The sequence below is a fragment of the Streptomyces sp. T028 genome, from assembly GCF_048159505.1.
GTDB lineage: Bacteria > Actinomycetota > Actinomycetes > Streptomycetales > Streptomycetaceae > Streptomyces.
In genome coordinates, this window is the sequence record NZ_JBLRVZ010000057.1 from 56,967 (window position 1) to 104,533 (window position 47,567).

The 47,567-nt window shown below is 73.2% G+C and carries 32 protein-coding genes and 1 pseudogene (1 of these 33 only partly in view); 11 read left to right on the forward strand and 22 right to left on the reverse strand.

The genetic code is table 11. The features are described 5' to 3' along the window. Positions 1-668, forward strand: partial view of a substrate-binding domain-containing protein gene (locus tag ACLZN2_RS42830; RefSeq protein ID WP_416985193.1) — the 3' portion only. Its footprint begins 499 nt before the window's first position; only the last 668 of its 1,167 coding nucleotides appear in the window; its start codon lies beyond the left edge, outside the window; the stop codon is at positions 666-668. A 12-nt stretch (positions 669-680) separates the two neighbouring features. On the opposite strand, the gene ACLZN2_RS42835 is transcribed toward ACLZN2_RS42830, so the two are convergent. The 14 genes and pseudogenes from ACLZN2_RS42835 to ACLZN2_RS42900 form a co-directional block, all read right to left on the reverse strand. Further along, a complete protein-coding gene (locus tag ACLZN2_RS42835; RefSeq protein WP_416985194.1) occupies positions 681-2,489 on the reverse strand; it encodes a glycoside hydrolase family 15 protein in 1,809 nt (602 codons plus the stop codon). Between the two features lie 50 nt (positions 2,490-2,539). Further along, complete coding sequence (locus ACLZN2_RS42840) at positions 2,540-3,139, reverse strand: hypothetical protein (RefSeq protein WP_416985195.1); 600 nt, start codon at positions 3,137-3,139, stop codon at positions 2,540-2,542. A 125-nt stretch (positions 3,140-3,264) separates the two neighbouring features. Further along, positions 3,265-3,486, reverse strand: a complete 222-nt coding sequence (locus ACLZN2_RS42845) for a hypothetical protein (protein WP_416985196.1) — start codon at positions 3,484-3,486, stop codon at positions 3,265-3,267. A gap of 63 nt (positions 3,487-3,549) precedes the next feature. After that, on the reverse strand, positions 3,550-4,809 hold the full coding sequence (locus tag ACLZN2_RS42850; protein ID WP_416985197.1) for a DUF2201 family putative metallopeptidase: 1,260 nt from the start codon (positions 4,807-4,809) through the stop codon (positions 3,550-3,552). Continuing rightward, positions 4,806-6,044 (reverse strand): annotated as a pseudogene (locus tag ACLZN2_RS42855) (AAA family ATPase). Before ACLZN2_RS42855 ends, ACLZN2_RS42850 begins: the two are co-directional and overlap by 4 nt. Before the next feature lie 60 nt (positions 6,045-6,104). After that, entirely contained in the window at positions 6,105-7,493 is a 1,389-nt protein-coding gene (locus ACLZN2_RS42860; RefSeq protein ID WP_416985198.1) for a hypothetical protein, read from the reverse strand. Positions 7,494-7,682: 189 nt separating this feature from the next. After that, positions 7,683-8,225: a DinB family protein gene (locus ACLZN2_RS42865; protein WP_416985199.1), complete on the reverse strand. Its 543-nt coding sequence runs from the start codon at positions 8,223-8,225 to the stop codon at positions 7,683-7,685. Positions 8,226-8,315: 90 nt separating this feature from the next. After that, entirely contained in the window at positions 8,316-10,085 is a 1,770-nt protein-coding gene (locus ACLZN2_RS42870) for a hypothetical protein (protein ID WP_416985200.1), read from the reverse strand. Continuing rightward, positions 10,082-13,654: a vWA domain-containing protein gene (locus ACLZN2_RS42875; protein WP_416985370.1), complete on the reverse strand. Its 3,573-nt coding sequence runs from the start codon at positions 13,652-13,654 to the stop codon at positions 10,082-10,084. Before ACLZN2_RS42875 ends, ACLZN2_RS42870 begins: the two co-directional genes overlap by 4 nt. Before the next feature lie 362 nt (positions 13,655-14,016). After that, the gene (locus ACLZN2_RS42880; protein ID WP_416985371.1) at positions 14,017-15,186 is read right to left on the reverse strand and encodes an AAA family ATPase; all 1,170 of its coding nucleotides are present in this window, start codon (positions 15,184-15,186) and stop codon (positions 14,017-14,019) included. Positions 15,187-15,260: 74 nt separating this feature from the next. After that, a complete protein-coding gene (locus ACLZN2_RS42885; RefSeq protein ID WP_416985201.1) occupies positions 15,261-20,294 on the reverse strand; it encodes a hypothetical protein in 5,034 nt (1,677 codons plus the stop codon). Next, on the reverse strand, positions 20,291-21,145 hold the full coding sequence (locus tag ACLZN2_RS42890; protein ID WP_416985202.1) for a DUF4132 domain-containing protein: 855 nt from the start codon (positions 21,143-21,145) through the stop codon (positions 20,291-20,293). Before ACLZN2_RS42890 ends, ACLZN2_RS42885 begins: the two co-directional genes overlap by 4 nt. A gap of 380 nt (positions 21,146-21,525) precedes the next feature. Next, on the reverse strand, positions 21,526-21,915 hold the full coding sequence (locus tag ACLZN2_RS42895; protein WP_416985203.1) for a cold-shock protein: 390 nt from the start codon (positions 21,913-21,915) through the stop codon (positions 21,526-21,528). Between the two features lie 132 nt (positions 21,916-22,047). Next, positions 22,048-22,440: a DUF5997 family protein gene (locus ACLZN2_RS42900; RefSeq protein ID WP_416985204.1), complete on the reverse strand. Its 393-nt coding sequence runs from the start codon at positions 22,438-22,440 to the stop codon at positions 22,048-22,050. 58 nt (positions 22,441-22,498) lie between these two features. Between ACLZN2_RS42900 and ACLZN2_RS42905 the strand changes: the two genes are divergently transcribed. Next, on the forward strand, positions 22,499-23,251 hold the full coding sequence (locus tag ACLZN2_RS42905; protein WP_416985205.1) for a LysR family substrate-binding domain-containing protein: 753 nt from the start codon (positions 22,499-22,501) through the stop codon (positions 23,249-23,251). Between the two features lie 38 nt (positions 23,252-23,289). On the opposite strand, the gene ACLZN2_RS42910 is transcribed toward ACLZN2_RS42905, so the two are convergent. From ACLZN2_RS42910 to ACLZN2_RS42920, 3 genes are all read right to left on the reverse strand, one after another. Next, the gene (locus ACLZN2_RS42910; RefSeq protein WP_416985206.1) at positions 23,290-26,094 is read right to left on the reverse strand and encodes a beta-L-arabinofuranosidase domain-containing protein; all 2,805 of its coding nucleotides are present in this window, start codon (positions 26,092-26,094) and stop codon (positions 23,290-23,292) included. A gap of 151 nt (positions 26,095-26,245) precedes the next feature. Beyond that, complete coding sequence (locus ACLZN2_RS42915) at positions 26,246-26,722, reverse strand: Lrp/AsnC family transcriptional regulator (RefSeq protein WP_416985207.1); 477 nt, start codon at positions 26,720-26,722, stop codon at positions 26,246-26,248. Between the two features lie 74 nt (positions 26,723-26,796). Next, positions 26,797-27,942, reverse strand: a complete 1,146-nt coding sequence (locus tag ACLZN2_RS42920; protein WP_416985208.1) for a CapA family protein — start codon at positions 27,940-27,942, stop codon at positions 26,797-26,799. A gap of 81 nt (positions 27,943-28,023) precedes the next feature. Here ACLZN2_RS42920 and ACLZN2_RS42925 point away from each other — a divergent pair, with 81 nt between their 5' ends. From ACLZN2_RS42925 to ACLZN2_RS42940, 4 genes are all read left to right on the forward strand, one after another. Then, positions 28,024-28,695 carry a dienelactone hydrolase family protein gene (locus ACLZN2_RS42925; protein WP_416985372.1) on the forward strand — a complete coding sequence of 224 codons (672 nt, stop codon included), beginning with the start codon at positions 28,024-28,026 and terminating at the stop codon, positions 28,693-28,695. A gap of 27 nt (positions 28,696-28,722) precedes the next feature. Further along, complete coding sequence (locus tag ACLZN2_RS42930; RefSeq protein ID WP_416985209.1) at positions 28,723-29,373, forward strand: phosphoribosyltransferase; 651 nt, start codon at positions 28,723-28,725, stop codon at positions 29,371-29,373. A gap of 187 nt (positions 29,374-29,560) precedes the next feature. Continuing rightward, positions 29,561-31,054, forward strand: a complete 1,494-nt coding sequence (locus ACLZN2_RS42935) for an FUSC family protein (protein WP_416985210.1) — start codon at positions 29,561-29,563, stop codon at positions 31,052-31,054. A gap of 145 nt (positions 31,055-31,199) precedes the next feature. Further along, on the forward strand, positions 31,200-32,243 hold the full coding sequence (locus ACLZN2_RS42940) for a lactonase family protein (RefSeq protein ID WP_416985211.1): 1,044 nt from the start codon (positions 31,200-31,202) through the stop codon (positions 32,241-32,243). Positions 32,244-32,513: 270 nt separating this feature from the next. Here ACLZN2_RS42940 and ACLZN2_RS42945 read toward each other — a convergent pair whose 3' ends face one another. Further along, on the reverse strand, positions 32,514-33,437 hold the full coding sequence (locus tag ACLZN2_RS42945) for a sirohydrochlorin chelatase (protein ID WP_416985212.1): 924 nt from the start codon (positions 33,435-33,437) through the stop codon (positions 32,514-32,516). Between the two features lie 225 nt (positions 33,438-33,662). After that, entirely contained in the window at positions 33,663-34,661 is a 999-nt protein-coding gene (locus tag ACLZN2_RS42950) for an N-acetylglucosamine kinase (RefSeq protein WP_416985213.1), read from the reverse strand. Positions 34,662-34,753: 92 nt separating this feature from the next. On the opposite strand from ACLZN2_RS42950, the gene ACLZN2_RS42955 reads away from it, so the two are divergent. After that, a complete protein-coding gene (locus tag ACLZN2_RS42955) occupies positions 34,754-35,431 on the forward strand; it encodes a uracil-DNA glycosylase (RefSeq protein WP_416985215.1) in 678 nt (225 codons plus the stop codon). 173 nt (positions 35,432-35,604) lie between these two features. Here the strand turns inward: ACLZN2_RS42955 and ACLZN2_RS42960 are convergent, their stop codons facing one another. From ACLZN2_RS42960 to ACLZN2_RS42970, 3 genes are all read right to left on the reverse strand, one after another. Then, positions 35,605-36,786, reverse strand: coding sequence for a thiolase domain-containing protein (locus ACLZN2_RS42960; protein ID WP_416985216.1), 1,182 nt, complete (start codon positions 36,784-36,786; stop codon positions 35,605-35,607). Then, positions 36,783-38,372, reverse strand: a complete 1,590-nt coding sequence (locus tag ACLZN2_RS42965) for a class I adenylate-forming enzyme family protein (RefSeq protein WP_416985217.1) — start codon at positions 38,370-38,372, stop codon at positions 36,783-36,785. The genes ACLZN2_RS42960 and ACLZN2_RS42965 overlap by 4 nt, the downstream gene beginning before the upstream one ends. Before the next feature lie 65 nt (positions 38,373-38,437). Then, positions 38,438-40,297 (reverse strand): sigma-54-dependent Fis family transcriptional regulator, encoded by a 1,860-nt coding sequence (locus ACLZN2_RS42970; RefSeq protein ID WP_416985218.1) that lies wholly within the window; start codon positions 40,295-40,297, stop codon positions 38,438-38,440. Between the two features lie 251 nt (positions 40,298-40,548). Here ACLZN2_RS42970 and ACLZN2_RS42975 point away from each other — a divergent pair, with 251 nt between their 5' ends. The 4 genes from ACLZN2_RS42975 to ACLZN2_RS42990 all read left to right on the forward strand — a co-directional run bounded on the left by ACLZN2_RS42975 (position 40,549) and on the right by ACLZN2_RS42990 (position 47,518). After that, on the forward strand, positions 40,549-42,462 hold the full coding sequence (locus tag ACLZN2_RS42975) for a hydantoinase/oxoprolinase family protein (protein ID WP_416985219.1): 1,914 nt from the start codon (positions 40,549-40,551) through the stop codon (positions 42,460-42,462). 73 nt (positions 42,463-42,535) lie between these two features. Next, on the forward strand, positions 42,536-42,964 hold the full coding sequence (locus ACLZN2_RS42980; RefSeq protein WP_416985220.1) for an acetone carboxylase subunit gamma: 429 nt from the start codon (positions 42,536-42,538) through the stop codon (positions 42,962-42,964). Positions 42,965-43,022: 58 nt separating this feature from the next. Continuing rightward, positions 43,023-45,152 carry a hydantoinase/oxoprolinase family protein gene (locus ACLZN2_RS42985; RefSeq protein WP_416985221.1) on the forward strand — a complete coding sequence of 710 codons (2,130 nt, stop codon included), beginning with the start codon at positions 43,023-43,025 and terminating at the stop codon, positions 45,150-45,152. A 38-nt stretch (positions 45,153-45,190) separates the two neighbouring features. Continuing rightward, complete coding sequence (locus ACLZN2_RS42990; RefSeq protein ID WP_416985222.1) at positions 45,191-47,518, forward strand: hydantoinase B/oxoprolinase family protein; 2,328 nt, start codon at positions 45,191-45,193, stop codon at positions 47,516-47,518. The last annotated feature ends 49 nt before the right edge of the window (positions 47,519-47,567 follow it).

Sequence of the window (47,567 nt, forward strand, 5' to 3'; positions counted from 1 at the left end):
TCGTCGGCTGGCACGCCCTCGCCGCCCCCGGCCCCAGCAAACGGCCCCGGCTCTTCACCAACGTCACCACCCGTGTCGAGGAGGTCGCCGGGATCAGCGCCCGCTGGGTCATCGCCCACTCCCAGGGCCGCGCCGGCGTCGTCCTGATCACCGACGCCTCGATCCCGTTCGCCAGGAACAAGTCCGAGCTGATCAAGAAGGAGCTCGCGACCTGCCCGGGCGTGAAGCTCCTCGCGTACGAGAACATCCCGATCCCGGACGCCGGCACCCGCACCCCCCGCGAGATCTCCTCCCTGCTCGCCCGCTTCGGCGCCAGGTGGACGCACTCCGTCGCCATCAACGACCTGTACTTCGCCGACGCGGCCCCCGCCTTCCGCGCGGCCGGCCAGAAAGGATCCGGGCCGCCGTACAACATCGGCGCGGGCGACGGCGACCCCTCCGCCTTCCAGCGCATCAACAGCCGGCAGTACCAGGCCGCCACCGTGCCCGAACCGCTGTCCCTGCAGGGCTGGCAGATCGTCGACGAGTTCAACCGCGCCTTCTCCGGGACACCCGCCAGCGGCTACACGGCCCCCGTCCACATCTCCACGGCCGACAACAGCGCCGGTACGACGTCCTGGGACCCGACGGGCTACCAGCAGGCGTACCGGCAGATCTGGGGCAAGTGAGAGTCCGGTCCCTCAGCCGAGCGCCCGGTCCAGGTTGAAGGCCGCGCTGATCAGCGCCAGGTGCGTGAACGCCTGCGGGAAGTTCCCCTGCTGCTCACCGGTCTGGCTGATCTCCTCGGCGAACAGGCCCAGATGGTTGGCGTACGTCAGCATCTTCTCGAACGCGAGCCGCGCCTCGTCCAGCCGCCCGGCGTGCACCAGGGCCTCGACGTACCAGAAGGAGCAGATGGAGAACGTTCCCTCGTCGCCGCGCAGCCCGTCGGGGCTGGCCAGCGGGTCGTAGCGGTAGACCAGGGAGTCGGAGACCAGGTCCTCCGTGAGCGCGTCCAGCGTGGACAGCCACTTGGGGTCGGTCGGGGCGATGAACTTGGTCAGCGGCATCATCAGGACCGCCGCGTCCAGTACGTCCCCGTCCTCGTGCTGCACGAACGCCTGCCGCGCGGGCGACCAGCCGCGGGTGTGGACGCGCCGGTAGATCGTGTCGCGGGACTCCTGCCAGCGGGCCAGGTCGGCGGGCAGCCCGCGCCGGTTCGCCATGCGGATGGCCCGCTCGATCGCCACCCAGCACATCAGCCGCGAGTACAGGAAGTTCTTGCGACCGCCCCGCGTCTCCCAGACGCCCTCGTCCGGCTGGTCCCAGTGCTCGCACACCCAGTCCACCAGGGCGCACACGTCGTCCCACTGGTCACTGGAGACGGGCCGCGCCCACTTGTCGTAGAGGTAGACGGAGTCGATCAGCGCCCCGTAGATGTCGAGCTGGAGCTGGTCCGCGGCGGCGTTGCCGACCCGCACCGGCGCCGAGCCGTGATGACCCTCCAGATGCGTCAGCTCGCTCTCCGACAGATCCGTGCGCCCGTCGATGCCGTACATGATCTGCAGCGGCCCGGAGCGCTTCCCGTCGCCCGGGGTGATGTGCCGGGTCACGAACTCCATGAACGCCTCGGCCTCTTCGATGAAGCCGAGCCGCAGCAGCGCGTACACGCAGAACGCGGCGTCGCGCACCCAGACGTAGCGGTAGTCCCAGTTGCGCTCGCCGCCCAGCTGCTCGGGCAGGCTCGTGGTCGGCGCGGCGACGATCGCCCCGGTGGGCGCGTAGGTGAGCAGCTTCAGGGTGAGGGCGGAGCGGTGCACCATCTCCCGCCAGCGGCCCCGGTACCGGGAGGCGGCCAGCCAGCGCCGCCAGTACTTCACCGTCGCCGCGAACTGCTCCTCCGCCTCGGTGCGCGCGCACCCGCGCGGGGCCACATCGTCGCCGACCTGGTCGAGCGCGAACACCGCCGACTCGCCCTCGGACAGCTTGAAGTCCGCCCGCACGTCCGGGCCGTCGCCCTCCAGCGGCACCGTCGAGGTGAGGGAGAGCGACAGCTTCTCGGACTCGAAGACCGCCAGGCCCTCGACCATGCGCACGGTGTGCGGACTGGCGCCGTAGTCGAACCGGGGAGCCACCCGGGTACGGAACGGCAGCGCGCCGCGCACGCACAGCACCCGCCGGATCAGCCGGTGCCGCTCGGCCTCGCCGGCCCCGCCGGTCACCGGCATGAAGTCCTGCACCTCGCCCACCCCGTCCCCGGTGAAGAAGCGGGTGATCAGGACGTTGGTGTCGGGGAAGTAGAACTGCTTGGTGCGGGCGGGGACCGCCGCCGCCAGTTCGAAGCAGCCACCCCGCGCGGCGTCGAGGATCGAGCCGAACACGCTCGGTGAGTCGAACGCGGGACAGCAGTACCAGTCGATCGTGCCGTCCGTGCCCACCAGCGCCACGCTGGTCAGATCGCCGATGAGCCCGTGCTCGGCGATCGGCAGATAGCGGCCGGCATCGGTCATGACAGCCTCCCTGGCCCGACCCGCAGCTCCAGCCTAGGCGGGATCGGCCGTCACGTCCTCGGCAACCAGTCGTCCAGGGCGTCGATGAGCGGGTCGAGCGCGGGCTCCTCGCCGGAGAGGTCCGTCATGACCGTACGGCCGCGGAATCGCAGCGTGTACTGGAACATGTCGACCGCCCCCATGTTCATCGTGAACGAGGGGACGTCGTCCAGCGCCGGATTCCCGAGGAGCAGGCGCAGCTTCCGGAACTGTGCCGCGGTCGTCCGCCGGACCCGGGACTCGCCCTTGTCCGTGACACGGACCGTGCCGTCGCCGCGCAGGACCACCTCCTGGTTCACGCCGGCGAAACCGCCGGTGATCGTCATGGTCACCAGTTTCTGGTCGGGGCCGCTGACGGGCAGGAGCGTGGGGCTCGCGGACGGCGATGCCGACGCCGACGCTGATGCCGACGTGGACGGAGACACGGGAGGAGACGACGAGGGTGAAGGGGGAGGCGGCGCGGAGGACGCGGTCGCCGTGGCCGTCGGCGTACCCCCGGCGGTGCCGCCGGTCCCCCCGTCCCCGCCGTCCTCGAAGGTGCAGCCGGACAGGGTCAGTACACCCACCGCGCACACCGCCGCCGCGCCGGCGGCCGTCCCCCTGGCGAACATGGCGTCTCCTCCCGCGTGTCATGCGCTGAATGAGCGTCACATCAGGGTGTCATGCGGTGAGTTGAGCCGCGAGTGCCGCGGAGCCTTCCGGCGGAGCGGGTGATCGGCCGTGGCCTCCTCGTGTTTCACACCTCGTGCGGAGCGAACAACTCCAGATGGCCGCAGGCGCGGCAGCGGTGGGCGTCTATCTGGAAGCGGGGCCGGCCGAAGCGCTTGGCCCCGCCCAGGATGCCGCGCTGCAGGGGTCCCGGAATCCACCGCGCGTACCCCCGGGAGTGGTCGCCGGAGTCCTCGACGAACCCCGGATCCAGGTCGAACCCCTGGCACTGCGAGCATTTGATCTCCATGCCCGCACTGTAGAAGCAGCCGGAGCGAGCCGGTGAGCCCCTGAGCCGACGGACCGGCGCCGTTCAGCCGATGTCCACCACCCGTGCCCAGGCGGGCGGTGCGTCCGGTACGTACTCGGGGTCGCTCTCCCGCCAGGAACCGGACCCGGGCCGGGAGAAGAGGCCCACGACCGTACGGCACGCCGGGCGCGCCTCGGGCCAGGGCGTCTGACCGTCCGTCAGCACCACGACGACATCGGGCCGCGGCGGCGTCCGCAGCGCCCTGGCGAAGCCCGCGCGCAGATCCGTACCGCCACCGCCCATCAGCGGAATCCCCTCACCCCGGCACAGCGAGTGCACGAACCGGGAGTCCGCGTCGCACGGCAGTACGGTGACCAGGTCCCGTCGGCCGCCCGCGGCACGGCAGATCGCGGCGACCTCCAGGAGAGCGCTGCCCAGTTCGGCGTCGCTGACCGACCCGGAGGTGTCGATGATCACGGACACCTGGGGCGGTCGGCGCCGCAGGCTCGGCAGGACGACACCGGGCACCCCGGCCGAGCGCCGCGACGGCCGCCCGTACGAGTAGTCCTCGCCCCCGCCCGCGCCCGAGGCGGCCGAGCGGACCGCCGCACCCAGCAACTCCCGCCAGGGCTGCGGCGGATGGAACGCCTCCTCGGCCCACCGCCGCCACTGCTCGGGCGCGTTCCCCGGACGGCCCTTGATGCCCTGCGCCACCCGGAAGCGGACGGCGTCCCGTTCCTGCTCGCTCAGTCCGTGCGCGCCGTCGGGTCCGAGGTCCCACTCCCTCTCCAGCCCGTCGGCGCCGCTGCCGCAGTCCAGCCAGGCCAGGTCCTGGGTACGCGCCCCCAGGCTGAAGCGGCGCAGATAGTCCTCCATCAACTCGCCCTCGGGCAGCCCCAGGAACTCCGGGTCGACCGCGCCCGCGGGCCGCACCAGTCCGTCGCCGTACGCGTCGTCGTTGATCTCGCAGTCCGCCGCGATGTTCATCCGCAGCCGCTCCCCGGGGCCGGTCAGACCGCGTTCGCGGGCCACCCGGTCGCTGCGCCCGTGATGGTCGCGCAGCAGATGCGACACCTCGTGCACCCAGACCGCCGCCAGCTCCTCCACCGGCATCCGCTCCACGAACGCGGGCGAGACATAGCACCGCCAGTGCTTGTCGACGCCCATCGTCGGCACCCGCCGGGACTCGACGACGTGCAGGGCGAAGAGCGCCGTCGCCAGGTAGGGGCGGGCCCGTGCGGCGTACAGCCGGGCGGTGAAGAGCTTGTCGCGGTCGAGGGGCGCCGGTGTGCCCACGTCCTGCGTCGGCGGTGCCCCCGTCATGCCTTCACCGCGGCCGCCGCCCGGTCCGCCCGCCGGGACAGCGACACGACCCCGGCGAGCTTCTCGATCGACGCCGGCACCTGCCACTCCTGGCAGCGCAGCGCGGCCAGTGTCGTCGCCGGGACCACCACCAGATCCGGCGCCCCGGTCTCCACCGCCCGCACGAGCAGGGCCCAGGCAGCGTCCCAGCGGGACTTGTTCGGGCGTTCACGGACCGCGGCCACCACCCCGTCGAGGACGGCCTGCCGCAGATCCCCGCGTTCGGGCAGCTCGGCGCCCGCCGGGTCGGCGAGCAGCACCTCGGGGTCCGGGAGGTCCAGCCGGTCCAGGCTCGCCAGCAGCTCCAGCCCCGGACCGTCCCCCACGGTGCCCCTGACCAGCAGCGCGAGCACGTCCCGCGAGGAACCGGCCGCCGTCGCGAACGCGATCAGGTGCAGGGTCATCTCCCAGCTCCGGGGCGATGGCCAGGGGCCGCCCCGGCGGGTCTCCCCGCTGGGCAGCCGGTGCACGAGCGGCGGGCGCGCGGTGAGGAACGCGCACACCGCCCGGCGCGCGTACGCCACGGCCTGCGGCAGCTTCTCCGGGGCGAGCCGGGGCAGTGTCGCCCGTGGCTAGGTCCCGCCGAGACCCCGTACGACGACCTCGTGGTCGTGGTGCCACTGGAGGTGGACGAACCGGTTGGCCAGCGGAGGGCTCAGTTCCCAGCCGTCGGCCGCGGAGGACCGGGGGTTGGCGGCGGCCACGATCCGCACGCCGGGCGGCAGCCGCAGGGCGCCGATGCGCCGCTCCAGCACGAGTCGGAGCAGCGCGGCCTGGACGGCCGGCGGCGCGGTGGACAGCTCGTCGAGGAACAGCAGTCCCCGGCCGGCCCGCACCAGCCGCACCGCCCAGTCCGGCGGGGCCAGCGGAACGCCCTGCTCGGCGGGGTCGTCCCCGACGACGGGCAGCCCGGAGAAGTCGGACGGCTCGTGCACGCTCGCGATGACCGTGGTCAGCGGCAGGTCGAGGGACTCGGCGAGCTGGGTCAGGGCCGCGGTCTTGCCGATCCCCGGCTCGCCCCACAGCAGCACGGGCAGATCGGCCGCCACGGCGAGCGTCAGGGCCTCCAGCTGGACGTCGGGGCGCGGTTCGGTGCCGGCGTCGCGCAGCAGGGTCAAGAGGTCTCCGGCCACGGCGAGTTGGGGCTCAAGGGCCGGGTGGGCGGAGGGCACGGCGAACGGGGTGCTGATGGGCATGTGTGTGATCACCTTTTGGTCGGGGTGAGCCGAGTGAGGGAAGGACAGGGTTCGGGGCGCTCAGCGGGGCGAGCCGTGGCGCGGATGCGAGCGGAGAAGAGGGGGACGCCGGTTTCGCGGGGGGACACGGGTGGGCCCGGGTCCCGTGAGACCCGCCCGGAACAGCCCGTAGGTGATGCGGCGGAGCGCGGCCTCCTCCAGGGCGTCCCGCAGTGCGCCGTCGCGCAGCAGCGCCTCGGGGCCCAGCAGGCCCTCGACCACCGCCAGCGCACCGGCGAGGTCACCGTGGTTCAGGCGTTCGCGGACGCCGTCGAGACAGTCGGGGCGGCGGTGCGCCCGGTCGATGGCCTGCAGACAGGGCAGGGGGGTGCCGGACAGCGCGGCCAGCAGCTCCTCCCGCCGGATCTCGTCCGGGTCGTGGTCCAGCGGGGCCAGCACACCGTCGACGAGGCCGATCCGGTGCCGGGCGCCACGGCACTCCACGAGCCGTGCCCGCCCCGCCGGGTCGTCGCTCCTCGGCGGACGCGTCGGTGAACGGCCCGGTACGAGCGCCGCGGCCACCAGGGGGTGCAGCAGCTCGGCGTCGATCGCACCGGTGCGCAGCAGCTCCAGGTCGGGGAGGGTCCAGGTGGCAGCGTCGGGCAGGACCGGCAGCGCGGAGCAACCGCCGCCGGTGGGCGCCCCGGTGATCCGCAGTGCGGGCGACCCGCCGCCGTCCGCGTGGGCGGCCAGTTCCAGGGCCAGCCGACGCCGCCCTCCGAGGCGTACGAGAACAGTCCCGGTACCGCCCGGCCACCCCTCGGCGGCGAGCAGGATTCCCGCCTCGTCCGCCCAGCGTCCCACGGCACAGCCGAGCTCGGGCGGCACCAGTCCGTGGTCCACGCCGGGATCCGGTCCCGCACCCCGAAGGCGGGCCCCCAGCTCACCGGCCCTGTCCGCATCCCACAGATGCCGGTGCAGGTCGAGGCGGAAGCGCCGGTTGGGACAGGGATGCGGGTGGTGCCGGGCGCGGTCCTCCGGGCGGGAACCGCCCCACAGTGCGAGGCTCATCCGCTGCCCGGCGTCCGCCCAGGACGGCGCGGTCCGCACCACGAGATGCACCGGCCGCCCACCGCCCGGCCCCTCGGTGCCGTACCGGGCCAGGGACAGGGTCAGCCCGGGCCGGAGCAGCCCGTCGGGAGCGATCCTCGGCATGTGCCAGCGCAGCAGGTCGGGTGCCAGCCGACGCAGGTCGGCCCGGACCCGCGCGGCCAGTTCCCGGCCGTGGGCCCGCGCCAGGGATCGCGCGGTGAAGTCGACGTCGATGCCTGCGGCGGCACACGCCCCCGCCCAGTCACCGGTCAGCCGGCGGGCGGTCGCAGTCTCGATCATGGAGGGCGGGACGGCGAACTCGCGCACGCGCCGCCAGAAGGAAAGCCGGGAGTCCCCGTTCGCGATCCGGGTGAGCATCAGCACTCACCTTGCGCGGACGGGTCCCCCAATCTGCGAGCAGAAGAAGTAGTCATCGCGGTGATCGTACGGATCACTTCGAGGTCCGTCACGCGATTTTCCGCGACAACCAACGGCGAGAGACGGGGGACGGTCCGCGAGGACTACGGCACGGACGGCGACGGCCGCGGACCTGAACCTCCTTCGAGGTCAGCCCATGCTCTTCGCCCCGTCCAGGGACTCCCGGATGATGTCGGCGTGACCTGCGTGCTGGGCGGTCTCACCGACGATGTGGATCAGAACCCGGCGCGCCGACCAGCGCACTCCCGGCTCGAACCACGGAGCCTTCGGCAGCGGGTGGTCCGCGTCCAGGCTGGGCAGGGAGACGACCAGTTCGTCCGTACGGTGGGCCACCTCCTCGTACTCCTTGAGCACGCCCGCCAGCGTCTCGCCCGGCAGCATCCGGAACTCGTCGGCCCGCCGGGCGAAGTCGGCCTCGGTCATGGAGTCGAAGTCGCCCAGGGCCGACGGGCCCTCGACGATGAAGTCCGCCCAGCCGCGCTCGGTCGAGGTCACGTGCTTGATCAGGCCGCCCAGGCACAGCTCGCTGGCCGTGGGCCGCTGCCCGGCCTGCTCGTCCGTGAGGTCGCGGGTGGTGAACCGCAGGAAGTGCCGGGCGTTGGCCAGCTCGTGCAGCAGGTCGGCGCGCTCGCCGGTGACGGCCTGGGCGGGGGTGGTGGTGGAGCCGTTCATGGTTCTGTTCTCCCGTGTGGTGTTCCGCGGTCGAGACCCACGTTAGGAGGTATCGAGGTCAGATCCTGTCCTAAAGAGCCGCGTGTCAGCTCAAGCCTGCGACCCCGTCCGTGTACCCCACGCCGTCGCGCACAGCCCCCGCTCCACCGCGCCCGTGTAGCAGGCGGCCGCCAGCCAGGCCCGGGCGAAGCGGGGGGTGTCGGTCGGGAGGAGCCGGCCGAACGCGTCACGGGTGCGGTCCGCCGCCGTGGCGTGCAGTTCGTCGAGCACGGCCGCTCCGGTGGCGAAGCCGGTACGGCGCAGCCGGGCCGGGTCGCCCGCCGCGCCGCCCGGGAAGGCCAGCACCCGGCGGCCCCCGGACACGGCCTGGTGCACCCGGCGGCGCAGCAGGTGGAGCGGGGCCTCGTCCGGCACGGGAGCGGCGCCGGGCGGCGCGGCCGACGCGGGCAGATCGGCACGCTGGAGGCGGTCCAGACCGAGGTCGACCCGGACGCCCGGCTGGGACGGATGCTCGGCGGCCAGCAGCAGGGCGCGGGGGAGCGGTCCTGGGGCCAGCCGGGCGACGATCCGGAGCCGGCTGCCGCGCGCCGCCGCCAGCAGACGGAGGTTCTCCCGGTGGGGGAGCGCCGGATCGTCGTGCGCCGCGGCCAGCCTGAGCGCGAGCCCGTCGCAGTCGGCCAGCAGACAGTCACCCGCCGCCTCCCGGACCGTGCCGACGAGCGTGACGTCGAGGAAGAGCAGGTCGTGGGGGCCATCTCCGAGGGCACGGGCCACCTGTTCGGCGACGGGCACCGCCCACAGCCGCTCCAGTGGCTCCCCGCGCCAGTCCGCGCCGGACGCGCGGACCGCCCGCACCCCCGCTCCGGCGCCCAGCCGTCCCGTCGGCGACACGGTCGCGCCGGACACGGCGAGCCCCGCGCGCGACAGCTCGCGATGCGTCAGGGCCGTGTCGCCGATCCGTACGGTCCGGTCGGCGGCGCCGGTGGCCCGGCCGGCACCGCCCGGGGCCACGTCGGAGACGGTGTACAGACGGCCCTCCGCGTCCGCCGTCCAGGTGACCGCCCCCGCGTACCCGGTCGCCGTCAGCACGGGCTCGGAGAACAGCCCGTACAGCCGCAGCGAACCGTCCGGGGTGTACGGCTGCCGTACCGTGCCGCGCAGCTCCACCAGCTCGGCACCCGCCGCGTGCGGCAGCCGGTGTGCCACGCCCAGCACCGTACGCAGCGCCTCCACGAGGTCGGGCAGCCGGTAGGCCGGGTCCGCGGAGCGGGCCGCGCGCACCCCGGTCACCACCGTGACCGCCGCGGCGGCGGCCCGGGGGAGCCCGGCGAGCCGCGCGGTGTGCGCGGCCCGCAGCAACTCGGCCTGGAGCGCGGCACCGGCTCCGTCCGTACCGGCCTCAAGGACAGCGGCTGCCGCCGCGAAGACAGCGTGGGCGGCGGTGAGTTGGCCGGGCGAGGGGGTTTCGTCCTCCGGCTGTGTCCGTGGTTCCGGGCTCGCTGCCGGGGTCTGCGGCGTCTGCGCCTGGCTGTCCTCGGCCACCCCTGTCGGAGTCGCCTGAATGTCCTGCGCCACCGGCGCCGCCGATACCGCCGCCGCCCGGTGCAGACAGTCCGGGGCGAGCAGACAACCGCAGCGGACCGCGTCCGCGCTGGTCACCGCACCGCCGGGGGCGTGCAGTTCGAGGTCGGTGTCGTCGTCGATCGCGATGCGTACGGTGTCGCCGTCGCGGACGACGGGACGTGCCGCCAGCTTGGCCACGCCCGCGTCCAGCCGCTTGCGCAGCCGGGGCGACAGCGCCTCGACGAGTTCGGCGGTCACGGACGGGGCGACCGGAGGCAGCTCCGGACTCGTGCTCATGCGATCTTCTCCCCTACCCAGCGGGCGAGTTCGAGCGGACTGAGGGCGGCCACGGGCATACCCGCCGAGACGAGCTGACCCGCGACACCCGTGGAGTAGCGCGGCCGGCCGGTGTCGTCGAGGCTCGCGCACCCCAGTACCTGACAGCCGGCCCCGACCAGGGCCCGGACCTCGGCGAGCAGCCCGCCGAGCGGATAGCCCTCCTCGAAGTCGCTGATCACCACGACGAGCGTGCGCGAGGGCACGGTCACCAGCTCGCGCGCGTGCCGCAGCCCCGCCGCGATGTGCGTGCCACCGCCGACGCTCACCTCCAGGAGCAGCGACAGCGGGTCCTCGACATGCCCGGTGAGATCCATGACCTCCGTGGAGAAGGCCAGGAAGTGCGTGGACAGGGTCGGCACCCCGGCCAGCACCGAGGCCGTCAGCGCGGCCCACACCGTGGAGGCCTCCATGGACCCCGACACGTCCGTGACCAGGATCAGCCGCCAGTCGGCGGCCCGGCGCGCCCGCGTACGGAACACCGGGTGCTCGGGGATGACCTGAACCGTGCCGTCCGGGCCGCGCCGGGCCGTCGCCAGGTTGGCCCGCAGCGTGCGGGGCAGGTCCAGTCCACCGCCCGGCCGCCGGCTGGGCCGGGGCAGGACCGTACCGTGCAGGGCGGGCCGCAGCCGGGTGGCCAGCTCCCGGGTGAGCGCGTCGACCAGCCGCCTGACGAGCGGACGCAGCGCGGCCAGCCGGGCCTCGGGCAGCCCGCCCGCATGGCTCAGCACGGTGCGCAGCAGGTCGACCGAGGGCCGCACGCTGTCCGCGTCCAGCTCTGTCATCACGTCCTTGCGGCCCTCCGCCGCGGCCGCCGCCAGCACCTCCTCCCGGATGCCCGGACCGAACAGCGCCGCCAGCTCCTCGGACCACTCCCGCACCCCGGGATACGGCACCTCCCGGCCGCCCCCGGCCCCCGCACCCGTGAGATCACCCCGGCTGCCCTCGCCGCGCCCGCTGCCGTACAGCTCGTCGAGCGCGGTCGCGAGCGGCGCGGCGGACGCGGACAGCCGCTCCTTGCGCCGGCCCAGCACGAGCCGCCAGCGGTCGGCGGGGGCCAGCTGCCGCTCCTCGGCCTCGGCTTCCACCTGGGGAACCAGGGCCTCCCCGGTGACCTCCTCCGCCGTGCCGGCCCCCGGCGAGGGCAGCAGTCCGAGGGAGCGCAGGGCGGCGTGCGCCGCGAGGTCGGCCTGGGTCCAGGCGGCCAGCGCGGCCGGGTCCACCCCGCCCGTGTCGGCCACCCGATCGATGCCGAGGCGCTCCTCCACGGCCGACAGGAGCCGGTCCCGGGCCGCCGGGCTCAGCGTGTCGAAGCCGCCCCGCAGCGCCGGAAGCCGGTCCAGGAACGCACGGTCGGACAGCTCCGACACCCGGTCGAGCAGCGGCTCCAGGGTGTCGGCCGCCGCCTCCAGCAACGGTCCCGCCGCCGTCAGCAGCCCGGTCAGCCGGGCGGCCAGCGCGGAGCGCGCGTCGGGGTCCACGGCACCGTCGACCCACGAGGCCACCCGGTCCCCGAACGCCCGCGCGGCCTCCTGCCCGAGCAGTACCCGTACGGCTCCGGCGGCGCCGCGCATCAGCGGCGAACCGTCGGCGGCCAGGCGGGCGAGGGCGTCGGTGAGCCGGATCCCGCCCAGCAGGTCCGCGCGATGGGCGAGTTCGAGCAGGGCGTGCGCGTCGGCCGGATCCTCGGAACCGGTCAGCCCGTCCACCTGCCGCACCGCCGCCGACGTCAGCAGCTCCGCGACGGCGGCCGCCCGCGCCGTACGGTCGTCGTCGGCGCCCAGTCCGGCGACATGCCCGGAGCGGACCCTGTCCAACAGGGCCAGACCGGCGAGGAGTTCGGGCAGTGTGCCGGACTGCGGCAGGGTCTCGGCGAGGTCGTCGAGCCGTTCGTCCGCCAGCGCGGGCAGACCGCACTCCGCCGCCCGCGCCAGCCCCTCCAGCACCTGCGCGCCCGTCGACCCGCCCTCGTCCCGCTCCGCGCGCCGCCGCTCCCGCAGCACCCCCTCGGCGGCCTGGGCGGCGGTCACCCCGCGCACCCCGGCAGCGGTCAGCATGGCCGCGGTCGCCGGTGTCCAGCGCACCTCCCAGCGCGAGGTCAGCGCCTCGGCACCGCCCGCCCCGGCGACGTCCTTCGCCTCCCCGTACGGGACCCCGCACACCGTCAGCCGGCGCAGCAGCAGCTCACGGCGGCGGTCCAGGTCGGACCGCAGCGGGTCGAGGCGCAGATCCCTGGCGGCCGTGCCCGCACCGCTCTCCGGCCCGGGCAGGCCCAGCTCCGCAACCTCGGCCTCCACCGCCGGGGCGAGACCGCTGCGCGGCGCCCCCGGTGCCGGACGCCCGGTGCGGGTGCCGACCAGCACCCGCTCCATCGCCCGCGCCACGGCCCGGCCCCGCCCGTACGGCTCGCCCTGCGCGAGCACCGTCTGCACCGCCTCGACCAGCTCACCCCGGCCCGCCGCCGGAAGCCCGCGCAACCGGGCCAGATCCGAGGCGAGCCGGGTGATCTCCCGGGCGTCGGCGGGCCCGGACGGATGCCCGAGCTCCCGCAGCTCCGCGCACACCCGCACGGCCGCCCGCGTCAACGCCTCCTCCAGCGCGGCGGGCTCCCCGGCCGACCGCAGCACCATGTCCTGCCACTCCGGGTCCCGGATCCCGGCCGGATACCCGGAGCGCTCGTCCAGGAGGGCGTAGGTGTACGGGATCAGCGAGGTGGTCCAGGAGTTGCTGTCGGCGTCGGAGACCTCGGCCTCCTCCGCGTCGTGCGACCGCGTCAGCGCGGGCGCGTGGAAGGCGCCGACGACCACGGCGGCCCGCTGCCCGCCCGCGGTGGCCTCGGCGATCCGGGCCCGCATCCACCGCTCCCGCCGCAGGTCCAGCTCCGGCACCCCGCCCGCGGCGGCCGCGTCCTCGCGCAGCGCCCACCCCGTCAGCAGCGCCGCCCGGCGCAGCGCCTCCGGCGGGGAGCCCGGCGCGGTGGCCTCGACGAGCCGGTCCCACAGATCGTCCCCGGGACGACCCGTCAGCCGCAACCGCAGCGCGGAGGTGAGCCCGAGGGACTCCCCGGACGCCGTGTCCGCGCGCCCCTCGCCCCACGCCCGGTGCGCGAGCGGCAGATCGCAGGCGACCACCGGTATGCCGTGCCGGGCCGCCCACCGCACGGCCGCCAGTTCGGGCGAGAAGTCCGCGAACGGATAGAAGGCCGGCCCGGACAGACCCCGTCCGCCCGACGGCGCGGCGGCGAGCGCGACCGGGGCCCGCGTCTCCTCGTGCCCGAGCCACGGCAGCCACTCCTGCATCTCGGCCGGCAGCTCGACGAGCACCACGTCCGGCTTCGCCGCGTCGAGCAGCGCGGGCACGGCCGCCGCGAGGGACGGCGCGTGGTGCCGCACGCCGATGAGACAGGGCGCGGCCGGATCGGTGAGCGCGGCGAGAGCTTGGCCGGGCACGGCGTGGGCCCCCAGGGACGCGCCGGGCCCGCCCGCCTCGGTTGCGGCGACAGGGCTCTTGGGTGAGCTGGGCGTGCGCATCTTGGCTGTGGTGATCGACCCCTGTGGTGAGTTGGGCTCGCTGGCCTTGGCTTGGGCGATAGGGCTCTTGGGTGAGCTGGGGCCGCTTTCCTTGGCTGTGGTGATCGACCCCTGTGGTGAGTTGGGCTCGTCGGCCTTGGCTTGGGCGATAGGGCTCTTGGGTGAGCTGGGGCCGCCTTTCTCGGCTGTGGTGATCGACCCCTGTGGTGAGTTGGGCTCGTCGGCCTTGGCTTGGTCGACAGGGCCCTCGGGTGAGCCGGGCCCGCCGGCGTCGGCTGCGGCGGTCGCGCCCTGTGGTGAGCCGGGAACGCCCGGCTCGGCCGTGGTGTCGGGGGCGACCCCGTGGGAGAGCGACACGGCCGTCAGCCCTCCAGGACCGTGCGCAGGTCCCACAGCGTCCGCCAGGTGGCGGAGCCCTGTTCGGCGCGGCGCCGCACGGGACCGTCCCAGTAGCCGCGCAGCCGGGCCGCGTCGGCCGGGTCGTCCTTGCGGACCACGCCGAGCAGATGCCCCGGCAGCAGGCCGAGCACGTCACGGTCCCCCGGGAAGTAGGCCGCGGCGAGCCCCAGCGCGCCCGCGACGGACACGGCCTCCGCCGTGCTCATCACCGTGGACGGCCGCTCCACCTCCCAGCCCTCCGCCGACCGGCCCTCCCGCAGGTCGCGGAAGGCGGTGACGAGGGCCTCCAGCACCGCGTCGTCGACCTGGAAGGGTGCCCCGGCCCGCTCCACGGAGGCCCGCGCCTGGCTGCGCACCAGCGCGGTCTCCGCGTCGAGGTCCGGGATCGGGCCGACCGTCTCGAAGTTGAAGCGGCGCTTGAGGGCCGCGGACATCTCGGAGACGCCCTTGTCCCGCAGGTTGGCGGTGGCGATCAGGTTGAAGCCGGGTGCCGAGTGCGCCAACGCGTCCTCGGTGCCCGCCAGTTCGGGCACCGCGATCCGCCGCTCCGACAGCAGCGACACCAGCGAGTCCTGGACCTCCGGCAGACAGCGGGTGACCTCCTCGACCCGGGCGATGCCGCCCCGGCGCATGGCGGTCAGCACCGGCGAGGGCATTAGCGCCTGTCGGCTGGGTCCCTGCGCCAGCAACAGGGCGTAGTTCCAGCCGTACTTGAGCTGGTCCTCGGTGGTGCCCGCGGTGCCCTGCACGACCAGGCCGCTGGTTCCGCACACGGCGGCCGACAGCAGCTCGGACAGCATGGACTTGGCGGTGCCGGGCTCGCCGACGAGCAGCAGACCGCGCTCCCCGGCGAGGGTGACGACACACCGCTCGACCAGGGCCCGGTCGCCGACGAACTTGCCCTCGACGACCAGCCGGCGCGGCACCCCCTCGGGCGCCTCGGCGCCGTCGGGCAGCTTCAGGGCCCGGCCGTCGCTGCCCATGACGAAGGTGACGACCGCGCGGGGCGTGAGCCGCCAGGCGGGCGGACGCGGACCGTCGTCGTACGCGGCGAGGAAGGCCAGTTCGCCGGCGTACCGCTCCTCGGGCGGGACGATCTGGCGGGCGGTCTCGGGGGACAGGGTGGTGGTCATCGCGGTGCGTTCTTCCAGGTGGGACGGGACGGTGGCCGGGGGCGGCGGCCCTTGCGGGCGACGCGGGACGGTGGTCATCGGCGGCGGCCCCTGCGGGTGGCGCGGGTGGTGAGCTCCTCGTACGCCGGGGCGTCGCCCGTGCGCACACGGTCCCAGGCACGCTCGTACAGCTCGGGAACCGGCAGCAGCGGGACGGCACGCCCGTAGCCGCCGAGCGGGTAGAGGCCCCGCTTCCAGATCTCCACCGGCAGCGCACCCCTCGACTTCAGCTCAAGCCAGCCGCACGGCAGGAACAGGGTGCGTCCGGCGCGCGACCGCTTGGCCTCCACGACCAGGTCGGTCGCCGCGAGTTCCGCGCGCGCCTTCTTCGTCCGGGCAGGCTTCCAGCCGGTCCAGCGGGCGCAGTTGCGGTCCGTCGGGTCGGGCAGGGTGAGCAGCATCAGATACAGCGCCGCGGCGTCCGTACCGAGGCCGTGCCGCTCGGCGACCTCGGCCACCAGGCCGGGCACGCTGAGGGCCGGGTCCTGCGCGTGGCCCACGGGCCCCTCGGGACCGGTGCCGGCCGCTAGGGCACGGGTGAGGTCGTCGTCGAGGAGCGTGCGCAGGGCCCACATGCCGTGGCCGCGCCCCGGTCCGACGATCCCTTCGAGGAGTCCGAACACCGGGTCGTCGGAGCGGGTGAGCGCACCGGTTCGCACCAGCACGGTCTCCTGCTCCCCGTACCAGGGGCGCAGCACGAGTGCCTCGCCCGCGCGCGTCAGCCCGTCCTTGCCTGCGCCGCCGGTGGCGGGCATCCCGTACGCCTTGCGCAGTTCGACGGCGGTCGGCTCGGCGTTGGATGTCCACGCCAGTTCCAGGTCGAGCAGCAGCCCAGGGTCGGCGATCCGGCGGCGCAGCGCCGCGAGGCTCTCCGGCAGCGCGGCCCGCAGCGGGTGCCCGTACGGCAGCGTGTAGGCGAGGCCGGCGAGGGAGTGCACGGCCTGCGTGAGGTGGTAACGGCCGGGCAGCGCCTGCGGGTCCTCCGCGACCAGGTTGCCGTCCTTGTCGGGCCGCTGCACGGTGGTGCGGCTGATCCAGGGGGTGCGCTCCGGGTTGAGGATCGCGTGGACCGAGTCGAGGGGCAGGAACGCGGCGGAGAGCTCGGCGGCGAGATCCTCGGGCAGCCGGACGACATCGCCCAGGAACCGCTTCCAGATCCGGCCCACCGCCTCCGTGTCCGGTCCGGTGGTCCACAGGTCGGCGGGTTTCTCGGGCAGCAGGGCGCCGACCATCGGCTTCCAGTCGCCCGGCTCCAGCGAGTTCAGCAGGGTGTCGCCGAGCTCCTTCTGACGGGGCTTCAGCCCGGTCGTCGCGACCGCCTCGTCGGTGAGCTGCGAGGGCCGGCCCGCGAGCAGCAGGGCCGCCTGCACGGGCCCCAGCCCGCCCCCGGTGGCGGTGATGAGCGCGGTCTGCGCCTCCGGCTGCCAGGGGGCGGGGCCCTTGTCCCTGACGAGCCGGGTGACGGCGGCGAGCGCCTCGGCGGGGTACACCGCCGGATGCGCGTGCTCCCGCTCCAGGGTGAAGTGGGCGATCGCACCGCGGTCGTCGGCCGGGCCGTGGTCCAGGGCCAGCCAGTGCATCCGGCCGCGCTCGTCGACGTTGCGGGAGGTGAGGACGACGACCGTACGGTCCCCCCGGCGCAGCACCTGGCCGGCGCGCTGCTGCTTGTCGTGGGGCTCGCTCAGCACGACCTGGCGCAGCGACATGCCCGGGGTGGCCAGCGGTCCCTCCACGATCGCCTCGAACAGCAGGAGCAGCGCCGCACGGTGCGTCTCGGTCGTCGCCGGGGACGTCGCCCGGTAGGCGAGCGGACGCAGGGTGTCCAGGACGGACTGCCACTGCGCGCCGTCGCCGGGGACGGTGAACTCGTCACTGCTCCATCCGTCGCCGGCACCGGTGTCCCGCAGGGCCTTGGGCAGCGGCCTGCCGTCGGCGGGCTTCCCGGACAGCACGTGGTTCACGGCGCGGATCTGCCGCAGCGTGGTCCACCGCGGGGCGCCGCCCCACCAGCCGTGCAGCCCCTCCAGGCCGCTCATCGCCTCGCGCAGCATGGTGTCGTCGCCGTATTCGGGGCTGTAGTCGGCGAACATGCCCTCGGTGCGGCGGGGATCCTGCTTCGGCCGCTCGGCCGGAGGCGCCACGTACGCCGCCGTCGACTCGTCGAACTGCAGCGCCGCCCGCACCAGCGCCGTCACACCGGTGACGAGCCGCTCGTCGCCCAGCCCGGGCAGGGCGGCGGAGACGACCTCCCGCAGCACCTCGGTGGCTGTCGGGACGACGGCCTTGACGTCGGACGTGCCGTCGACCGCCCCGGCCGCCGCGATCCTCGCCAGCCGCTCCGCCAGTGCCTCGGCGCCGGCCCGCATCACCTCGGCCACCCGCTCGTCGGTCAGCGTGCGCAGCACGGCCGACGCCCGCTCGTCGCGCGGACGCAGCGCGTGCCAGAACTCGACCGGCGGGACGAACCGGGTACCGGCGGCGAACTCGCTGCCGCGTGCCATCGGCGTCACCCGCCCCAGCTCACCGGCGGCGGACGTGTCGTCGCCCGCGAACACCGCGACCTGCCGGTGCTGCTGCACGACGACGGGCTCGGCGCCTCCCGGCAGCCGCAGCGCGCCGAGCGGAACGCCCGAAGCCCCGCCGTCGTGCGGCACGGCGACGGTCCGGCCGTCCGGCGTGCCGACGACCGTACGGGCCTCGGCGCCCTCGCCCTCGGTGCGCACCCAGCGGCCGAGGACCGTGCCGTCGGTGCCGAACGGGCTGTGCTCCAGTCCGGGCTGCAGCGGCAGCACCTCGCAGTGCTGCTGCATCAGCGAGGCGTCCTCCCGGACACCGCTGTGCAGGAACGAGGGCAGCGAGGCACGCCCGTGCGCGCCGGTGGCCGGGTCGTACTCCAGCCATACCTGCTGCCGGCCCTGCCGCCCCTGACGCCAGTACGAGGTGCCGTCGCCCAGGATCCGGCGGCGCGGCGGCAGCACGGTGTCGCCGGCGTGCAGGGTGCGCCCACCGGTGGCCCGGCCCCCGCCGGGCAGCGGGACCGAGGCCTCGCCCGCGTCGCCGCCGCCGTACCAGTAGTGCGGGATCTGCTCGCCGCCGAGCGGGAACACATCGGCCGCTCGGGCGGACCAGTAGCCGACCTGCTTGCCGTCCTGCCGCCACATCACCAGCAGCTCGCCGTCCGTGTAGCGGAACGACGGACGGTTCCACTGGCCCAGGTCCACGGGCAGCCGCAGGTCGTGCTCCAGCAGGATCTCCTCGGGGCCGACGACGAACACCTTGTGGCCCCGGGAGACGATCAGCGCGGGCCAGGCCTCCTGGACGGTCACCGCGTCGTCCTGGTCGCGCCGGGGCTTGGTCTCGGCGTCGATCCGGCGCAGCGCCTCCTCGAACGCGGGCCAGCCCAGCTCGTCCAGGAGACCGGCGCGCAGGGTGTGCCCGAGCAGCGGCGCGGCCTCGTGAGCGGCGACCCGCGCCACGGCGTCCGGGGCCACCTCGGCGGCCACGCCCCGGAAGGGCCGCATCCGCTCCAGCGCGGTGCGCGCGGCGGGCAGGCCGACGGCGGCCGTCAGTTCCCCGGCCGCGTCCCGCAGCCACTCGCGCAGGACGTCGCTGAGCACGGGGTGGGTGGCTATGCCCTTGAGCAGCGCGGCCTCCGGGCGGTTGCCGCTCTGGGTGCCGATCTCGGTGTACAGCAGACGCCGGAAGCGGCTGTCCGCCGCCGTCGCCGTCAGATCGCGCCGGCCTGGCCGGGTCTGGCTCAGCCAGCGCTGCAGACCGAGGTACACGACCTCGCCCCCGGGGGGCGGCGTCAGCGGAACGCCCTCGGCCAGGCACAGGTCGAGCAGGTCGAGGTCGGCACCGGCGTGCCAGCGCCCCGTGACGACGTCGACGGACCGGCCCTGGGCGCGCAGCCGGGGGGCCATCCTCGCCACGAGCGCGAGGGTGGCCGGGGAACGGTCGCAGATGTTGCCGCCGTGCTTGCGGTGCAGGGCCCAGCGGGTCAGCCAGTCCGCCGCGTCGACCTCGCCCGTCCCGCCCGCCTCGCCGGCCTCGGCACCGGACTCACCGGTGAGCAGCAGATCCGCCCCGCACTCCGTGAGCAGCGCCAGCCAGAACTCGTCGTCCTCGACGGACCGGCCGAGGCCCGCCGGCATGATCTCCAGCAGCCTGCGGCGTACCTCCGGCTGCCGCTCGGCGAGCACGACGAGTGTCGCCCGGTAGGAGTTCCAGAAGGACGCCGGGGCCCGCACGGCCGCGGGCGAGGCGAGCAGGTCGCCGACCAGCGCGCACTCCTCGGCGACCCGGTCGAGCCCCGCCGCCCTGATCAGCCCGCGCGCGTCCTGCGGCAGCGACGCGTACGGCGGCATGCCGGCCGCGCAGCGCTCCACCGTCAGCTGCCGGAACTGCGCCCACGCGTCGGCCGGGCTGAGCCGCGCGGCCAGCGCCTTGACATGCTCCTTGAGCGCCTTCACCGTCAGCGCGCCCGCGAAGGCGAACTCCAGGAACACGGCACGCTGCCGCTCCTCGTCCACGGTCAGCGCGTGCACCCGCTCGGCGTCACGGGCCTTGCCGAAGAACGCGGCGGCGTACGTCGTGTTCTCGTGCTGCAGGAAGACCCGCGCGGCCTGCTCGTAGAACGTCGGCAGGAAGTGCGGCACGGCCCGGCCGAGCCGGGTGCCCAGCTCCTCGAAGCCCTCCTTGGCGGTGCCGGGCCGGGACTTGGCCTGCCGCGCGAGCCGCTCGATGTCCCTGACCAGCGCGAGTGCGTGGTGACCGTTCGCCGGGTCGTTGACCAGCGCCCAGGCCGGGAAGCCGAGGGTCTCCCGGCGTACCTGCCCCACCTCGGGGACCTCCGCGTCCCGCACCAGACCGAGGAAGTCCAGGGCGAGGTCCTCCGCCTCGCCGAGGGTGCCCGGCACCAGCCGTACGATCCGCCTCTCGTCCAGCACGGGATGGCCGTACGTGCGCACGGTGAGCGTGTCGGCGTCCTCGCGGGCCGTGCTGCCCCGGGGCAGGACCGCCCCCGCGTCGAGCAGCGTGCCCGCGGTGTTCTCGTCGTAGGTCGTCATGCCGCCCGCTCCTCGTCCTCGATGTCGCGTCCCGCGTACAGCGCGGCCGCCATCCGCATCCCCTCCGACCAGGCCACCGGCCCCACCTGACCGAGCTTCAGCACCCGGCCCGCGGGATCGGTGAACGTCAGGGGGCCGGTCTCGGACTCCTCGTAGCTCTCGTAGTCGCCCACCCACACCCGCGCCTCGACCGTGCGCCCGTCCTCCAGGACGGAGTGGACGGCGTTGCCGCCGCGCACGCGGTAGCCGAGCTGGGTCACCCGGCCGTGCAGGAACCGCTGCTCCTTGAACGACCCGCCCGCGTACTCCTCGACCGAGGTGCCCTCGGCGTCGAGCGTCGCGGGCCGATCCCACACCTCGCGGAAGAGCTGCTGGGCGCGCTGCTCCACACCGAGTTCGACGGCGAACTCCCGCAGTTCCTCCAGGTCGTCGAGGAGGACCGGGTGCGGCAGACGGACCAGGTCGGGGGTGATGCGCACGGTGTCGCCGTCGAGGTCGACCAGGCCGAGGCCGCGCTCGGGGTCGGCGTCCCGCAGGAAACCGGCCACCTCTCCGCCGGGACCGGTGACCACCAGGTCACGCAGCGCGGCCTGCCAGGCGGGGTCGGGCCACACACGGGCGACGACCTCGAACGGCACCGGCAGCGAGCGCACCATCCACCGCTCCACATCGGTCAGACACTGCCGCTCGTGCCGCTCCAGCCACTCGACGAGCTGGCGCAGCCCCACCACCGCCGGATCGTCGGAGATCTTCGGCGGCACCGACTTCAGCAACCGCCCCGCCGCATTGCGGCACACCACCTTGCCGTCGTCGAGGGCGACCTCGTAGTCGCCGGCCGACACCCACCCCATACGTGCCTCCCGCACCCGCGTTGATCAAGTGACGGGAACTGTAGAACAAGCCACTGACAACGGGGCCCGACAGAAGCCGATCTGACGGCGGAGCAGATGCTGACCTGGTATTTTGCGTCCGGTCTCCCGCCAGGCCGGGGTCTGAGGGGGCCGCGCGAACGAACTCCCGTGGCCGGGAACGATCAGTGCGGGGAAAAAGAGGCGACAACTGCAGTCGCGGCGGTGCGCAGGGAGACGCCGAGGTCTCCGCGCGCACCGCCGCGACCGGTGGATCAGCCCTTGCGGGCGGTGGATCAGCCCTCGACCCAGCCGTGGTTCTTCGCGAACNGCCCCCCCCCCCCCCCCCCGCGACCGGTGGATCAGCCCTTGCGGGCGGTGGATCAGCCCTCGACCCAGCCGTGGTTCTTCGCGAACTGCGCCAGTCCGGCCCTCACCTGGAGGATCTGCTCCCCGGTGAGCGAGGGCGCCGAGCTCAGCAGGGCCTCGGTGACGTCCCGGACGAACTCCTCGGTGCTGAGCACATCGCACAGCACGTCGTCGTCGGCAGCGAGCGGCTTGCCGTCCGCGCCCCGCGCGAGCCGCACCCCGGATGCCTTGGGGCCGCGCTCACCGTCCTCGATCTCGAACTCCACGACGATGCCCCGCCGCACCTGCGACTCCGGCATCAGCATGTCGTTGACGTGCAGGAAGACATCCTCCCCACCGTCGTCGGGCGCGATGAACCCGTAGCCCCGCTGACTGTCGAAGCGCACCACACGACCAGCAACCATCCCAACCCCCAGCAACCTCGAAACACCCACTTCGGTGAACCTGCCCAGATGGTAGTCAAACCGACCGCCCCAGGCGACTCCCGGGGCTCATCGCGCGCGGCGCACCTCGCTGAGCAGCGGAAACCTCGCCGGTCAGTCCTCGGTGGCGGCGCGCTCAGCGTCGCGCTTCCTGAGGCGGGCCGCCTCCTTGCGGACCTCGGCCTGGGTGGCGCGCTCCTTCTCCAGCCACTCCGGCCCCGCGTCCTTGAGCGCGTCGATCTGCTCGGTGGTGAGCGCCTCCGACACGCCGCCCCGGGCCAGCCCCGCGATGGACACGCCCAGCTTCGCCGCGACCACCGGACGGGGATGCGGGCCGTTCTCGCGCAGCGTCCGCAGCCATTCCGGCGGGTTCGCCTGGAGCTCGTTCAGCTCGGTGCGCGAGACGACGCCCTCCTGGAACTCGGCGGGCGTGGCGGGGAGGTACACACCCAGCTTCTTCGCCGCGGTGGCGGGCTTCATCGTCTGGGCGGTCTGCTGCGACTTCATACGGTCCAGGGTATCGGCCGCCGGGGAGACCTCCGACCACAGCCGGTAACCTGGCGGAATGACCGACCAGGCGGATTCCCCTTCGTTCCGGCTCGCGTACGTCCCCGGAGTGACGCCCGCCAAGTGGGTGCGGATCTGGGAGGAGCGCCTGCCCGACACCCCCCTCACCCTCCTCCAGGTGTCCCCGGCCGAGGCCTTTGACGTCTTGCGTGACGGCACCGCCGACGCGGCCTTCGTCCGCCTGCCCGTCGACCGTACGGTGTTCAGCGCGATCCCCCTCTACACCGAGACGACGGTCGTCGTGGTCCCCAAGGACCATGTGATCACCGCCGCCGAGGAGATCACCCTGGACGATCTGGCCGACGAGGTGGTCATCCACCCGCTCGACGACGTTCTCGGCTGGGAGGAGCTGCCCGGCGAGCCGGCCTTCGAGCGCCCCGCGACCACGGCGGACGCGATCGAGCTGGTCGCGGCGGGCATCGGCGTCCTGGTCGTGCCCCAGTCCCTGGCCCGCCTCCACCACCGCCGCGACCTCACCTACCGCACGGTCCTGGACGCCCCGCAGTCCGGGGTGGCGCTGTCCTGGCCCGAGGAGGCGACCACCGACCTGGTCGAGGACTTCATCGGCATCGTGCGGGGCCGCACGGTCAACAGCACCCGGGGGCGGGCCCAGCAGGCCCCGGCGAAGCAGCGGGAGCCCCGGAAGGCGCAGTCGGGTGACGCGTCCCGCAAGAGCGCCGGACGCACCGGGCAGAAGGGCGGCGGCGCCCGGCGCGGAACCGGCGGCGGGAAGCCCCGCCGCCGGTCGTAGGGGTCGTCGGGTCGCAGCGGGCGTAGCGGCCCGCCCGCTCAGGCCTCGTAACTCGCCGCGTTCGCGGTGCTCACCACCTGCTCCCCGTCCGTCGACGCGAGCAGCCCGGCGGTCACCCACGCGTCCACGACCGTCCGCACCCGGGCGACCAGCGCCGTCTTGGAGGCGAACGGCGCCGCCGCCCACACCTCGTCGAGCAGGGTGGTGCCGTCGGACTTCGCGGGGTTGGCGACCCCGGAGTCGACGGTGCCGAAGACCACCTTCGGCTCCGAGCGCCGGAAGTAGGCGTGCGTCGGATCCCCGGTCCCCTCGTGGAAGGGGGCCAACTCGGTGCCGTTCAGCGTGTAATGGAGGGACGTGCCGCTCACGGGGGTCAGCGTGGGCAGCAGGTCGCCGGAGAGGGCCGCGTTCGCGTACAACCCGAACTGCAGGTAGCTGGTCGAGGAGTTGCGGGCGACCAGGTTGACCGGGCCGTAGAAGAGCGTCTGCAACGAGGCGTCGTCCAGGGCCTTCTCGACGCGCAGCCGGAACGGGACGGTGACACGGACGACGTCACCGGAGGTCCATGTGCGGGAGACGGTGAAGTAGCTGCCGGCGACCGGAGTGCCGCTCACCGCGCTGCCGTTGACCGTCACCTGGAAGCCGGCGGTCGCCCAGGACGGCACCCGCAGTTTGAGCCCGAAGGCGGCGCTGCTCCCGCCGAAGGTGAGCGTCGTGCCCTGCTCCGCCGGGTAGTCGGTGGTCTGGGTGACCGTGACACCCTTCTCCGCCCAGGCCAGCGTGGACGGGCTGTAGAGGTTGACGTACAGCGCGCTGCCGTCGGCGGCCTTGAAGTACACCGAGTCCTGGTACTTGGTGGCGCTCTCCATGCCGGTGCCCTCGCAGCAGGTCGTGCCCTGCTTGGGGGTGTAGTCGCGGACATGGCCGGGGGTGAGCCCGATGAAGTACGTGACGAGCGGCTTCTCCGCGTCGGCGGTGTCCTGCTTGGAGCCGAGGACCTGGTTGTACAGCGCCCGCTCGTAGTAGTCCATGTAGGCCGGGGTCTGCTCGTGGAAGAACAGGGTCCGGCTCAGTTTCAGCAGGTTGTACGCGCAGCACGTCTCCGCGTTCGTGGCGCTGATCGTGCCCGCGACGCTGTCCCGAGCCTTCCAGAACTCGCCGGTGCTGGTGCCGCCGATGCCGTACATGCGGTGCGGTACGACCATGCCCCAGAAGTTCTTCGCGGCGGTCAGGTAGCGAGCCTCGCCCGTCGCGTCGTACAGCCTGAGCAGTCCGGTGAAGATCGGGATGTGCTGGTTGGCGTGCAGTCCGTCGAGCGTGTCGGTGTTCGCGGCGCACGCGTCGATCAGCGAGTCGAGGTCGAACAGCTTGGCCAGCGCGAGGTGTTCGGCCTTCCCGGTGAACGCGTACAGATCGACGATCGCCTCGACGATGCCCCCGAATTCTCCACTGGAGAACAGCCCCCACATCCGCTGCAGCGTCGCCTCCGTCAGCACCGACAGCCGGGAGTGCATCCAGTCGCCCATGCCGGACGCGAGATCGAGGGCACGGGCGTCGTCGGTGGCGATGTAGGCGTCCAGCAGACCGCGAAGGATCTTGTGCGCGGTGTAGTACGGCGCCCAGACCTTGGTGTAGTCGCTGCTGGTCATCGACTCCAGCAGGATGAACTGGGTCTCCGGGTACGCCGCGAGGAAGCCCTGGTGGCTGGGCCCGCCCCAGGTGCGCTTCAGGGTGGCGGTCAGGCCCCGCCCGGAGGAGTCGGCGAAGGTGCCGCCGCCGGTGGCGAAGAAGTAGTAGGACGCGAGGTTGCCGAGTCCGGGCGAGGAGAGCTTGGCCTCGTTGGTCTGCAGCGAGGTGATCTCGGCCTGGGTGAGCGCCCGCGACCACACGTTGAACTCGTCGTAGCAGCCGGCGTAGAGGGGGTCGCCGGAGTAGTTCGAGCGGCCCAGCCAGTTGTTGGTGAGTGTGCCCAGGGTCGCCGGGGTGACGGTCATCGCGGTGTTCGTGGCGACGGCCGTGCCGTTGACGTACAGGGTGCCGGTGGTGCCCGTGAGGGTCACCGCCAGATGGCTCCACTGGTTCAGCGGCAGCGCGGCCGTGCCGTTGAGGCCCTGCTCGCCGCCGGCGCCGCTCGTGGTGAGGGCGAACCGGGGCACGCCGCTCGCGTTGCGGGTGGCCAGGTACATGTACCGGGTGGTGTTGTTGCCGAAGTCGAAGACCCGCTGCCAGTTGGCGTCGTGGGTGGGCTTGACCCACACCGACAGCGTGATCGCGGAGGCGCCGTTCAGCACTGTGGCGGGCAGGTCGACGTACTGGCTGGAGCCGCGTACGAGTTCGACGGCGCCGCCCCATCTGCCGGTGACGGCGAGCATCTTCGGGTCCGTGCGCAGGGCGGCGCGGACGTCGGTCAGCGCACCGACCATGGTCGCGATCCGGTCCGCGAACACCTGCTCGCCGGTGCTCGCGTACGCCTGCGACAGCATGGTCAGGAAGTGCCCGGTGTAGTGCCCGCGCAGATTGCCGTTGGCCTCGCCGTCGAGCCCCTCCCAGCCGCCCGGCGCGACCGCGCCCAGCGTGGAGAGCCCGGCGTTGGCCCGGAAGACCTGGAGCAGGCGGTTGACGTCGTAGCCGCGGGCGTGATCGAGCATCAGCTTCCGCTTGGTGGCGAAGATCCCGGTGCCGAGGGCCACGTCCTTGAGCGCGAAGGGCTGCAGCGCCCAGGAGGCCGGCGGCGGCAGCGTGGCCGCCGAGGCCGCGGGGGCCACCGCCGCACCGACGCCCGGGACGGCGGCGGCGAGGACCGCGCTCTGGAGGAGGGTCCTTCTGCTGAGGGGAGGTGCCATGTACTGCTCCTCTGATCCACAGGGGATGTGTTCCCAGGGGTGTTGTTCCCCGGGTGTTCGATATTGCGAACGGTGTGCGGATGATCGACCAGACGTTAGAAGGGGGACGGGAGAGCGTCAACGGGTTGGACGGGACGGAAAGTTGCGGGCGTCAGTTCCGGGCCGCGCGGCCGACCGACTCCACCAGCGGCAGCAGTCGGTGCGGCACACGTTCGCGCAGGGCGACCTCGGTACGGGTGCGGACCACCCCGGGGAGGCTGATCAGCTTCTGGATCACGTCCTCGAGATGCGCGTTGTCCCGTGCCACGACCCGGGTGAGCAGGTCGCCGCCGCCGGTGATCGAGAAGGCCTCGACGATCTCCGGTACGGCGGCCAGCGCATCGCCCACGTCGTCGAGATGGCCCTGGGTGACCTCGATGTGCACGAACGCGAGCACCGGATGCCCGAGCGCGGCGGGGGAGAGCGACGGCCCGGTACCGGTGATCACACCGTCCCGCTCCAGCCGGTCCAGACGCGCCTGGAGGGTGCCGCGTGCGACGCCGAGGATCCGGGCGTACTCCCGCACGCTGGTGCGCGGCTGTTCGAGGAGCAGCCGCAGGATGCGGGTGTCGAGCTCGTCGACGGCCATGGTGCCCGGCCTCCTCGTGCCTCCGCGCGCGGGACTGATCGTCGCCGACAGTACCAATGGCCCGGCCGAACGGCTCACGAGCCCGCCGTCGGCCGATGCGCGAAGGCCGGGCGCGCCACCGTGAGCGTGCCGTCGGGGGCCTCGGTGACCCGGACGCCGGGGCTGATCCGGTCCAGCGTCGTGCGCAGCCAGGCGCGGTCCGCGTCGGACGCGGGCTCCAGGCGCATACGGCGGGCCCACAGGGGCACCATGCTCAGCCCCACCAGCCTGCCCGTGTCCGCCGCGAGCCGTACGAGCCAGGCGATCCGAAGGTCGTCGCGGTACTCCGCGTACCCGGAGATGCCCTCGTAGTCGTCGATGAAGTCGCCGCAGCCGTGCAGGACCAGGTGATCGCGGTAGACCTCGACGGGGCGCGGATGGTGGGAGGAGTGCCCGTGGACGAGGTCGACACCGCCGTCGACCAGGGCACGTGCGAACCGGATCTGGTCGCGGGGCGCGCGGTACCCCCAGTTGGAGCCCCAGTGCACCGACACCACCGCGAGATCGCCCGCACGCTTGGCCCGGCGCACATGCCGGACCACCGCGGCGGCCGTCGCCGCCGACAGTTCGGGCAGGTAGGCGACCCCGGCGACCCCGCCCGCGGTCGCGCTCGCCGCCCAGTCGGGCGGGATCCCGCTGGACCGCGCCCCCAGCGCGAACACGAGCACCCGGCCACCGCCCGGGACCGCCACCGCGGCGGGCGCGTAGGCCTCGTCGGGACCGCGTCCCGCCCCCGCCGTCCGAAGACCCGCACCGGCCAGGGAGTCGAGCGTCTCCAGCAGACCCGGGCGGCCGAAGTCCAGCACATGATTGTTGGCCAGCACACAGACGTCGGGCCGGGCCACCGTCAGAGCGGGCAGGTTGGCCGGATGCATCCGGTAGTGGATCGCCTTGCCGGGCGCGAACGCGTCACAGCGCGTGACGGACGTCTCCAGGTTCACCACCCGCACGTCCGGGCCGGTCTCCTCCAGCACCCGCAGCGCCTCACCCCACGGCCAGGAAGCGGCCACGGGCGCCGGCACCGGCCCGTTCACCGACTCCGCCAGCCGGACGTACTCGCGGGCGTCCGTGACCCAGTCCTCCCGCAGCCGGGGACTGCCCGGACGCGCCAGGATCTGGTCGACGCCGCGCCCGAGCATCACATCGCCACACAGGAACAGCGTCACCGTGCCGCCGCCCACGCCCCCACCGTAACCCCGGTTGGCCGGCGCCATTCTGGATACACGGAACCCGAGAACAACCCGAAGAAGAAGATGACGGTGATGATCTCCCAGCTGGTCCGCGTCCCCGTCGACGGCGCGGCGCTCACCGGTGACCTCCTCGTACCGACCCATGCCCGGGCCGTCGTGCTGTTCGCCCACGGCAGCGGCAGTTCCCGCCACAGCCCGCGCAACCGCATGGTCGCCGCCGAACTGCGCACCGCAGGCCTCGGCACCCTGCTGATGGACCTGCTCACCGAGGACGAGGACCGCGAGGACGCGTGGACCGGCGTGCACCGTTTCGACATCCCGCTGCTGGGGCGGCGTGTGGTCGCCGTCGTCGACTGGCTGGCCGCACAGCACGACACCGAGGCGCTCCCCGTCATCCTGTTCGGCGCCAGCACCGGCGCCGCGGCGGCTCTGGTGGCCGCCGCCGAGCGGCCCGACCGGGTGCTGACCGTGATCTCCCGCGGCGGGCGGCCCGACCTGGCCGAGGCCGCCCTGGACGGCGTACGCGCGTCGGTCCTGCTCGTCGTGGGCGGCCGGGACCCGGAGGTCCTGCGGCTGAACCAGGAGGCGGCCCGGCTGCTGCGGGGGCCGTGCGCCCTCCACGTCGTACCGGGCGCCACTCATCTCTTCGAGGAGCCCGGCACGCTGGAGCAGGTCGCCGGGACGGCGAAGCAGTGGTGCGACGACCGGCTGCGGTCGGTACCGCTGGAGGGGGAGGGGGGCTGACCGGAAAGGAAGGAAGTGGCGGTCGCCATGCAGTTCCGTGACCGCGGCCAGGCCGGACGCGAACTCGCCGGCGTGCTGCGGACCCGGCAGGAGAAGGGCGAGCTGCCCGACCCCGTCGTCCTCGCCCTGCCCCGGGGCGGAGTCGCCGTGGCCGAGGAGGTCGCCCGGGCCCTCGACGCGCCGCTCGACGTACTCGTCGTACGGAAGATCGGCGCGCCGTTCCAGCGGGAACTCGGCGTCGGCGCCCTCGTCGGCGGCGCCGACCCGCTCTTCGACGAGGACGCCCTGCGCAGACTGGGCGTCACCGAGCGCGACCTCGCCCCGGTGGTGGAGCGGGAGCGCGCCGAACTCCAGCGCCGTGAGCTGCTCTACCGCGAGGGCCGTCCCGCCCCCGACCTGCGCGGACGTACCGCGATCGTGGTCGACGACGGCCTCGCGACCGGCGCCACCGCCCGCGCCGCACTGCGCTCCCTGCGGCGCGCGGCGCCCCACCGCACCGTCCTGGCGGTGCCGGTCGGCTCCCCGGAGGCGGTCGGCCTGCTGCGGCCCGAGGCGGACGACGTGATCTGCCTGTACCAGCCGGCCGCCTTCATGGCCGTGGGCCTCTGGTACGACGACTTCGACCAACTCACCGACGCCGATGTGCTGCGCGCCCTGCGCACGGCGGCCGACCGGTGAACCGGCACCGCGGTGGTCCGTTGGCACCTTGCCGGCGGACCGAGAGGAGCTTCTACTGAACCATTGGCTCGGTGATCCCGACGCCGGTTGAACCACCTGCCGCCCAGATGTTCCCATGGAGGCGTCAATGGCGCTGCGGACCCCGCGGCGCCTTTTTCGTGCGAGCGTCCGGCAAGGGTGGGAAACAGTGCTCAAGACGGTGTTCACGGCTGCGGACCCGGGGCGTACGCGGCTGCGGTTCGCCGCGCGGGCCGTCCTGGGGATCGGCCTGGCCGTCGTGGTGTGCGGCCTCGCCGGGCACGCGCTCCCCGGTGTCGTCACGGGCGGGCTCGCGGCCCTGCTCGCGCTGTTCACCGTCGCCGACGCCGATGTACGCGGCCAGGCGGTCACCACCGCGCTGCTGCCCGCCGTGGGCCTGCCCGTCCTGGCCGCGGCGGCCGTCCTGCACGACCATCCCGTGGCCCGCGACCTCACGTTCCTCGCCGTCATCGGCGTGGGCGTGTACGCCCGCCGCTGGGGGCCGCGCGGGCACAGCCTCGGCGTCTTCGCGTTCATGATGTTCTTCGTCGCCCAGTTCCTGCACGCGACGACCGGACAGCTCCCCGAGCTGTCCGCCTGCGTCGCCCTGTCCCTGCTCAGCGCGGCGGCGGTGCGCTTCGGGGTGTGGTGCTACGAGCGCCGTACGCCCCCGGCACCGGTGCCCGCCCCGCCGGGCGGCCGGGGCATGGCCCGCGTCACCACCCGCCAGGCCGTCCAGGCCACCGCCGGCGCCGGCTTCGCCCTCGTCCTGGGCCAGCTCGTCTCCGGACAGCGCTGGTACTGGGCCGTCGGCGCCACCTGGTGGATCTTCGTCAACACCGCCTCGCGCGGCGAGACCCTCGTCCGCGGCTTCCGCCGGGTCCTCGGCACGGTGATCGGCATCGGACTCGGACTTCTGGTCGCGGTCCCCGTGAACGGCGCCCCGGCCCTCACCGCCGCCCTGGTCGCCGTCTCGGTCTTCGGCATCTTCTACACGGCCGCCGCGTCCTATACGTGGATGATGCTCTGGGTGACCCTGCTCGCCGAACTCCTCTACGGCCTTCTCGGCGTCCTCACCCCCGGGCTGCTGGCGCTGCGGCTGGCCGAGACCGGGGTGGGCGCGCTCGGCGCCGCGCTGGCCGTGCTGTTCGTCCTGCCGGTCACCACCCACACGATCACCGACGCCTGGATCCAGCGCGCCCTGCGCTGTGTGCACGCCTGCACCGCCGAGGCCGCCGCACGCCTCGCGGGCGACCCGGGGGCCGACCCCGCCGGACGCGTCGCCGAACTGGAGCAGCTTCTCGGCCGGGTGCGGGCGGCCGTCGCGCCGCTGGTGCACCCCCTGAACCCGATGCTCGGCCGCAAGCGGCGCGCCCGCCGGGTGCTGGCCCTGCTGGACGCCTGCGCCCGTGAGAGCCGCGGTCTGGCCGCCGTCGCCGCCGACCCCGAGGCCTCGCACGACGCCCGCCTCGCCGCGGCCTGCCGGCGTGTCCAGGCGGCCGTGGAGGCTCTCACCGACGGCGAGTCCGCCACCGCCGCCCCTGTCGAACGGCCGCCCGTCACCGAGCCCGCGCTGGCGCACCTCCACGGCCTGGAGCACGCCCTGGCGGAACTCGCGCAGCCGCTGCGGACGCCGTCGGGATCGCTGTTGGTCGGCGCGTGACGTCCGCGTGACGTCCGCGTGACGTCCAGCTCACGGCGTCCGGCGTGACGCTGCCGGGACGTTTCGGCGCGGGTCTGGTCTAGACCTGCGCTGATCAACTGCTACCGTCACCCCGAACAGCAGCGACCGAGAGGGGACAGCGGTGGTGGCAGACCTCGGCGGACGGACCCGGCGGGCGTTCATCGGCTCGTTCACGGCGGCCGGAGGGCCCGGTATCGTGACCGCCGCCGTGGACCCGGACAGCGGCGCGCTCACCGCCCTGAGCAGCCTCGACGGGCTCCCCGACCCCTCCTACCTGGCCCTGTCGGCCGACGGCGGCACGCTGTACGCGGTCAGCGAGACGACCGAGGGCGCGGTGGCCGCGTACCGCGTCACGGGTGACGTACCGGAGGCGGCCGGGGCGCCCGTGCCGGTCGGCGGCAGCGGCCCCACCCACCTCGCCGTGTTCGACGGGCACGTCCTGACCGCCAACTACGGCTCCGGCAGCGTCACCGCCGTCCCGGTCCGCGCGGACGGCAGCCTCGCCCGCACCGCCTCCGGGGTCCTCCATCACACCGGCTCCGGCCCGCACACCCGCCGTCAGCAGGGCCCGCACGCCCATCAGGTCCAGGCCGACCCCAGTGGGCGCTGGGCGGTCAGCGTGGACCTCGGGACGGACTCGGTGCGGGTGTGCGCCCTGCGCGACGGCACGCCCGTCCTGCACCGCGAGCACGCCCTGCGCCCCGGCTCCGGACCGCGCCACCTCGCCTTCCACCCGGACGGCTCGTACGCCTACGTCGTCAACGAACTCACCCCGACCGTCACGGTGTGCCGCTGGGACGCCCTCGACGGCTCCCTGAAGCCCCTGGCGGAGGTGGCGGTGCTGCCCGGCTCCCCGGACGGGGACGCCTATCCCTCGGGCATCGCCGTCGCGCCCGACGGACGGTTCGTGTGGACCGCCACCCGCGGCGAGGACGTGCTGTCCGTGTTCGCCGTCGAGGGGGAGGGTGACGGGCTCCGGCCGACCGGCACGGTCCCCTGCGCCGGCCACTGGCCGAGAGACCTGGCCGTCTCCGCCTGCGGCAAGTTCCTGTACGTCGCCAACGAGCGCTCCGGCGACGTCACCTGGTTCACCCTCGGCCCCGAAGGCTTCCCCAGCCCCACCGGCTCCCTCCCGCTCCCGGCCGCCTCCTGCGTGGTCCTCGGCTGAGAGCCTGTGTCATATCCCCGGCCGGGCGCGCGACGCCTGGCATGCGCCCCCGGCTTCGCTCGCGCGGGGGCACCCCCATCGAGGGCGCTCCGGCGCCTTGCGATCGCACGCCCCAGACGCCGCGCGCTGATCCGGCCGGGGATATGACACAGGCTCTGACCCGCGGCCATCATCGGCGCCGACCGCCCGCACCCCGGGTACGGCGAAGGGCCCGTTCCTCAGCCGGAGCGGGCCCTTTCGCGGTGTGCGGCGTCCTTGACGGTCGGCTGGTCAGCGGACCGGTGCACCCTGGGGCTGCGGTGGGGCGATGCCCAGGGCGGTCGTGTACTTGGCGAGCGCGAGCTTGCCGATCGCCGGGTAGGCGCCGAGCGCCTCGGCGGCGGCGCAGTCCGCTTCCTTGGCGGCCTCCTCGATCAGCGCGGCGTCGATCTCCGGGCCGATCAGGTACGGCGCGAGCGCCAGCTGCTGGGAGCCCGAGGAACGCAGCTGCTCGGCCACGGAGGCGATGGAGCCCTCCTGGTCGAGCGCGGCGGCCATCACCGGCACGGCGAGGCGCGCGGCGAGCAGCATGCCGGTGATCCCGGCGGCCTGCACGGCCTCCTCGCCGCCGACGGAGGCGAGGATGATGCCGTCCGCGGCGGTCGCCACGGTGAACAGACGCGCGCGGTCCGCGCGGGCCAGACCGGCCTCGGACAGCCGCACGTGCAGCCCCTCGGCGAGCAGCGGGTGCGGGCCGAGGACGTCGGTCAGCTCGGCGGCGACCCGGCTCTCCATCACGGCCTGACGGAGCTGGCGCAGCAGCGCGCTGTCGGGGCCGGCCAGCAGCGGCACTACGACGCCGACCGGGCCGTCGGGCTCCTTGACGTCGAGACCGGCGGCACGGGCCTGCTCGAAGCGGGCGGTGCGCTCCTCGGCGGCGTGCGCGAGGACGGACTGCAGGGCGGGGAACTCGGCGTCGTCCCCGTCCAGGTACCCGATGCGCGCGTCGAGGCCGGGGAGCTCGGAGCGGGCGATGCTCACGATCTCCTCGGCGATGCCGCGGGTGGCGGCGCTCGGCGTACCCGGCACCGCGAGGACGAGCGCGGGCGCGCCTTCGGGAGCCGCCAACGGCTCGGGTCGGCGGTGCCGCCCGGGCTGGCGGGGGCGCGGCATTCGTACGGGGAGGCCGGACGCGGGCCCAGTGGGGGAGCTCATGGCGCCGCATGTTACTTGTTTCCTGGGCTCCCCTGTTCGGGGAGGGTGCAGGTGAGCGGTATCCGTCCGGTTTTGTCTGATGAGTTACGTACGGATCAGAAGTGATCAGCGTGTTTTCCGGGCGACTTGCCCTCGAAGAGAGTAATCCCTCTTTTGGGTAACGCTGTACGACTCGTTCCGTACGATTCACTCCGTACGTCCCCTACGTACGCCCCGCGCCCGCGCCTACGTGCGGTGCGCCACCGACAGGAGCACCCCGTCGACCGGCAGGGCGAGTCGGCCTTCGGCCAGATCGACGGCGATCCGCACGGCGCCGTGCAGCGGATCCCCTTCGGCGTCCACCTGCCGCGCGTGCGGCAGCCGCCGCGCCACTTCCTCCGCCAGGGGTACGAGGAGAGGGGCGCCCAGTCGCACCAGGCCCCCGGTGAGGGCGAACGGGGGCTGCCCGTGCGGCGGGCAGACGGCGGCGGCCGAGTCGGCCATGTGCCGGGCCGCCGCCCGCAGGATGTCCGAGGCCACCGGGTCGTGCTCCGCGCACGCGCCCACGTCGGCCACGTCCGGCGCGAAGGAGGCGAGGACGGCCGCCCGGTCCGACCGTGGGTAGAGCCGGCCCGGCAGCCCCGGCATCGGCCCGAACCGCTCCTCGGCGCGGGCCAGCAGCCGGGCCGAGCCGCCCGGCCGCCCGTCGTGGGCGCGCAGCGCGGCCTCCAGCCCCGCCCGCCCGATCCAGGCGCCACTGCCGCAGTCGCCCAGCAGATGGCCCCAGCCGTCCGCCCGCTGCCAGCCCGTCAGGTCCGTGCCGATCGCGATCAGGCCGGTGCCGGCGGACACCACGGCACCCGCCCGTGTGCCGAGCGCTCCGGTGTACGCGGTCACGGCGTCGGCGGCCAGCGCGGTCGTCCGCACGCCGAACTCGCGCGCGAACGCCTGAGGAAGCTCGGCCCGCAGCGCTTCGCCCAGGCTTGCCAGTCCGGCCGCTCCCACGACCGCGGTGGTCAGTCGCGCGATCCCGGTCCGCGCGGTCAACGCCCGTACCATCGGCACCAGTTGCTCCATCAGATGCCCGGGATCGATACCCCGCTCACCCGTGCGCACCGGCACGGAGGAGGACCGCTCGGCCAGGGTGCCCGGCCCGGCCGCGCCCACGGCGACCCGCAGACCCGAGCCGCCCGAGTCCACGGCGAGGATGCCGTGGGCGTGCTCAGCATCCGCGGGGGCGGTCATGGAGGTGGCACCCCTTCTGTCCGGTGACCGGCTGCGTCATCTGCTTCCCCGCGTATGCGGGGCACCTGTGTGTGCCAGTAGAGTGACGCGCCGTGGCACCACGACCTTTGCATGAACTTGTTGAAGCAGGCTGGGCGAAGGCTCTCGAGCCCGCGGCCGAGCGTATCGCCGCCATGGGGGACTTCCTCCGGGCCGAGATAGCGGCGGGCCGGACCTATCTTCCGTCGGGGGCGAACGTCCTGCGGGCCTTCCAGCAGCCCTTCGACGACGTCCGCGTCCTGATCGTGGGTCAGGATCCCTATCCCACGCCGGGGATGGCGATCGGTTTGAGTTTCGCGGTCTCGCCGGAGGTGCGGTCGCTGCCGGGAAGTCTGGAGAACATCTTCCGGGAGTTGACCTCCGACCTGGGGCTGCCCAGGCCGTCCAACGGCGATCTGACGCCGTGGACGCAGCAGGGCGTGCTGCTGCTCAACAGGGCTCTCACCACGGCCCCCCGCAAGCCCGCCGCGCATCGCGGCAAGGGCTGGGAAGAGGTCACCGAGCAGGCGATCCGGGCGCTGGCGGCGCGCGGCAAGCCGTTGGTGTCGATCCTGTGGGGGCGCGACGCGCGCAATCTGCGGCCGTTGCTCGGGGACCTTCCGGCGATCGAGTCCGCTCACCCCTCGCCGATGTCGGCGGACCGCGGTTTCTTCGGCTCGCGGCCGTTCAGCCGGGCCAACGACCTGCTGCTCCAGCAGGGTGCCCAGCCGGTGGACTGGCAACTGCCGTAGGCGGCGGCCGCCGTGGCGTCCGAACCCGCACGGCCGGCTGTCGGCGGCATCCGTGTGCCACCGGCACGCAGACCATGTGCCCGTGCGGGTCGGTCGCGCCCTGAGGGGGAGCGACCAGCCACGACGGACCCGCAGGCGCCCGACGGCCCGGTCCCGCACATCCGGCGGAGCGCTCAGGCACGCAGCACCGTCGTGTAGTTGGCGACCGCGAGGCCGCCCATGTTGTGCACGAGGCCGGTCCGGGGGCCGTCGAGCTGCATGTCGCCGGCCCTCCCGGAAAGCTGCAGGGCCACGAGTGCGTGCTGCGAGACCCCGGTCGCCCCGACGGGGTGTCCCTTGGCCTTGAGCCCCCCGGAGACGTTGACGGGCAGTCGGCCGTCCCGGTGCACCCAGCCCTCCTCCACGGCGCGACGGCCCTCTCCTCGCGCGGTGAGCCCGAGCATCTCGTAGACGAGGAGCTCGGCGATCGTGAAGCAGTCGTGAACTTCGGCGAGATCGAGGTCGCCCAGACCGATCCCGGCCATCCCGAGGGCTCGCCCGACGGCGAGCCGGCCCCCGGCGAACTCGAGGAGGTCACGCCGGGAGGTGTCGAGGTGGTCGTTGGCGTGCCCCAGCCCGGCGACGACCGCGAGCGGGTCGGCCGGATCCCGGCGCAGGACCAGGGCCGCGGCTCCGTCGCTGACGAGTGAACAGTCCGTACGGCGAAGCGGCCCGGCCACCACGGGGTTCGCGTCGGAGACGGTCGAGCAGAACTCGACGCCGAGGTCCTTGCGTAGCTGCGCCCACGGATTCGAGCACCCGTTGTGGTGGTTCTTCGCGGCGATCGCGCCGAGGACGTCACCGAGCCAGTCGGCTGCGGCGTACCGCTCGACGTAGGCTTCGGCGACGTCCGCGAAGAGACCGGCGAAGCCTGTGGGCGAGTGGGTTCCGGCGAGCCGCGGGTCGGCTCCGAGCAGGGCCCGGGACACGTCCGCGCCGCTCGCATGGGTCATCTTCTCGACGCCCACCACGAGCACGGTCCCGGCGAGCCCGGAGAGGAGGGACCGGATGCCCTGGTGCACGGCGGCCGAGCCGGAGGCGCACGCGTTCTCGACGCGGGTCATCGGGAGCCCCCAGAGCCCGTCGGCAGCCCCGAGCGGGAGGGACGACGGGAACGCGAACGGCGTGAGCCCGCTGTTGAACTGCGCGACGAACACCTCGTCGACCTCCTCGGGCTCCACTCCCGCGTCGGCCAGGGCCTGAACCGTCACCCTCTCGACGAGGCTCGTCACCGTCTCCGTCGTCAGCTTCCCGAACGGCGTGTGGGCCACGCCGACGATGCCGATGCGGGCGGCGAGGGGTGAGGGCGCGGTCATGACGTCTCCTGGGACTCGAACGGGGGCGCGGGGGCGAGGCGGAAGCGGCGTATCTTCCCGACCGAGGTGCGCGGCAGCGCGTCGACGACGGTCCAGGTCCGGGGCCGGGAGGCAGGGGTGAGATGGGCGGTCGCCCAGGCGTCGAGCCGATCCCGGGTCGGCGGGTGCTCCGGGTTGCTCGGGACGACGTAGGCAGCGGGGACGTGGTCGCGGACGGTGTCCGGGACGGCCACGACCGCGGCCTCCAGCACCCCGGGAGCCTCGGCGAGAGCGGCCTCGACCTCCGTCAGGGAGACGTTCTCACCGGCGACCTTGACGACGTCGTCGATCCGGCCCACGAAGGCGAGTCGGCCGCCCGCGTCACGGCGGACGAGATCCCCGGTGCTGAACCACACCTGCCCGTCCTCGGGCACGGGGACGGGCAGGTCCGGGAAGGCCCGGGCGTTCGCGGCCGGGTTGTCGAGGTAGCCCTGGAAGATGTCCTCCCCGCGGCGCCCGGCCACAGTGAGCACCCCCGGTTCCCCGTCCGGGACGGGGCGGCCGGTGAGCGGGTCGAGAAGGGCCACATGGCGTCCCGGGACCACCGCGCCGATCCGGCCGGGGTCCGGGGCCTCGCGCGGGTTGGCCGTGACGACGGGCAGCGTCTCGGTCATCCCGTAGATCTGCCGGGGCGCGACGCCGCAGAGCTCGGCCAACGCGGCCCACTGCCCCGGGGCGAGGTTCTGCGCGAACCACACGTGCCGCAGTGCGAGGGCCGGCGCGTCGGTGCGCCGCCGGGCCAGGATCATGCGGACGGGCGCGGCGAAGAGACTCGCGTGGGTCGCGCCCAGCTCGGCGACCTCGTGCGGCCACCTGCTCGCGGTGAACCGGGCGGTCAGCCCCACCGAGGCGCCGACCGCGACGGCCGACGCGAAACAGTAGTACTGCGCGTTGGCGTGGAAGAGCGGCAGACAGACGTACCAGCGGTCGTCGGGGGTGAGTCCCGCGAGGTCCGCCATGACCGTGGCGACGTGGAGGTAGTTCCGCTGGGTGAGCTCGACCCCCTTCGGCTCCGATGTCGTCCCGGAGGTGAACATGACCGCGATGCGGTCCTCGGGTCGCGGGCGCGCGGACGGCCCGGCGCCGGGCCCGGACGCCGCCAGGAGCGGGGAACCCGGCGCGAGGTCGGAGGCCGTCTCGGTGAGGGCGAGGACGTGCGGGACGCGGCCGTCGGCGCCCTCGCTCACCGCGGCCCGCCGCGCGGCGGCGCACACCGTCACGACGGGGCGGGTACGCGCCACTTGCCGGGCCACGTCCCGGACCGACGAGGCGGGGTCCACGGGCACCATCCACGCGCCGAGCCGACTCGTCGCCAGCCACACGGCCACGAAGGCGGGGCAGTTGCGCAGGATGACATGGACCGGACTGCCCGCGCGCACCCCACATGCCACCAGGCGGGCCGCAACGCCCTCGACGACGGCGTCGAAGTCGGCATACGTCCAGGCGGACATCTCACTGTCCTCAGTGCGGAAGAGGAGGAACGTCCGGTCCCCGTGGTCGTACACGGTCCGGTCCCAGAGCTCTGCGAAGGTCTGCGGGCTTCCCATGCCGCCGACGATAGGGAGAGCGACCGGAGGCGAGACGTCCCAATGTGGGACAGTCCCGCCGCCCTTCAGGCCGTGATGCCGTACGACCGCAGCTTCCGGTAAAGGCTGCTGCGCGACATGCCGAGATACGCCGCGGCGGCGACCCGGTTGCCGCCCTTGTCCCGCAGCGCCGCGACGATCGCGTCGCGCTCGGCGGCCTCGATGCGGGTGAGGTTCTTGTGGGACCGGGTCAGGCAGTAACTCGGCAGGTCCTGGTCCTGGATCTCTCCCACGGGGCGTGCCCGCAGCGCGTGGGTCAGAGCCTCGCGCAGCTGCGACACGTTGCGGGGCCACGTGTACCGGCTGATGGTGCGCAGGGCCCCCGGCGAGAGCCGGACCCGCCTGCCCGGGGCGATGTCCTCGAGGACCCGGTTGGCGACGAACGTGAGGTCCTCGGTACGACACCGAAGGGGCGGGATGGTCACCGCGACCTCGAAGTGCCCGAGGAGGGCACGGAACGGCAGGTCGGAGTCGAGGTTCGAGTCCGACACCGTCGCGGCGAAGGTGACCGGAGCCGTCGTCGCGCCGATGAGCGTGAAGAGCTCGCCGATGCTCTCGACGCCCTCCGTGCTCGCCTGGTCGATGTTGCGGACGATGCACAGGGTGTGCTCCCGGGTGCTGCCCAGCAGGGCGTCGAGGTCGGCCTCCGCACCGGACTGCAGCTGGGAGGTGTCGACGCAGACACTGCGTCCGCCCGGGTGGTCGGCGTGGAAGAGCTCGGCGACGAGGGTGAACTTGCCCGTGCCGGTCTCGCCGAGGACGATCGTCGGGGCCTTCGCGGCGAGAGCGTCGCGCAGTTCCGAGTAGGCGCGGACCCACGCGGGGGACGAGCCGGACGCGATCGGCACATGCGGCCGGCGCAGGTCGCCGACGAGCCCCCTGGTCCCCGCACCCGCCACGGCCACCTGGGGGAGTACGTGGTCGGCGAATCCCGCGCCGAGGACGGGGATCCTCGGACGGCTCGCCTCGTCGGTGACGACCTCCGCGATGACGACGATGCCCGCCGTCTCGGAGCCCGAGACGATACGGGTCCCGCGTATCTGGATGATCCGGCCGGACTGGAGTGTCATCGTCTCGCTCACGCGGTCGCGGCGCGCCATGAGGAAGGTCGCGTGCTCCCGCACCGCCAGCTGCTCGACCGGGTCGAACACGGCCTGGGCCGCGGCGTTGGCCATGAACACCGAGTCCGCGAAGGCGAACACCGCCTGCCGGGTCGAGCGGGCGTCGGCCCTCAGATACGTCTCGAAGAGGGCCTGCTGGGCCTGGCTCCGGTCGAGGAGGAGGTTGCGCCCGATGTCCTTGGCCGCCGACTTGACGAGGGTGTGCACGAGCGGGCTCCACGCGTCGGCCAGCGTGGACACGTCGAGGACGCCCTCGATCCGTCCGGTCAGCGGATCGATGATGGGCGCCCCGGTGCAGGCGAACGTCTGCAGTTGCTCCGTGAAGTGCTCCGGCCCGACGACGGACACGGCCTGCCCCGCCTCCAGGACGGTCCCGACCCCGTTCGTGCCCATCTTCCCCTCGGCGTAGTTGAACCCCGGGGCGAACTCGACCCGGTCGAGCAGTCGCCCCACCGCCGAGGAGGAGTCCCGGCGCTGGACCACGCGGGCCTGGTTGTCGGTGAGGGCGATGACGAGCGGCAGGTCGGCCGTGTCGTTGCCGAGCTGGTCGAGGACCGGCTCGGCGCACCGCACCAGGCGGGAGCCGGTGTCGATGTCGTCGCTGAAGTCCGTGAGCGGGCGGGCGATGTCGACTCCGGCCTGCTGACTGCGCACCCATGACGCGGCGAGGACGTCCGGCACGCCGGCCGCGCCCTGCCGTCCGTACTCCAGGAAGTCCGCCCGGGCCGCCGCCATGCGCAGCAGCCTGCTGTGTCTGTCCGGCATCCGGCCTCCTCGTCGTGGCCGCCGACGCGTGCGCCGCCCGTCGCGGCTCGCACGCATGCGGCCCTCATGATGCCCGGGCAGGTGTCCGGATCCAACCGGCGCGCATGTCCCAAGTTGGGACGGTCGCGGGTCGTGAGACGCCAGCACGGTTGACCTCACCGTCGAGGGCGACGGCAAGGCCGAGGACCCGGTGCCGTCCGGGCCACGGCCGAGTCGCCCCCCACGGATCCGCTGCGCCCCAAAGGAGTGGCATGGACACCCTCATCAACATCGACAACGGCGGGACCCTCACCGACATCTGCGTCTGGGACGGAACCGGCTTCACCTTCACCAAGACGCTCACCACACCCCACGACCTCTCCGAGTGCCTCTTCAACGGCGTGGAGAAGGCCTCGGTGGCTCTCTACGGCTCGCCCGACACCGAGCGGCTGCTGCACGCGACCCAGCACATCCGGTACTCGACCACCCAGGGGACGAACGCGCTCGTCGAGCGTCGCGGCCCGATGATCGGCATCCTCACGACGCTGCCGGACCTCGCGTCGGCGATGCAGACGACGCAGTACGAGCGGGAACTCTTCGAGGGCCTCGTGGGCGGCCGCCTCCTCACGATCGGCATGGACGCCGACGACGAGACGATCGACTTCGAGGTGGTCCAGAAGGTCAACCGGCTGACGACGCTCGGGGCCGCCCGCGTCGTCGTCGCCGGGAGCGACCCGGAGCAGGAGCGCCGGCTGCGGGCCGTCCTCCTGCGCAAGTTCCCCCGCCACCTGCTCGGATCCATCCCGCTCATCTACAGCTGGGACCTCGCAGGCGACCGCGACGCCCCTCGCCGGACCTGGTCGTGCGTCATCAACTCCTTCCTCCACCCGACGATGGAGCGCTTCCTGTACGGCGCGGAGCGGCGCCTGAAGTCCTACCGGGTCGTCAACCCGCTCCTCGTCTACCGCAACGACGGCGCGTCCTCACGGGTCGCCAAGTCGGTCGCGCTCAAGACCTACTCCTCCGGCCCGCGTGGCGGGCTCGAGGGCACGGCGGCCCTGGCCCGCGCGTACGGGCTCGAGCACACCCTCATGATCGACATCGGAGGTACCACGACCGACGTCGGTGTCGTCGTCGGCGACCGGGTCGCGGCGAACGAGCGGGGCACCATCAAGGGCGTCCCGATCTCCTACCCGATGAGCGACGTCCACTCCCAGGGTGTCGGGGGGTCCTCCGTCATCGCCGTGGAGGACGGGCGGATCACCGTAGGGCCGCAGTCCGTCGGAGCCGCCCCCGGGCCGGCCTGCTTCGGTTTCGGCGGCAAGCAGGCGACGATCACCGACGTCAACCTGCTCCTCGGCGTCCTCGACCCGGACACCTACCTCGACGGCACGTTCAGGCTCGACCCCGCGCGCGCCCGGACCGTCATCACCGAGACCGTCGCGAACCCGCTCGGGATCACTCTCGAGGAGGCGCTGATCCGGATGGAACAGGCCTACTTCGAGGCACTGTCCTCGGCGTTCGCCCATCTCGCCGAGGAGAACTCGACCCTGGCCGCCTTCGGCGGGGCCGGACCCATGAGCGCGACCGGCGCCGCCCGGCCCGCCGGGGTGAGGCAGGTCCTGATCCCGCGCACGGCGGCGGTGTTCTCCGCGCTCGGTATCTCCTTCTCCGACATCGGCAAGACGTACGAGGCCGGCGTGCCCGAGCCGACGACCGCGGCGACGAGGAAGACGTACGACGAACTCCTCGCCCGCGCCGAACGCGACATGTTCCAGGAGGGCTACGCGCTCGCCGAGTGCCAGGCCTCGTGGCAGGTGAGCGTGGAGGCCGAGGACGGGACACCGGTGTCGCGCGCCCCCTACCACCCCGGCGACGCCGTCGACCACCCGGAAAGCCGCGTCTCCCTCCAGCTCACCATCACCGCGCCGCTGCCCCACCCGGAACTGGCACCGGACCAGGAGGTCGAGGCCCGGCCGGCGCCGTCCGCCGGGACCCGCTCCGTCCGGTCGGCCGTCGACCGTGTCGACGAGGTGCCGGTCCACGTCCTCACCGAGCTCGGCCCCGGGGACTCCGGCGCGGGCCCGGCCATTGTCGAGGGCCCCTTCTTCACCGCGCGCGTCCTGCCCGGCTGGACGTTCCGGGTCACCTCGGCCGGCGATCTCCTCCTCCACGACACCTTCTGACCGCCGCTGACGGCCGCCGCGTTACCGAAGCCCGGAAAGCCTGAACCCGGAAAGCCTGAAAAGGAGGGCTCCCATGCGAGTCCCCATGACCGAATACCTCGTCATCGACCTCGACACGGAGCGCTGGGTCTGCCGCGTCTGCGACCAGGACATGGGCAGCGCACACGGCAACTACAAGGAGGGCACCCTCGTCCACGACCGGGACCCCCGCGAGATCCACCAGCCGATCATCGACCCCGAGCGGTACGAGTTCACCTTCTCGCCGGACCCGGAGTACTGCCGGATCCTCGAGTACTACTGCCCCGGCTGCGGCACCCAGATCGAGGCCGAGTACCTCCCGCCCGGCCACCCCCCGACGGTCGACATGATCATCGACGTCGCGGCGCTCCGCGAGCAGTGGCGGGAGCGCGGAGTGGACCCCGAGGCGGTCCACACCTACGGGCCCGGTGAGGACGCCCAGAAGTACACCGCCGCCCTCAGGGCGATCGGCCACGTCCGCTGACCCGCCGCCCCGCCGACCCGCTGCCCCCGCACCTCGCGGCGAGAACCCTGGAGCACCCATGAAACGGATTTCCGTCGACATCGGCGGCACGTTCACCGACTGCTTCTTCGTCTGGGACGAGAAGTACGTCGAGGCGAAGGCCCTCACCACCCACCACAATCTCGCCCTCGGCTTCAACGAGGCCCTCGACCTTGCGTGCGAGCGCGCCGGGCTCGACCGCGGCACCGTCCTCAGGAAGGTCGACTCGGTCCGCTACGCGACGACCCTCGGCACCAACGCGCTCATCGAGCGCAAGGGCCCCAAGGTCGCCGCGATCGTCACCCACGGCTTCGAGGACACCATCCCGCTGTCCCGGGGCCGCGGTTACGGCGAGGGCCTCGACTACTCGATGCAGCAGAACCTTCCGGCGGCCGAGCGGCCGGAACCGATCGTGCCCCGCCACCTGATCCGCTCGGTCAAGGAGCGCATCAACTCGGCGGGCGCGATCGTCGCCGACCTCGACCCCGAGGACGTCCGCACGGTGGTCCGCGAACTCGTCGACGCGGGTGCGGAGGCGATCGTCGTCTCCCTCGTCAACGCGACCGAGAACCCCGTCCACGAGCTGGCGATCCAGGAGATCATCCTGGAGGAGTTCCCGGCCCACGAGCTCGGCGCCATCCCCGTCCTCCTCGGCCACCAGGTCTCGGGCCGCAAGGGAGAGTACGTCCGGGCGACGTCGACGATCATCGACGGCTTCCTCCACGAGATCATGTTCCACGCGCTGTCGCAGCTGTCGAACAACCTGCGCGACTCCGGCTACGACAGGCCGATGCTGGTCATCCACAACTCCGGTGGCATGGCGCAGATGAACTCGACCGACGCCCTCCAGACGATCCACTCCGGCCCGATCGCCGGCGTCGGGGCGGCCGAGCACCTCTCGAACGAGACCGGCCTCGGGCACGTCATCTCCACCGACATGGGCGGCACGTCGTTCGACATCGGCCTGGTGCCCGAGGGCGGCGTCAAGCACTACGACTTCCTGCCGACGATCGACCGCTGGCTCGTCTCGGTGCCGATGGTGCACCTCGACACCCTCGGCGCCGGTGGCGGCTCGATCGCCAGTTACGACCGCATCCACGACTCGATCAGGATCGGCCCGGAGTCCGCGGGCTCCAACCCCGGGCCCGCCTGCTACGACCGCGGCGGTCTGCGCCCGACCGTGACCGACGCCGACCTGCTCCTCGGCTACCTCGACCCGGACAACTACGCGAACGGCTACATCAGGCTCAACCCGAAGCGCTCCCGGTTCGCCATCGAGGAGACCCTCTGCGACCCGCTCGACATGAGCGTCCTCGACATCGCGCGGGCCATCAAGGACGGGGTGGACGAGCAGATGGCGATCGGCATCGGCAAGGAACTGCGGGTCCGCGGCTACCTGCCCGAGGACTTCACGATGCTGGCCTACGGCGGCAACGGCCCGCTCCACGCGTGCGGCGTCGCGCGGCACGCGGGGATCAAGCGGGTACTGGCCCCGCCGTTCTCCTCGGTGTTCTCCGCCTGCGGCGCCGGGAACATGAAGCAGCTCCACTTCCACGAGCGCGGCGTCCACGTGACGATGTACAACCCGACGACGCGGCAACTCTACGACGGATACGGCGAGTTCAACGCCGTGGTCGAGGAGCTGGAGGCGCGCGGGCGGGAGGACCTCGTCCGCCAGGGCTTCGCGGCCGAGGACGTGAAGTACCGTCTCGAACTCGACATGCGCTACGGCAACCAGTTGCTCACCCAGGCGGTCGCGCTGGAGGACATCACCCGCATGAAGGGCGTGGGCGACGTCCTGGCCATGATCAAGATCTTCGGCGACGTCTACAGCCACCGCTTCGGGGCGTCGAGCGCGGCCCCCGAGGCCGGCATCCGGTGCAACACCGTCCGGGTCGCCTCCTACGTCGACGGAGACGTCGTCGGCTTCGACTCCCTCGAGACGGGGGGAGAGCGGACGGTCCCGGTCGCGGCCTCCCGTCGCGACGTCGTCTTCATCGGCCACGACGGACCGCTCGACACGCCCGTCCACGACCAGAGCGCGCTCACCCACGAGCACGTCATCCCCGGTCCGGCCATCGTCACCACGGAGAACACGACCTACCTCGTCGAGCCCGGCTGGCGGCTCGAACCGACGCGCCAGGGCGCGGTCTGGTTCCTCCAGGACTGACCCCGACCCGCCCCGGCGCAGCAGAAGGAGCCACAGACATGACCACCATCGACGACAGGCCGTCGACGAACCCGTCCACCCGTGAGGAGGGGACCCTGACTCCCCAGGAGCGGGAGTGGGTCGACAGGTTCATGGACGAGACGACCCTCTTCCTCGGCCCGGACCCGGACATCATGCGCGACCACGGCATCGCGGCGAGGTCCGCCCACGAGGAGCGGGCGATCGCGGCCGGTGTCGACCGCCTCCAGGTCGAGCGCATCCGCAAGCGGATCGCCGGAGCGCTCGACGAGGGCTACGAGATGTGCGAGGCGCAGGGAGCGGCGCCGGGCGCGAAGTGGGGCGACCTCACGACCGCCATCTACACCTCCGCCGGGGACGTCTCCTACCTCTCCTGCCACGGCGTCATCGCGTTCAGCGCGATCCTCCACCACCCGATCCGGTACATCATGAAGTACTGGAAGGACGAGCCGACCGTCGGCATCCACGAGGGCGACGGGTTCATCCACAACGACGCGCGGTTCGGGAACATCCACAACACCGACCAGTCGATGATCATGCCCGTCATCAGGGACGGCGAGGTCATCGCCTGGGTCGCCGCGACGATCCACGAGGGCGAGAACGGCGCCTGCGAGCCCGGTGGAATGCCGTCCGGCTCCGAGACGCCCTTCGACGACGGGCTGCGGATGAGCCCGTTCAAGATAGTCGAGCGGGGACGGCTCCGCCGCGACCTGCTGACCTTCCTCCAGCACTCGGTGCGCGACCCCAAGCTCCAGCTCGCCGATCTCAAGGTGAAGATCACCGCGGTGCGCAAGATCATGGAGCGGGTCGACAGGATCATCGACGAGGTCGGGGTGGACGCTTTCGTCGGCGCCCTGCGCACCACGGTCGAGGACGTCGACGCGGAGGTGCGCCGGCGGATCGGCGAACTGCCCGACGGCACCTACCGGTTCGACCAGTTCATGGACTCGACCCTGAAGGAGAACATCCTCATCAAGTTCGCCTGCAAGGTCACCGTCAAGGGCGACAGCATGACGATCGACCTGCGCGGCACGGGCCCGGAGATCCTCAACCGCGCCATCAACAGCCCGCTCTGTTCGGTCAAGTCGATGTTCATGCAGGCGATCCTCGCCTTCTGGTGGCCGGACCTGCCGCGCTGCACCTCGGCCATGAGCTGCATCGAGATCGTCTCCGACGAGGGCACCTGGGCCGACGCCTCCTACGACGCGCCGATGGGGCAGTCCCTCCAGGCCTCGTTCCGCGGGTTCTCGGCGATGCAGGCGCTCTACAGCCGGATGTCGTTCTCCACCCCGAAGAAGTACAGCAACGTCGTCGCGAACTGGTTCAACCAGATCAACACGTTCCTGTGGGGCGGGATCACCCAGCACGGCGACATGGTCGGCAACCTCTGCGCGGACCTCAACGGCATGCCGGGCGGCGCCAAGCCGTTCCGGGACGGCGAGGACGCGGTCTCCCCCCTCTTCTGCGCGATGGCCGACACGGCCGAGCAGGAGGTCATGGAGGAGGAGGTCCCGTTCATGCAGCTCGTGTCCAAGCGGCTGGTCCGCGACAACATGGGCTTCGGCAAGTTCAACGGCGGGATGGGCTACGAGATGATCGTCGCCGCCGAAGGCTCCCCGCAGTGGGGATTCATGACGGTCACGTCGGGCGCGAAGTTCTCCTCCGTCTACGGCATGTACGGCGGCTACGGCTGCGGCACGTACCCGCTCGCCATGGTCAAGGGGACCAACGTCTACGAGCACATCCGCCGGGACAGCAAGAAGTTCGACCTGTCGATCGAGAAGGTCATGAACGAGCGTCCCTTCGAGGACGGCCGCTACTCGACGTACCACATGGGTCTGCAGTTCGACATCGCCAAGGACGGCGAGCTCTACATGATCAGCCAGGGCGCGGGCGGCGGCTACGGCGACCCGCTGGAGCGGCTCCCCGAGTCGGTCGTCGAGGACGCGGAACTCGGCCGGATCGGCCGGAAGGTCGCGGAGGAGATCTTCGGGGTGCGCTACGACCCGGAGACGTTCCGCCTCGACGTCGAGGGCACGAAGGCGGCGCGCGACGCGGCGCGAAGGGCCCGGCTCGAACGGGGCAGGCCCTATGCCGAGTTCTGCGCCGAGTTCGTCAGGCCCGAGCCGCCGAAGGACCTTCACTACTACGGCTCGTGGGGCTCCGACACCGACGACATCACGGCGACGGTCTTCACGATCGACGGCCCGCAGCGCGTCGCGGCACCGCTGGGCGAACTCCCGATCGTCATGATCCCGGACCGCCGCGAGGTCAAGATCGCCCAGCTGGAGGAGCGGGTCCGTCACCTCGAGGACAAGCACGGGGAGAACGTCAGGCGTCTCGCCTGAGCCGTGCAGCCGTGCAGCCGTGCAGCCGTGCAGCCGTGCAGCCGGCGGG

What these genes read in the sequence shown, in the direction of transcription:
- ACLZN2_RS42960 (WP_416985216.1), bottom strand. Translation starts at nt 36,786, where the DNA reads ATGACCGCGCCCTCACCCCTCGCCGCCCGCATCGGCATCGTCGGCGTG.
- ACLZN2_RS42840 (WP_416985195.1), bottom strand. Translation starts at nt 3,139, where the DNA reads ATGTTCGCCAGGGGGACGGCCGCCGGCGCGGCGGCGGTGTGCGCGGTG.
- ACLZN2_RS42945 (WP_416985212.1), bottom strand. Translation starts at nt 33,437, where the DNA reads ATGAGCTCCCCCACTGGGCCCGCGTCCGGCCTCCCCGTACGAATGCCG.
- ACLZN2_RS42835 (WP_416985194.1), bottom strand. Translation starts at nt 2,489, where the DNA reads ATGACCGATGCCGGCCGCTATCTGCCGATCGCCGAGCACGGGCTCATC.
- ACLZN2_RS42990 (WP_416985222.1), top strand. Translation starts at nt 45,191, where the DNA reads ATGACCACCATCGACGACAGGCCGTCGACGAACCCGTCCACCCGTGAG.
- ACLZN2_RS42980 (WP_416985220.1), top strand. Translation starts at nt 42,536, where the DNA reads ATGCGAGTCCCCATGACCGAATACCTCGTCATCGACCTCGACACGGAG.
- ACLZN2_RS42905 (WP_416985205.1), top strand. Translation starts at nt 22,499, where the DNA reads ATGACCGACCAGGCGGATTCCCCTTCGTTCCGGCTCGCGTACGTCCCC.
- ACLZN2_RS42975 (WP_416985219.1), top strand. Translation starts at nt 40,549, where the DNA reads ATGGACACCCTCATCAACATCGACAACGGCGGGACCCTCACCGACATC.
- ACLZN2_RS42895 (WP_416985203.1), bottom strand. Translation starts at nt 21,915, where the DNA reads ATGGTTGCTGGTCGTGTGGTGCGCTTCGACAGTCAGCGGGGCTACGGG.
- ACLZN2_RS42860 (WP_416985198.1), bottom strand. Translation starts at nt 7,493, where the DNA reads ATGCTCACCCGGATCGCGAACGGGGACTCCCGGCTTTCCTTCTGGCGG.
- ACLZN2_RS42885 (WP_416985201.1), bottom strand. Translation starts at nt 20,294, where the DNA reads ATGACGACCTACGACGAGAACACCGCGGGCACGCTGCTCGACGCGGGG.
- ACLZN2_RS42850 (WP_416985197.1), bottom strand. Translation starts at nt 4,809, where the DNA reads ATGACGGGGGCACCGCCGACGCAGGACGTGGGCACACCGGCGCCCCTC.
- ACLZN2_RS42925 (WP_416985372.1), top strand. Translation starts at nt 28,024, where the DNA reads ATGATCTCCCAGCTGGTCCGCGTCCCCGTCGACGGCGCGGCGCTCACC.
- ACLZN2_RS42985 (WP_416985221.1), top strand. Translation starts at nt 43,023, where the DNA reads ATGAAACGGATTTCCGTCGACATCGGCGGCACGTTCACCGACTGCTTC.
- ACLZN2_RS42900 (WP_416985204.1), bottom strand. Translation starts at nt 22,440, where the DNA reads ATGAAGTCGCAGCAGACCGCCCAGACGATGAAGCCCGCCACCGCGGCG.
- ACLZN2_RS42890 (WP_416985202.1), bottom strand. Translation starts at nt 21,145, where the DNA reads ATGGGGTGGGTGTCGGCCGGCGACTACGAGGTCGCCCTCGACGACGGC.
- ACLZN2_RS42870 (WP_416985200.1), bottom strand. Translation starts at nt 10,085, where the DNA reads ATGAGCACGAGTCCGGAGCTGCCTCCGGTCGCCCCGTCCGTGACCGCC.
- ACLZN2_RS42880 (WP_416985371.1), bottom strand. Translation starts at nt 15,186, where the DNA reads ATGACCACCACCCTGTCCCCCGAGACCGCCCGCCAGATCGTCCCGCCC.
- ACLZN2_RS42930 (WP_416985209.1), top strand. Translation starts at nt 28,723, where the DNA reads ATGCAGTTCCGTGACCGCGGCCAGGCCGGACGCGAACTCGCCGGCGTG.
- ACLZN2_RS42970 (WP_416985218.1), bottom strand. Translation starts at nt 40,297, where the DNA reads ATGCCGGACAGACACAGCAGGCTGCTGCGCATGGCGGCGGCCCGGGCG.
- ACLZN2_RS42915 (WP_416985207.1), bottom strand. Translation starts at nt 26,722, where the DNA reads ATGGCCGTCGACGAGCTCGACACCCGCATCCTGCGGCTGCTCCTCGAA.
- ACLZN2_RS42845 (WP_416985196.1), bottom strand. Translation starts at nt 3,486, where the DNA reads ATGGAGATCAAATGCTCGCAGTGCCAGGGGTTCGACCTGGATCCGGGG.
- ACLZN2_RS42910 (WP_416985206.1), bottom strand. Translation starts at nt 26,094, where the DNA reads ATGGCACCTCCCCTCAGCAGAAGGACCCTCCTCCAGAGCGCGGTCCTC.
- ACLZN2_RS42950 (WP_416985213.1), bottom strand. Translation starts at nt 34,661, where the DNA reads ATGACCGCCCCCGCGGATGCTGAGCACGCCCACGGCATCCTCGCCGTG.
- ACLZN2_RS42865 (WP_416985199.1), bottom strand. Translation starts at nt 8,225, where the DNA reads ATGAACGGCTCCACCACCACCCCCGCCCAGGCCGTCACCGGCGAGCGC.
- ACLZN2_RS42875 (WP_416985370.1), bottom strand. Translation starts at nt 13,654, where the DNA reads ATGCGCACGCCCAGCTCACCCAAGAGCCCTGTCGCCGCAACCGAGGCG.
- ACLZN2_RS42965 (WP_416985217.1), bottom strand. Translation starts at nt 38,372, where the DNA reads ATGGGAAGCCCGCAGACCTTCGCAGAGCTCTGGGACCGGACCGTGTAC.